General features: G+C 38.7%; 61 protein-coding genes (1 of these 61 only partly in view). 26 read left to right on the top strand and 35 right to left on the bottom strand.

Features of this window, described 5'->3' with window-relative positions; genetic code table 11:
- The first annotated feature begins 191 nt into the window (after positions 1-191).
- Both O5635_RS09365 and O5635_RS09360 read left to right on the top strand, forming a co-directional pair.
- Positions 192-836 carry a TIGR04282 family arsenosugar biosynthesis glycosyltransferase gene (locus O5635_RS09365; protein WP_036901145.1) on the top strand — a complete coding sequence of 215 codons (645 nt, stop codon included), beginning with the start codon at positions 192-194 and terminating at the stop codon, positions 834-836.
- Positions 824-1,534 (top strand): TIGR04283 family arsenosugar biosynthesis glycosyltransferase, encoded by a 711-nt coding sequence (locus tag O5635_RS09360; RefSeq protein WP_036901146.1) that lies wholly within the window; start codon positions 824-826, stop codon positions 1,532-1,534. Before O5635_RS09365 ends, O5635_RS09360 begins: the two co-directional genes overlap by 13 nt.
- 15 nt (positions 1,535-1,549) lie before the next feature.
- Here the strand turns inward: O5635_RS09360 and O5635_RS09355 are convergent, their stop codons facing one another.
- Genes O5635_RS09355 through hisG form a run of 3 tightly spaced genes read right to left on the bottom strand, consistent with a single transcriptional unit; the run spans position 1,550 to position 4,565 of the window.
- Complete coding sequence (locus tag O5635_RS09355; RefSeq protein ID WP_072013250.1) at positions 1,550-2,095, bottom strand: GNAT family N-acetyltransferase; 546 nt, start codon at positions 2,093-2,095, stop codon at positions 1,550-1,552.
- A gap of 19 nt (positions 2,096-2,114) precedes the next feature.
- Complete coding sequence (locus O5635_RS09350) at positions 2,115-3,914, bottom strand: ABC transporter ATP-binding protein (protein WP_036901147.1); 1,800 nt, start codon at positions 3,912-3,914, stop codon at positions 2,115-2,117.
- A 3-nt stretch (positions 3,915-3,917) separates the two neighbouring features.
- Positions 3,918-4,565, bottom strand: a complete 648-nt coding sequence (gene hisG / locus O5635_RS09345) for an ATP phosphoribosyltransferase (RefSeq protein WP_036901148.1) — start codon at positions 4,563-4,565, stop codon at positions 3,918-3,920.
- Between the two features lie 38 nt (positions 4,566-4,603).
- On the opposite strand from hisG, the gene gloB reads away from it, so the two are divergent.
- The 3 genes from gloB (at position 4,604) to O5635_RS09330 (ending at position 6,110) form a co-directional block, all read left to right on the top strand.
- Positions 4,604-5,365, top strand: coding sequence for a hydroxyacylglutathione hydrolase (gene gloB, locus O5635_RS09340; protein WP_036901904.1), 762 nt, complete (start codon positions 4,604-4,606; stop codon positions 5,363-5,365).
- A gap of 34 nt (positions 5,366-5,399) precedes the next feature.
- Positions 5,400-5,798 (top strand): RidA family protein, encoded by a 399-nt coding sequence (locus O5635_RS09335; RefSeq protein WP_036901149.1) that lies wholly within the window; start codon positions 5,400-5,402, stop codon positions 5,796-5,798.
- Positions 5,799-5,885: 87 nt separating this feature from the next.
- Positions 5,886-6,110 carry a DUF3136 domain-containing protein gene (locus O5635_RS09330; protein WP_036901906.1) on the top strand — a complete coding sequence of 75 codons (225 nt, stop codon included), beginning with the start codon at positions 5,886-5,888 and terminating at the stop codon, positions 6,108-6,110.
- Between the two features lie 11 nt (positions 6,111-6,121).
- On the opposite strand, the gene O5635_RS09325 is transcribed toward O5635_RS09330, so the two are convergent.
- The 9 genes from O5635_RS09325 to O5635_RS09285 form a co-directional block, all read right to left on the bottom strand.
- Positions 6,122-6,418: a 4a-hydroxytetrahydrobiopterin dehydratase gene (locus O5635_RS09325; RefSeq protein ID WP_269608176.1), complete on the bottom strand. Its 297-nt coding sequence runs from the start codon at positions 6,416-6,418 to the stop codon at positions 6,122-6,124.
- A 53-nt stretch (positions 6,419-6,471) separates the two neighbouring features.
- Positions 6,472-7,023 (bottom strand): BMC domain-containing protein, encoded by a 552-nt coding sequence (locus tag O5635_RS09320; RefSeq protein WP_036901151.1) that lies wholly within the window; start codon positions 7,021-7,023, stop codon positions 6,472-6,474.
- 43 nt (positions 7,024-7,066) lie between these two features.
- The gene (locus O5635_RS09315; RefSeq protein WP_036901152.1) at positions 7,067-7,318 is read right to left on the bottom strand and encodes a carboxysome peptide B; all 252 of its coding nucleotides are present in this window, start codon (positions 7,316-7,318) and stop codon (positions 7,067-7,069) included.
- The gene (locus O5635_RS09310; RefSeq protein ID WP_036901153.1) at positions 7,318-7,590 is read right to left on the bottom strand and encodes a carboxysome peptide A; all 273 of its coding nucleotides are present in this window, start codon (positions 7,588-7,590) and stop codon (positions 7,318-7,320) included. The genes O5635_RS09315 and O5635_RS09310 overlap by 1 nt, the downstream gene beginning before the upstream one ends.
- A gap of 1 nt (position 7,591) precedes the next feature.
- Positions 7,592-9,121, bottom strand: a complete 1,530-nt coding sequence (locus tag O5635_RS09305) for a carboxysome shell carbonic anhydrase (RefSeq protein WP_036901154.1) — start codon at positions 9,119-9,121, stop codon at positions 7,592-7,594.
- A gap of 7 nt (positions 9,122-9,128) precedes the next feature.
- A complete protein-coding gene (locus O5635_RS09300; RefSeq protein WP_036901155.1) occupies positions 9,129-11,510 on the bottom strand; it encodes a CsoS2 family carboxysome shell protein in 2,382 nt (793 codons plus the stop codon).
- A 101-nt stretch (positions 11,511-11,611) separates the two neighbouring features.
- A complete protein-coding gene (locus tag O5635_RS09295; protein WP_269608174.1) occupies positions 11,612-11,953 on the bottom strand; it encodes a ribulose bisphosphate carboxylase small subunit in 342 nt (113 codons plus the stop codon).
- A 96-nt stretch (positions 11,954-12,049) separates the two neighbouring features.
- Positions 12,050-13,462 (bottom strand): form I ribulose bisphosphate carboxylase large subunit, encoded by a 1,413-nt coding sequence (locus O5635_RS09290; RefSeq protein WP_036901157.1) that lies wholly within the window; start codon positions 13,460-13,462, stop codon positions 12,050-12,052.
- A 68-nt stretch (positions 13,463-13,530) separates the two neighbouring features.
- Complete coding sequence (locus O5635_RS09285) at positions 13,531-13,842, bottom strand: BMC domain-containing protein (RefSeq protein WP_006169870.1); 312 nt, start codon at positions 13,840-13,842, stop codon at positions 13,531-13,533.
- Between the two features lie 341 nt (positions 13,843-14,183).
- On the opposite strand from O5635_RS09285, the gene O5635_RS09280 reads away from it, so the two are divergent.
- Positions 14,184-14,771 (top strand): non-canonical purine NTP pyrophosphatase, encoded by a 588-nt coding sequence (locus O5635_RS09280; RefSeq protein ID WP_036901908.1) that lies wholly within the window; start codon positions 14,184-14,186, stop codon positions 14,769-14,771.
- 1 nt (position 14,772) lies between these two features.
- Here the strand turns inward: O5635_RS09280 and O5635_RS09275 are convergent, their stop codons facing one another.
- A complete protein-coding gene (locus tag O5635_RS09275; protein ID WP_036901158.1) occupies positions 14,773-15,543 on the bottom strand; it encodes a microcompartment protein in 771 nt (256 codons plus the stop codon).
- Positions 15,544-15,641: 98 nt separating this feature from the next.
- On the opposite strand from O5635_RS09275, the gene O5635_RS09270 reads away from it, so the two are divergent.
- The 4 genes from O5635_RS09270 (at position 15,642) to bchL (ending at position 20,104) form a co-directional block, all read left to right on the top strand.
- Positions 15,642-16,010 (top strand): hypothetical protein, encoded by a 369-nt coding sequence (locus O5635_RS09270; protein ID WP_036901159.1) that lies wholly within the window; start codon positions 15,642-15,644, stop codon positions 16,008-16,010.
- A gap of 164 nt (positions 16,011-16,174) precedes the next feature.
- On the top strand, positions 16,175-17,422 hold the full coding sequence (locus O5635_RS09265) for a ferredoxin:protochlorophyllide reductase (ATP-dependent) subunit N (protein WP_036901160.1): 1,248 nt from the start codon (positions 16,175-16,177) through the stop codon (positions 17,420-17,422).
- An 18-nt stretch (positions 17,423-17,440) separates the two neighbouring features.
- Complete coding sequence (locus tag O5635_RS09260; RefSeq protein ID WP_036901161.1) at positions 17,441-19,033, top strand: ferredoxin:protochlorophyllide reductase (ATP-dependent) subunit B; 1,593 nt, start codon at positions 17,441-17,443, stop codon at positions 19,031-19,033.
- A gap of 180 nt (positions 19,034-19,213) precedes the next feature.
- Positions 19,214-20,104, top strand: coding sequence for a ferredoxin:protochlorophyllide reductase (ATP-dependent) iron-sulfur ATP-binding protein (bchL, locus tag O5635_RS09255; RefSeq protein WP_036901162.1), 891 nt, complete (start codon positions 19,214-19,216; stop codon positions 20,102-20,104).
- A gap of 14 nt (positions 20,105-20,118) precedes the next feature.
- Here the strand turns inward: bchL and O5635_RS09250 are convergent, their stop codons facing one another.
- The 3 genes from O5635_RS09250 to psaM form a co-directional block, all read right to left on the bottom strand.
- Complete coding sequence (locus O5635_RS09250) at positions 20,119-21,132, bottom strand: protochlorophyllide reductase (RefSeq protein WP_036901163.1); 1,014 nt, start codon at positions 21,130-21,132, stop codon at positions 20,119-20,121.
- Positions 21,133-21,204: 72 nt separating this feature from the next.
- The gene (locus O5635_RS09245; RefSeq protein WP_036901164.1) at positions 21,205-21,630 is read right to left on the bottom strand and encodes a hypothetical protein; all 426 of its coding nucleotides are present in this window, start codon (positions 21,628-21,630) and stop codon (positions 21,205-21,207) included.
- A gap of 58 nt (positions 21,631-21,688) precedes the next feature.
- Positions 21,689-21,793 carry a photosystem I reaction center subunit XII gene (gene psaM, locus O5635_RS09240; protein WP_036901165.1) on the bottom strand — a complete coding sequence of 35 codons (105 nt, stop codon included), beginning with the start codon at positions 21,791-21,793 and terminating at the stop codon, positions 21,689-21,691.
- Positions 21,794-22,028: 235 nt separating this feature from the next.
- Between psaM and O5635_RS09235 the strand changes: the two genes are divergently transcribed.
- Positions 22,029-22,727: a lipoyl protein ligase domain-containing protein gene (locus O5635_RS09235; RefSeq protein WP_052042839.1), complete on the top strand. Its 699-nt coding sequence runs from the start codon at positions 22,029-22,031 to the stop codon at positions 22,725-22,727.
- On the opposite strand, the gene O5635_RS09230 is transcribed toward O5635_RS09235, so the two are convergent.
- The gene (locus O5635_RS09230) at positions 22,694-23,953 is read right to left on the bottom strand and encodes a site-2 protease family protein (protein ID WP_269607537.1); all 1,260 of its coding nucleotides are present in this window, start codon (positions 23,951-23,953) and stop codon (positions 22,694-22,696) included. The genes O5635_RS09235 and O5635_RS09230 overlap by 34 nt on opposite strands.
- A gap of 77 nt (positions 23,954-24,030) precedes the next feature.
- Here O5635_RS09230 and O5635_RS09225 point away from each other — a divergent pair, with 77 nt between their 5' ends.
- A complete protein-coding gene (locus tag O5635_RS09225) occupies positions 24,031-24,687 on the top strand; it encodes a phosphoribosylanthranilate isomerase (protein WP_036901168.1) in 657 nt (218 codons plus the stop codon).
- Positions 24,688-24,775: 88 nt separating this feature from the next.
- Here O5635_RS09225 and O5635_RS09220 read toward each other — a convergent pair whose 3' ends face one another.
- The 5 genes from O5635_RS09220 to O5635_RS09200 form a co-directional block, all read right to left on the bottom strand.
- Positions 24,776-25,483, bottom strand: a complete 708-nt coding sequence (locus O5635_RS09220; RefSeq protein WP_036901169.1) for an SDR family oxidoreductase — start codon at positions 25,481-25,483, stop codon at positions 24,776-24,778.
- Positions 25,484-25,511: 28 nt separating this feature from the next.
- Positions 25,512-26,501: an acetyl-CoA carboxylase carboxyltransferase subunit alpha gene (locus tag O5635_RS09215; protein ID WP_036901910.1), complete on the bottom strand. Its 990-nt coding sequence runs from the start codon at positions 26,499-26,501 to the stop codon at positions 25,512-25,514.
- A gap of 23 nt (positions 26,502-26,524) precedes the next feature.
- Positions 26,525-27,568, bottom strand: coding sequence for a long-chain acyl-[acyl-carrier-protein] reductase (locus O5635_RS09210; protein WP_269607533.1), 1,044 nt, complete (start codon positions 27,566-27,568; stop codon positions 26,525-26,527).
- A 158-nt stretch (positions 27,569-27,726) separates the two neighbouring features.
- Positions 27,727-28,455, bottom strand: a complete 729-nt coding sequence (locus tag O5635_RS09205) for an aldehyde oxygenase (deformylating) (protein WP_036901171.1) — start codon at positions 28,453-28,455, stop codon at positions 27,727-27,729.
- Between the two features lie 71 nt (positions 28,456-28,526).
- The gene (locus O5635_RS09200) at positions 28,527-29,360 is read right to left on the bottom strand and encodes a creatininase family protein (protein WP_036901172.1); all 834 of its coding nucleotides are present in this window, start codon (positions 29,358-29,360) and stop codon (positions 28,527-28,529) included.
- 75 nt (positions 29,361-29,435) lie between these two features.
- Between O5635_RS09200 and O5635_RS09195 the strand changes: the two genes are divergently transcribed.
- Genes O5635_RS09195 through pgeF form a run of 3 tightly spaced genes read left to right on the top strand, consistent with a single transcriptional unit; the run spans position 29,436 to position 32,413 of the window.
- On the top strand, positions 29,436-30,686 hold the full coding sequence (locus O5635_RS09195; RefSeq protein WP_036901173.1) for a S1 RNA-binding domain-containing protein: 1,251 nt from the start codon (positions 29,436-29,438) through the stop codon (positions 30,684-30,686).
- Positions 30,686-31,582 (top strand): Tab2/Atab2 family RNA-binding protein, encoded by an 897-nt coding sequence (locus tag O5635_RS09190; protein ID WP_036901174.1) that lies wholly within the window; start codon positions 30,686-30,688, stop codon positions 31,580-31,582. Before O5635_RS09195 ends, O5635_RS09190 begins: the two co-directional genes overlap by 1 nt.
- Positions 31,583-31,621: 39 nt before the next feature.
- Entirely contained in the window at positions 31,622-32,413 is a 792-nt protein-coding gene (pgeF, locus tag O5635_RS09185; RefSeq protein ID WP_036901175.1) for a peptidoglycan editing factor PgeF, read from the top strand.
- Here pgeF and O5635_RS09180 read toward each other — a convergent pair.
- From O5635_RS09180 to hemH, 3 genes are all read right to left on the bottom strand, one after another.
- A complete protein-coding gene (locus tag O5635_RS09180) occupies positions 32,410-32,724 on the bottom strand; it encodes a nuclease (protein ID WP_193742004.1) in 315 nt (104 codons plus the stop codon). The two genes, pgeF and O5635_RS09180, sit on opposite strands and share 4 nt — an antisense overlap.
- A gap of 116 nt (positions 32,725-32,840) precedes the next feature.
- On the bottom strand, positions 32,841-34,607 hold the full coding sequence (gene ilvB, locus O5635_RS09175) for a biosynthetic-type acetolactate synthase large subunit (protein WP_036901177.1): 1,767 nt from the start codon (positions 34,605-34,607) through the stop codon (positions 32,841-32,843).
- A 141-nt stretch (positions 34,608-34,748) separates the two neighbouring features.
- Positions 34,749-35,924: a ferrochelatase gene (gene hemH, locus O5635_RS09170; RefSeq protein WP_036901178.1), complete on the bottom strand. Its 1,176-nt coding sequence runs from the start codon at positions 35,922-35,924 to the stop codon at positions 34,749-34,751.
- 69 nt (positions 35,925-35,993) lie between these two features.
- Here hemH and O5635_RS09165 point away from each other — a divergent pair, with 69 nt between their 5' ends.
- Positions 35,994-37,157: a site-specific integrase gene (locus tag O5635_RS09165; protein ID WP_036901179.1), complete on the top strand. Its 1,164-nt coding sequence runs from the start codon at positions 35,994-35,996 to the stop codon at positions 37,155-37,157.
- A gap of 50 nt (positions 37,158-37,207) precedes the next feature.
- On the top strand, positions 37,208-37,900 hold the full coding sequence (cobO, locus tag O5635_RS09160; RefSeq protein ID WP_052042713.1) for a cob(I)yrinic acid a,c-diamide adenosyltransferase: 693 nt from the start codon (positions 37,208-37,210) through the stop codon (positions 37,898-37,900).
- 9 nt (positions 37,901-37,909) lie between these two features.
- On the opposite strand, the gene O5635_RS09155 is transcribed toward cobO, so the two are convergent.
- Entirely contained in the window at positions 37,910-38,056 is a 147-nt protein-coding gene (locus O5635_RS09155; protein WP_193742005.1) for a hypothetical protein, read from the bottom strand.
- Between the two features lie 145 nt (positions 38,057-38,201).
- Here O5635_RS09155 and pyrH point away from each other — a divergent pair, with 145 nt between their 5' ends.
- Genes pyrH through O5635_RS09140 form a run of 3 tightly spaced genes read left to right on the top strand, consistent with a single transcriptional unit; the run spans position 38,202 to position 40,637 of the window.
- A complete protein-coding gene (pyrH, locus tag O5635_RS09150) occupies positions 38,202-38,915 on the top strand; it encodes a UMP kinase (protein WP_036901180.1) in 714 nt (237 codons plus the stop codon).
- Between the two features lie 49 nt (positions 38,916-38,964).
- On the top strand, positions 38,965-39,513 hold the full coding sequence (gene frr, locus O5635_RS09145) for a ribosome recycling factor (RefSeq protein ID WP_036901181.1): 549 nt from the start codon (positions 38,965-38,967) through the stop codon (positions 39,511-39,513).
- Entirely contained in the window at positions 39,510-40,637 is a 1,128-nt protein-coding gene (locus tag O5635_RS09140) for an NAD(P)/FAD-dependent oxidoreductase (protein WP_036901182.1), read from the top strand. Before frr ends, O5635_RS09140 begins: the two co-directional genes overlap by 4 nt.
- 163 nt (positions 40,638-40,800) lie before the next feature.
- Here the strand turns inward: O5635_RS09140 and O5635_RS09135 are convergent, their stop codons facing one another.
- From O5635_RS09135 to O5635_RS09120, 4 genes are all read right to left on the bottom strand, one after another.
- Positions 40,801-41,808, bottom strand: a complete 1,008-nt coding sequence (locus O5635_RS09135; RefSeq protein ID WP_036901183.1) for a transaldolase — start codon at positions 41,806-41,808, stop codon at positions 40,801-40,803.
- 100 nt (positions 41,809-41,908) lie between these two features.
- Positions 41,909-43,693 carry a peptidoglycan D,D-transpeptidase FtsI family protein gene (locus O5635_RS09130; protein WP_052042715.1) on the bottom strand — a complete coding sequence of 595 codons (1,785 nt, stop codon included), beginning with the start codon at positions 43,691-43,693 and terminating at the stop codon, positions 41,909-41,911.
- Positions 43,694-43,698: 5 nt separating this feature from the next.
- Positions 43,699-44,091: a hypothetical protein gene (locus O5635_RS09125; RefSeq protein ID WP_072013261.1), complete on the bottom strand. Its 393-nt coding sequence runs from the start codon at positions 44,089-44,091 to the stop codon at positions 43,699-43,701.
- Positions 44,092-44,249: 158 nt separating this feature from the next.
- Positions 44,250-45,605 (bottom strand): CPBP family intramembrane glutamic endopeptidase, encoded by a 1,356-nt coding sequence (locus O5635_RS09120; RefSeq protein ID WP_036901184.1) that lies wholly within the window; start codon positions 45,603-45,605, stop codon positions 44,250-44,252.
- 109 nt (positions 45,606-45,714) lie between these two features.
- Here O5635_RS09120 and O5635_RS09115 point away from each other — a divergent pair, with 109 nt between their 5' ends.
- Both O5635_RS09115 and O5635_RS09110 read left to right on the top strand, forming a co-directional pair.
- A complete protein-coding gene (locus O5635_RS09115; protein ID WP_036901185.1) occupies positions 45,715-47,049 on the top strand; it encodes a histidine phosphatase family protein in 1,335 nt (444 codons plus the stop codon).
- An 11-nt stretch (positions 47,050-47,060) separates the two neighbouring features.
- Entirely contained in the window at positions 47,061-48,329 is a 1,269-nt protein-coding gene (locus O5635_RS09110) for a dihydroorotase (protein WP_152557276.1), read from the top strand.
- Here O5635_RS09110 and lepB read toward each other — a convergent pair.
- On the bottom strand, positions 48,304-49,023 hold the full coding sequence (lepB, locus tag O5635_RS09105; RefSeq protein ID WP_332299666.1) for a signal peptidase I: 720 nt from the start codon (positions 49,021-49,023) through the stop codon (positions 48,304-48,306). The two genes, O5635_RS09110 and lepB, sit on opposite strands and share 26 nt — an antisense overlap.
- Before the next feature lie 88 nt (positions 49,024-49,111).
- Between lepB and O5635_RS09100 the strand changes: the two genes are divergently transcribed.
- A complete protein-coding gene (locus O5635_RS09100) occupies positions 49,112-50,611 on the top strand; it encodes a hypothetical protein (RefSeq protein ID WP_036901186.1) in 1,500 nt (499 codons plus the stop codon).
- Here O5635_RS09100 and O5635_RS09095 read toward each other — a convergent pair.
- The 4 genes from O5635_RS09095 to O5635_RS09080 form a co-directional block, all read right to left on the bottom strand.
- Positions 50,583-50,945: a Spx/MgsR family RNA polymerase-binding regulatory protein gene (locus O5635_RS09095; RefSeq protein ID WP_036901926.1), complete on the bottom strand. Its 363-nt coding sequence runs from the start codon at positions 50,943-50,945 to the stop codon at positions 50,583-50,585. The two genes, O5635_RS09100 and O5635_RS09095, sit on opposite strands and share 29 nt — an antisense overlap.
- Positions 50,946-51,002: 57 nt before the next feature.
- Entirely contained in the window at positions 51,003-51,524 is a 522-nt protein-coding gene (locus O5635_RS09090) for an inorganic diphosphatase (RefSeq protein ID WP_269607525.1), read from the bottom strand.
- Positions 51,478-51,765, bottom strand: coding sequence for a hypothetical protein (locus O5635_RS09085; RefSeq protein ID WP_036901188.1), 288 nt, complete (start codon positions 51,763-51,765; stop codon positions 51,478-51,480). The genes O5635_RS09090 and O5635_RS09085 overlap by 47 nt, the downstream gene beginning before the upstream one ends.
- A 115-nt stretch (positions 51,766-51,880) precedes the next feature.
- Positions 51,881-52,336 (bottom strand): resolvase, encoded by a 456-nt coding sequence (locus tag O5635_RS09080; protein ID WP_036901189.1) that lies wholly within the window; start codon positions 52,334-52,336, stop codon positions 51,881-51,883.
- 157 nt (positions 52,337-52,493) lie between these two features.
- Between O5635_RS09080 and O5635_RS09075 the strand changes: the two genes are divergently transcribed.
- The 3 genes from O5635_RS09075 to O5635_RS09065 all read left to right on the top strand — a co-directional run.
- Entirely contained in the window at positions 52,494-54,287 is a 1,794-nt protein-coding gene (locus O5635_RS09075; protein ID WP_036901190.1) for a proline--tRNA ligase, read from the top strand.
- A 42-nt stretch (positions 54,288-54,329) separates the two neighbouring features.
- Positions 54,330-54,764, top strand: coding sequence for a photosystem II protein Psb27 (psb27, locus tag O5635_RS09070; protein ID WP_036901191.1), 435 nt, complete (start codon positions 54,330-54,332; stop codon positions 54,762-54,764).
- A 91-nt stretch (positions 54,765-54,855) separates the two neighbouring features.
- A protein-coding gene (locus O5635_RS09065; RefSeq protein ID WP_036901192.1) for an adenylosuccinate synthase crosses the window boundary here: on the top strand, positions 54,856-55,123 show its 5' portion. Its footprint extends 1,046 nt past the window's final position; 268 of the gene's 1,314 nt are visible here — the first part of the coding sequence; it begins with the start codon at positions 54,856-54,858; its stop codon lies beyond the right edge, outside the window.

Raw genomic sequence — 55,123 nt, 5'->3', positions numbered from 1 at the left:
AGCACAGTTTTTCTCCTAAATGCTTTCCTGGACTAGAATTGAGTGTGTGGTTTTTCCAGTAAATGTTCTGACAAGCACATTTACAACTCAATGATTCAATACCGTCAATGCATGTCAGTTACATCAAATCAACTCTATTGGAATTATCTCCAATAATCTTGACAAGGCTCTCTCTTTAAGCATCTCAAGCAATGCAGAAACCTTTTGTAGTGCTCATGACTAGATGGCCTGCTCCATATCGCTGCAAAAAAAGACTTTCTAAAGCAATAGGTTGTGAGCGTGCCGCGTCAATACAAACCCATTTAACATTTCACACAATTTCTGTTGCCAAAGAGCTTAAAAAGAAAGGTATGATTAATTTGAAGTTAGCAATTGAAGGGATAGGTCAGAATAAAGCAAAAAGGTGGGGGAAATCACTTGGTATAGAAAATATCTCCATACAAGGCAAAGGTACTCTTGGATTAAGAATGAGGAGAGAGGTTATTAAAATACAAAGAGAACATAATTTTAGAAACCCAAACAAAATACCGACAATCATTATAGGAGCAGATTTAGCTGATCTTTGTGAAATGGACTTAATGATGGCTATAAAAGCATTAAAAAGAACTGATTTAGTTATAGGTCCAGCAAAAGATGGTGGATTTTGGCTATTAGGTTTATCAGGGGAACTAGTAAAACCTGTTACATCGGTACCTTTTTCAGGAATTAATTGGGGTAGCAGCTCTGTTCTAAAAGAGACAATTTGCAATGCTGAAAAGAATTATATAAGTTATGAATTAATTAACTTTAAAAATGACCTTGATCAACTTTCAGACATGCATCCATGGCTAAAGTAAATAACTATCCAAAATTAAGTATTATCATTCCAACGCTGAATGAGTCGTCAAGATTACCTATCCTATTAGCTGATATTGGTTTATGCTCATACAATCATGAAGTAAATATAATTGATGCTGGCAGCTCAGACTCAACAAAGAATATTGCAAAGATTTCACCGGCAAACCTTAAAGTTTCTAGTGATGCAAATAGAGGCTTACAATTACATAAAGGTGGTTTAATTTCGAAAGGGGAATGGCTATTATTCTTACATGCTGATAGTAGACTAGAAACAAATTGGTCGGAAAAGTTGTTACCGATTCTCGAAGACAAAAACTCCAAAGATTATGCATGGTTTTTTACTTTTAAGATACGAGATAAGGGATTTATTTATAGACTTTTAGAAGCTACTGTTTATATAAGAAGTAACATATTCAAAAGACCATATGGAGATCAAGGGTTATTAATAAGTAAAAAGCTTTATATGCAGTTGGGAGGATATAAGAAATTACATCTTATGGAAGACGTTGATTTTATTACTCGTATATTAAAAGTTAAAAGGCTAAGAAGCTTGATGGTTAATATTCAAACCGATGGGAAGAGGTGGCGTAATAGTAATCTCCTCAAGAACTCAATTAAGAATTTAATTATCCGATATCGCTGGTCCAAGGGAGAAGATACATACACACTATATAAAGATTACTATTCTCTTAAATAAGAGATAATAAATCAATTAATTAGCATACCAAAAGGCACATCGATTACCTCTAGGTTCTAAAGTCCAGCCCTGATTTCTATAAAAAGAAACAACTCCAGGATCAGCAAATAAGGTCACCCTGCTAATACCCATATCCTTAAGAGCTGCGAGTATGTAATTCATCAATTCTTTGCCAAGCCCTGACCCTTGATATACAGGATGTATAGCCACATCCCATACTGTTGCATCAATCACGCCATCTCCTGTACATCGAGCAAATCCGACAAGCCTAGGGAACCTTGGGTCGTGACGCCAAACGCCTACTTTTAATAAGCTATTGTCTAATGCTTTCTTCACTCTTCTTATTGGCCTCCTACTCCAACCTACAGATTGAAGAAGCTGCTCCAATTCAATTAAATCAAAAGCTTTAGATTGGCTAAATATAAATCCAACCTCAGGATTCGAAGATTTGGATTCAAAAGCCTCTGCCCCATAAACATTCGATATTTCAAAGGAATTCAAAAAACTATCATTTATAGGTTTTATTCCTAAAAATTTTCCAAAAGCAGTTTTCTTAATCATTGATGAAACAACTTGATTTTTAAAGTTTTGCCAGCCCTCTTTCTTGCAATTCCGCGAGTTGAGAGTAAAGGCCTCCTTTAGCTCGAAGCTGCAAGTGAGTACCTTCTTCTATAAGTTTTCCTTGACGCATAACCAAAATACGGTCTGCGGATTCTACCGTTGCTAAGCGATGAGCAATTACTAATGCTGTCCTTTTCTCAAGTAATCTTTCTAAATCACCTTGCAAAGCTGCTTCGGTAGAGGGATCCATAAAAGCAGTTGCCTCATCCATTATCAAAACATCTGGACTACGAATAGCCACTCGAGCGACAGATAACAATTGTCTTTCACCAGAAGATAAGTTACTGCCTCGTTCCCTTAAAGAAGTGTTAAGGCCATTAGGCAATCTATTCAGCAAAGCACTTAGCCCAAGCTCCTCACAAATGCTCTGCAATCGATCATCATCTATAGGAGTGTCCAAGCGAAGATTTTCAGAAACATCCCCACTAAACAAGAAAGTATCCTGGAGAACTACTCCTAGCTTCCTTCGAAGCTCTGCGATAGGAACATCTCTAATGTCAACCCCATCAAGAAGTATTTTCCCTTGTTGTGGTTCATACAAGCGGCATAGAAGTCTAATTACTGTAGTCTTCCCTGAGCCTGTTGGTCCAACAAGCGCGACATGTTCCCCAGGTGAGATCTTAAAACTAAGGTCACTAATTATTTGTTCATCTTGCCGATAAGCAAAGCTCACATTTTCAAAAACAACCTCGCCTTTTTTATTGCAAGATTTTTGTTTTTCTTTAACAGCTCCACTCGTAAAATTATTTTTGTTATCAACAATTTCTATATTTTCTTCAAGAAATTCTCCTATCCGTTCTACAGCAGTTAACCCTCCTTGAATCTGAGTGAATCTCTCAGCAAGTTGACGTAAGGGTTCAAATAACCTTTGAGAATAAAGTATAAATGTAGTCAATGTACCTAGGCCCATAGATCCAGCCGTAACAAGCCAACCTCCTAATACAATTACTAATGCAACTACAGCCAAAGAAACCCATTCAACAAAAGCTGAAATACTACTGTCATAAAAAATTGTGCCATTTACTGCCTTTCTATATGCCATACCAGTTCTATAAAAAATTTGACCATTTACAAATTCCCTTCGAAACATTTGAACAACCTCAATACCTTGAAGATTTTCCTGAAAGTCTGCATTTAACTGAGAGAGTTCCTCACGTACTTGATAATTTGCTCTTCTATATTTTTTTTGCAGCCATAAAATTAATGCAATTACTGGAATCTGTGTGAATAAAAGCAAAAAACCAAGTCTTGGATCTATTAAAATCATGGTTATAGCAATTACCAAGAGGCTTACCACATCAGCCAACACTCCAACGGCACCACTACCAAAAACCTCTGCTAATGCGTCAACATCACTAGTTAGTCTTGTAAGTAATTTCCCGACAGGCATTGAATCGTGATATCTCAAGGACAACGACATTGCATGCGCAAACAAATCATCTCTAATTCGAGCAGTTAACCTTTGACCAACTCTTTGAATGTTGTAAGACTGGTATCCCTGAAGGGCTAAACGTAAAAGAACAGATATTAACAGCAAAGATACCAATCCTCTTATTGAAGAAGTCATTGAGAAACTACTAAACCAAGCAAGAGTCGGTTCTCCTTTTAAGACACTTATTGCCTGACCCACCAAAAGAGGTTGTATAGCACCTGCTAAAGCAACAGGCAGCATAATCAAAAGTATGACAACCAAACTTTTCCTATCTCTATGAAGATATCTACCAAGACGTTTAATCCTACGGAAATCGTTAAAGGCCATATTTTAGAAAGGAGTAACTAATTCTTGAAATCTCATTGCATCTACAATTCTGCCAAGATCTCCTGAATCAAGTCGCAATGAAAGGGGGTTTCCGATTAATCGTGCAGTTGAGTTGAAAAGATGATCAATTTCTATTAATCCATTTTCCTGAAGAGTACGACCTGTTGCTACTAAATCTACGATCGCTTCTGCCATTCCTGTGATAGGGCCTAATTCAACTGAACCTGTGAGATGAACCAATTCAACTGGTAAATCAAGATCTTCAAAGAAACGTCTTGCACAATTTGTAAATTTACTTGCGACTCGACAATGAGCAGGTAAATCTATCGCAGATTTATAGCGACTTGTTTCCTTAACAGCAAGGGCCATATGACACCCACCAAAACCAAGGTCCACTAAATTAGCGACAGACGTCTGATGCTCACTCAATACATCAAACCCAACGACTCCCAACTGGGCTTGGCCATAAGCTACATAGACAGGGACATCGCCATTACGCACAAGCAGGGCGTTGGCTCGGCCACAAGTAGAAGGGACCATTAGCTGGCGATTATTTGGATCTAATACAGCAGAAAAATCCAAGCCCGCATTGGAAAACCGTGTTACAGAATCTTTGAGCAAAGCTCCTTTAGCTAAAGCAACAGTAATCATGAAATCAAGCTGGGATTAAATTTTCCCTCATGAAAGAAATGGCAAAGAAAACAAAAAATTGCATAATTCATGCTCTTCCAGTACTTACAGATAACATTATCTGGATTTGGGAAAGAGGAAGAGAAGCTGTCGTAGTTGATCCATCAGTTTCAGATCCTGTTGTTGAGTTCCTTGATAAGAACAATCTAAGCCTGAATTGCGTTTTACAAACACACCATCATGACGATCACATTGGTGGGACAAAATCTTTGATTACACGTTGGCCTTCAACTCCTGTAATTGCTAGCAAAGAAGATTTGGATAGGATTCCATTTCAATCTTATTCCGTACAAGATGATGATGAGTTAAGAATCTTAGGTTGCAAAGTAAAGGTATTAGCGCTTCCAGGGCATACAAAAGCTCATATTGCTTTCTATTCTTCAGGAATCAAGAACGAAGATACGGAACCTATTATTTTTTGTGGTGACACCTTATTTAGTGGAGGTTGCGGAAGATTGTTTGAAGGTAGCCCTAAAGAAATGTTTTATTCCTTGAAAAAAATTAATTCACTTCCTTCACAAACAAAAATTTATTGTGCTCACGAATACACTGAATCAAATCTGCGATGGGCCAACAACCTTCTCCCTGAAGATTTGTTAATCAAAAAGCGGTTGGAAAAAGTTATAGAAATAAGGGCTAACGGTTTACCAACCCTCCCTAGCACCCTTGAGGAAGAAAGAAAAACTAATTTATTCCTTAGATCTAAAAGTGTTGATGAATTTTATCGCTTGAGAAAGCACAAAGACAACTGGAATGGCTAAATATAGCTTTAATGAGCAAAAGCAATAATTCCCTATGCAACCTTCACGACAAACCAAAATTGAAACAGATGAGGCACCATCCCCAGTAGGGCCATACAGCCAAGCAATACTTGCTGGGGGTTGGCTGTATTGCTCAGGCCAAATTGGGTTAAATCCATCAACAGGGGCAATGGTTGGAGATGGATGTATCGAAGAAGAGACCCGTCAAGTTCTCAAAAATCTTGTGGCTGTAATCAATGCAGCCAATATGAAGCCATCACAGGTCATAAGAACAACTATCTATCTTGTAAATTTAAAAGACTTTGACAAAGTGAACAAAATTTACGGGGAAGTCTTTGGGAAAGGCTCAAGTCCAGCAAGGGCATGCATTGAAGTATCAAGGCTTCCCAAAGGAGCTTTAGTAGAAATTGACTGTGTTGCATGGGCAGATTGAGAGCAAAAAAGTCTAAGAAATTTAAAATTCATGGTTTGCAAGGCGGCCACACTTTTGTCTAGATTAAGTCTTGAACTGCGACAGGCCATGCCCGCAGCAAAGCTGACAATTGGTGAACTAGAGGCTGGTTATCCTCTCTACTGCAAGGCTCTAAGGCGTCTTCTTATCGACGGTAAGACCGCTGAAGAGATCAAAAGAACAGTGTGTTGGGGGCATCTGGAAACTTTAAATCGATGCCTTCCTGGTCGATACAAGGCTCCTGCTTACTTGATGGCATTAATCAAAAGAGACATTGAAGAACCCAAAAATTGACGTTTTTGCGTTTAAGCTTCAAAAATCACATCTACCTTTTCTGCAAAGTCAATATCTTGAATTGACATTGCAGCATTCTCCTCTTCAGAGGATGGGAACAAACTTAAATTTACGTATGTTTTGCCAAAGCTGATATCTGGGTAAATCTCAAGCGATTCAGACAATGTTCCCAATTTATCCAAAAAATCTCTTGTATCTTGATAAGTCTCAAATTCAAAACGCCTCTCTAAACGAATAGGTCTAATCTTTTCTTTCCATTTATGCATTAGTGAAAGGGTACGTTTTCGTCTTAAGAAAGCTAATTCAATATGTGTGCGAGTAGAAGAACAAAATAAATTTATAAATAACTCTCTTCATAAATTTATAATCTTCGCTTGGCTCCGCTTGGTTTAAGAGCTGGTTCAACCTCAACATGAGGTCTTGCAATTATATGTGCTGCAACTAATCCATCTCCAACTCTTTCGCAAGCATCAGCACCTGCCCTCACTGATGCATTAACAGCACCTGTTTCACCACGAACCATTACAGTTACATATCCTCCTCCTATATACTCACGAGCCACCAAATTCACTTCTGCTGCTTTAGTCATTGCATCAGCAGCTTCAATAGCTGGAACCATACCCCGAGTTTCAATCATCCCTAAAGCTATACCTTGAACAGGCTCAAAATTCCCTGAAACTTCATTTGAAGAGTTATTGCTACCTCCACCCCAACCTTTGACAGTTTCTTTTGAGGTAACTGAAGTTCTTTTAGGTTTTGCGCCTGATTTATAAGACGATTCGATAGCTTGCTTAGGAGGTTTAGCTTCAGAATCTATTTTTTCAGAAACAATATCCACAATCTGATTTGATGGATCTGATGCTTTTGAAGCTTTTTTAGCTTGACTATCGCGCGAGGAAGAATTAGTAGCCATTTAAATAAATAATGTTTTTTACAAGAGGTCATTAAGTCCTGAGCTAATCGTCTGGACTCCAATAATCAATAATTCCTCCTATTGTGAGATCAGTTTGGATAGTCGCGTCTGGACAAGCAAATCTTGCTGCCGAGCCACTTGCCGTAAACACCCAATTACCCTGTCTTGCTCCCACCGGATCAACTGCAACAAGTTGCTTTCCTTTATTGTTCTTTAGAACACGCAAATGCATATGCCCTAAGCCTTCGACTCTTTGCGTGCAAACTAAGCGTCCCATAACTTGCATAATTTCCATTACTTAACACCACTTGCAGAATCAGGGTTAGTTGGATCCCAATGGTCAATAATTCCTACTATCGTCAAGTCACTTGGATATGACTTGCTACCAGCAGCCTCTCTAGCAGCTGAGCTACCTACACAAATCACCCAATCATCAGGCTTGCACCCTACAGCGTCTACAGCAACTTTCTTAGAGCTGCCGTCCAAAACAACCTGAAGATGCTTGTGTTCAAAACCAGGAATGCGGTTAGTGGAAACTAGTGGTTTTACAACCTTACAAATCAACATTTCAATGTTCCTCCTTAAGGGCAGGATCGAGAGAAGACCCTACAATTTCTGCAGGGGATTTTGCATCTCGATCACGAATCGTAAGGCATGTATGCAATAGGCCATCATCTACTAGCTTTCGATAACGATTAAAAATAGCACTATCAACTCTCTTGCAATCTGAAACAGCTCTATCTCTAGCGCCAGGGACTCTTCCTGAATAATCAAATCTAATTACAATAGGTATAGGCAAGTCTCGTGAAACATTAAGGCCTTTAAAAATCTTTACGCCTACATCCAAATCAGGAGCCCCTTCTTCAACAGTATCTAAATGAGCAAAATAAGTCAGATTTCGCAAATGTACTTCCTTGAATCCAATACCAACACCAATAAATCTCTCGGCATGACCTTCATCAGGGTAAGGGCCATTATGAACAGTCTTTACATAGTCTATTTGAGATATATTGTTGACTATTAACTTTGAAATAAAGTCCACCATCCCTTTGTCAATATTACCCGTGACACTTTTACGAACTCTTTCTTTAATATATTGAATGGCCTCATTAACAGAAAGTGATTTGGTCTCTTCGTATATTTCCTTTGCAGCAATCCATTGATCAAGAAGGATATCACTGGCCGAATTAGGTATATGAACACGAATCTCATCTGTATCCGTATCAAGGCCTAAAAGTAAAAGGTCAACTGAGGCCCCGCAGCAAAAACTATTCTCTACAGACTGCTTGAAGTCAAGCAGTCTTTGGAGCCCTTCAGAAGCTGCCAGGCTGTCATCACTCCCATGAGCAGCACAACCTTGGGTAGAGGGATTGACTGAACTAAAATGGTAAACGACTACTTTTAAATATCTAGTTGGATCTGTTGGAAGATTAGGCACGCCTTCCCTATATCTTCTATGTTCTGTTTTTACCCAACGATTAACTGTATTTTCGATGTCAAATAATGCTCCTGCATGAGATCTCCTTCTAACTGAACTAAAGGGTATTCTAAGTACATAAGCAATAGAATGAGCCAAGCGTCCATCAGCACAAGGAGTTACATCTAACAAGTGAAAGCCGCATTCTGTAAAAAAAGACTCAAATACTTTGGCTTCTTCACTACTCTCTGAACCACTTAAAGGATCAGAATCAAAAAACTGATTACTTGATAATTGGTGTGCTTGAAAAACACATGCAGCAAATAAAGCTCTCATATCTAACGGACGAACCCAAGCTTTCTCTAAAATATGTTTTGGAAGTTCAAATCCTAATTTTGAAATAGCTAGTTTTTGAGCAATCTCTACAAAATCATTATCATGCTGAAGAGTTGATACCTCTTTAAGGAGGGGAACAATCTCATCAAATCTACCTTTTACTTCTTCTTCATAGGTTTGGAGTCTTTTATTAAAAGTCAAGTCAGTCAAAGGGTGTAATCCATTTGAAAAAATAGATGGCTCCTTTAATACTGGCTTGATTTGTTGAGCAGAAAGATAACTCTTCCTAGGCGCTGTTGGTCCTTGAAGACGACCTCTATTTCCGGCCAGTTTCCTATAGGCCATTAATCAACTACCCTCTTGCTCCGCCAGAGAAAGTAACTAACTGACCTTGTCCAGTATTGCCACTAGAACCTGTGATCAAAAGGTCAGGCTTAGCCATCTCTTCGTTGCGTTTAACATCAAAGGCAGGCATGGCACTCATCGTTCCAGCCCGTGAAGGATTTCTTCTTTTAGCCGAAGCTCCTTCCGTTCCTGTTACTCTCTCTCCTCTAGCCCAATCATCTCCAGTAATGTTTAAGCCTGCAGATTGACCTTCGCCTGTAATCCGAGACTGTGGTCGAGGAGATGAGTTATTCGTTTCAGAGGAACTATTTTCAGGTAATGAAGTAGCGCTAAGCAAAGCTTGCCTACTATCAAATCTAAATTGCTCTGTGCCTGTAACCTTATTTACTGCCATGTCAAATGGTCCTGTTATGTTAGATCCTCTTTCATAGCTAGTACCTGTGACGCCTCCACTGGAGTCACGATCTCCCTGAGCAGCTCTTGCTGGAGGTGTGACCGTAAATCGAGTACCTACCGAAGAGGAGCCATCATTATAGTTACTACTACCTGCTGGAGCTCTTTTCCCACATGCTTGAACCAGCTGATCTGCTCCAACGTAAGGTGTGCCCGTCAGAGGTTCGCAAGCACCCTTCTCAGCTCCAGTCATAACCCCTCCAACCCCTGGCTGAAGTCCAGTCATAGGAGCTCCAGGAGTACCTAATCTTCTAGGACTTCTGTTTTGAAGCTCTTCAATTGAACTTGAATTGCATAATTGAGCTGAATCTTCTAAACCTGAATAAGGTGTCCCTGTAACTGATTTGCAAGTTCCGGGTTCATCACCTGTCACCAAGGACGATCTGCCAGTCATTGTTCCACTAACAAATTGAGATTTATTTGTAAGACTCAATCCAACTTTTTGAGCCTCTGCTGGAGGTTTAGCTGGACAAAAAGAATCGTACTGTTGAAAGCCAATATACTCATCACCAGTTATGTTCTTGCAGCTGCCAGCCTCATCACCAGTTACACTTCCTGCTCTCCCAACTCCTGTTCCTGTCACTGATGTTCCACTAAGAGTATTAAAAAGACCTACTTTTTCTGCGGGCCTACCTTCAGGCAAAGGATCAGTTCCCAAATATTGGTCTCCAGTTAAATGCTTTTCTGCACCTGCCTCATTACCAGTAACACTTGACGTTCTTCCAACCATTACCCCACTGACCTTGCGTCCCTCTTGAGTCAAGCTTTGCCCTACTTTGCGTGGAGAAGGATTAACACCTCCACAATAAGAATTTGTTTGATCAGCAGAAATATACTCAGTCCCGGTAAGATTTTTGCAAGTACCAGGCTCGTCTCCAGTTACTTTTTCAGAACGACCTACCTCATTTCCTGTCACCTGATTGCCATGAGAGGTAGTGGTTAAACTTACCTTTGCAGGTTGATGATTAGGAGGAGGCGTCTGACAAAAAGTATTAATGGTATCTGCACCAAGATATTGTGTCCCAGTAACTGAGCGACAAGTACTAGCTTCATTACCAGTAGTTTTGATTGATCTATTCGCCTGAGTACCAGTAACTAACTGACCAGAAGAAGTCTGACTTACTCCTACTTTCCAATGAGCATCTGCTGCAAGTGCTCCTTCTTTAGAACCATTTTTATTAGGTCCACAAGGTCTTGTTCCACATGACCTTTTCTTGCCTGTAGCTCCACTTTTACTCCTTAACTCTCTCACTCTTTGAGAAATTTCGCGGCTAGATAAATCTGGATTGCCTTGACGAGCCACTGCAGCCGGAGTAGTCGGCTGAATGGCGGCTGATTTCCCATGTTTTGATAAGGCTTCACGTCTAGCCAAAACAAGTGATCTACTTGGATTCTCTATTGCTCTTCGTTTAGTGCTGGTGTTGCGACGAGTAGTGGCTTTGGGAATGTCAAGAGTAAAATGACTAGCGTTTTCAGCTGACTGACGTGCTTTTTCTTCTGCACAAGGTTCACAACAAGCTTCTACCTTAGTATTAACTGAAAGTACTTTTAAAGATTTTTCCGAAGCATTTTTCGCAACATCTACTCTTGTTCTATCTTGACTTTTATCTGCTGTCTTACCACGTTTAGATAGAGCCTCTCTACGAGCAAGCACCAAATCTCTACTAGGGTTACTTATATGCCTAGGGTTTCTTATTTTAGAATGACTGCTTGTTGAAGTCACAGAAATAGATGTTTTTGAATGTGCTTTTGGGGCTGAACTTATCTTGTTTTTACTTGACTTGATAAATGAGGCATCAGTCCTTGTAACGCCTACATCAGATGCAGATCTAACGCGATTAGGACTTGACGAGCCAAGTCCAGAGGCCTGTTTGCCTCCGGTACTAAGAGCCTTACGGCGCTCAAGTGCAAGTTCTCTACTAGATTGTGATGCCATGTCCGCCCCTTTAAAACTTTGTAATTAGAGAGGAGTTAATCCCCTCTTTGAGATATAGATAGCCCCGAGAAATCGAGGCTATTTAAACTGATAACTTAAAATCAGCGTCCTTCGAAAACCACGAAAGCTGTACCCTGGCTTTGGGTATAAGCGTCATAACCGACCATCCGAACATGGTGATCAGGGTATGCACGATGGCAGGCCTCTAGTTCATTAACAAGCACGTTCAGATCCTTCTCGCCGAAGAAAGGTAGCTTCCAATAAGACCAATAGGACTGCATAGAACCACTTGGATGAACATGCTCGATGACAGGGCTCCAACCCTGAGCAATAATGTAAGCAATTTGATCGTAAATTTCGTCCTGGGTCATTGGCGGCAAGAAGCCGAAAGTCTCCAGGGTGGCAACTGTTTGATAGTCACCAACTGTGCTCTGGAAAGGCATGGTGAACCTGTAAGTGAATGGATAAACGCCGTGTTTTATCGGCAAAGAAATTTGAAGGAAGAATTGAAGGGGGAACCTGTCCCCTTCAATTTGCTATTACTGGACGTCAAGCTTGTCGACTGTATCGAACTCAAACTTGATCTCCTTCCATGTCTCAAGTGCAATAGCCAATTCTGGGCTGTGCTTAGCCGCTTCCATAAGGATGTCGCGACTTTCTTTTTCAATTTCTCTTCCAGCATTACGAGCCTTAACACAAGCCTCGAGAGCTACACGGTTGGCAGCTGCACCAGCAGCTGATCCCCATGGGTGTCCATGAGTACCACCACCAAACTGTAGGCAAGAGTCATCGCCAAAGATAGCAAGTAGTGCTGGCATATGCCAAACGTGAATACCACCGGAAGCTACCGCGAATACACCAGGCATAGAACCCCAGTCCTGGTCGAAGAAGTTTCCGCGTGTACGGTCTTCTGGAACGAAAGATTCACGTAAGTTGTCAATGTATCCAAGTGTTGTCTGACGGTCACCTTCTAGCTTTCCAACAACGGTACCAGTATGAAGCTGGTCACCACCAGAAAGGCGTAAGCATTTTGCTAATACACGGAAATGAATACCATGCTTTGGATGACGGTCAATTACTGCATGCATAGCCCTGTGGATATGAAGCAGCATGCCATTCTTACGACACCAGTTGGCTAATCCTGTGTTAGCAGTAAAACCACCGGTAATGTAGTCATGCATGATGATAGGCATGTCGAGCTCTTTAGCAAACTCAGCACGCTCATACATCTCCTCAGGAGTTGTCGCAGTACAGTTAAGGTAATGCCCTTTGACTTCACCAGTTTCTTGTTGAGCAAGCTTTACAGCTTCAGCAACAAACTCAAAACGCTCTCTCCAACGCTGAAAAGGTTGTGAGTTTATGTTCTCATCATCTTTAGTAAGGTCTAAGCCACCACGAAGGCACTCATAAACCACACGTCCATAGTTCTTACCAGACAAGCCAAGCTTTGGCTTAATGGTACAACCAAGAAGAGGACGGCCATACTTGTTCAAGCGGTCACGCTCTACAACAATTCCATTAGGTGGGCCACCACAAGTCTTGATGAATGCCATTGGAAAACGAATGTCTTCCAAACGCAAATGACGTAAAGCTTTAAAACCAAAAACGTTTCCAACCAAAGAAGTCAAAACGTTTGTGATCGAACCTTCTTCAAAAAGGTCTAGGGGGTATGCAATGAATGCATAGAAGGATTCTTTATCTCCAGGAACGTCTTCAATGCGATAACAACGACCTTTATAAAATTCAAGGTCAGTTAGCAATTCAGACCAAACTGTAGACCAAGTACCTGTTGAAGATTCAGCAGCTACAGCAGCAGCCACTTCTTCTCTTGGGACTCCTTCTTGGCCAGTGCATTTAAAGCAAGCCAATAGGTCTGTATCTAGGGGTACATAATCGGGAGTCCAGTAGGTGTCTCTGTACTCCTTAACCCCGGCGTCATACTTCTTACTCATTAGATAACTCCTTAAAGTCGATGTAGGGATATGAAATTGCGCTTTACTTAGTTAAAGCGTCTTATACTTCAGTCCTTTTGACCAAGAAAGTTGCCATTACCCAATGCAGGCTCAACTTCTCTATGAGGGCGAGCAATGATATGAGCAGCAACAAGTCCGTCGCCTACACGCTCACAAGCGTCAGCGCCTGCACGAACTGCTGCGTTAACTGCACCGGTTTCTCCACGTACTAAAACTGTTACGTAACCGCCACCTACGAATTCACGACCTATTAGGCGTACTTCAGCAGCCTTGGTCATTGCATCAGCAGCTTCAATAGCTGGAACAAGGCCGCGAGTCTCGATCATGCCGAGAGCGATGCCCATAGTTTCGTTAGCCATATGCCTTGCGAAAAATAAATGGATGGAATGTTCATGGGGAACAATGCCTGCAGGGATATGACTAAGTCAAGAGATTTTTACTAAAAACCCAATCACCTTCTTTTCTTGGTCTCATAAGCTCAGCTTATGACTATTGGTATGACTGATTTGAACACCTGTGGCAATTTGGGTGAGCGCGCCAAGATATTTGATTGTTTTACGTACTAACTATGTGTATTTTCTTTTCCGAGGCAGGTCCCAAGGCTTTGCTAAGGGGTGGAATGTTCAACCAACCCTGTCTCTAATAATTGCGTACAAGTTAGTCTTAGAAAGAAATCTATAAATTGGAAGCACATCTTCCCTTGATAAAACCTCTTATAACTATTGCAAGCAACAATCCCAAGAAGGTGGCCGAGATAGAGGCAATGCTGGGGCCTCTGCCTATCGAAATTAATAGGCAGCCTAAAGATCTCAATGTCGAAGAGACCGGTTCTACATATCTAGAGAATGCATTACTTAAAGGGGTAGCAGCATCTGAAAGGACTAATGGCTGGACTATTGCAGATGATTCAGGTCTGGAAGTTGATGCTCTAAATGGTAAGCCAGGTATTCACTCTGCTCGTTTTGCTAAAAGCAATGAAGAAAAACTTACAAAAATTCTAAGCAAATTAAATGGGAGCCTATACAGAAGCGCTCGATTTATAAGCGTTATGGTTCTTTGCGACCCAAAAGGAAATCTTGTATGCAAATCAGAGGGTATTTGCTGGGGAGAACTTCTAAATGAACCTGCCTATATCGGAGGCGAATTTGAATCAATCTTTTGGGTCAAAGAAGCAAAGTGCACATATGGAGAATTGACTCAAGCGCAGTTAAGTAAATTAGGCAGTCGAGGGAAGGCAGCTAGAAACTTAGCACCACATCTTCTTAAAGAATTTGGCTTAACTAATTAAATTATCTATTTATTTGATCTATGGATCTCATCGCTGCAGCTGCAGCCTCCTCAACATCTCCCTCTTTCCCTGCAAGAGTGAGTCTTCCAAAAGCACCCACACCTTTAACATCAACAACAGTTATGTTCGAGGCCTTTTCAGCTTCATTAGCAGCCATAAGAACATATCCGGCAGGCTCAGTTTCAAGGATAAACATGCTCATACCAGATTGAATCATGGACCCTCTACGATTTTGTCTATTGATCAAGACAGCATGGTCAGGAGTAATTGCTCGTATGACCTCAGTCCAACTCACTTGAGGCTTCGTTCTCCTATCTATAGAACTGCCAATAGCATCAAGAACCACGTCGCCAGAATGTATAACAGTACTTTGATCTCTATGGTAAAGAGCCAATGAACCAAAAGCTCTTTCAACAACCATCTGTCCAAGTCTTACATTACTTGCTTTTAAAGCTATGTCAGTAACTCTATGTACTGCCATACCAGGAGAAACTTCCATCCACAAACAAGCATCACCTGGGATAGGAAGGAACCCTTGACTAGCAGTTCCCATATAGGCTGCAAGCTGAGGCTGTAAAGAATCTAAGAATACATATGTTCTTAATTCAATCTGCTGAACATGGCTTGCCTGTCTCGAAACAAGAGATTTCTCAGAATCAGTTGTAATTACGCAACTAGCACCTGATGACTGAGGACCAACCTCAGACCCTGTTACAAGCGCACTACCTGAAAGTCGCCGTTCACGGTTATCAAAGCTAGCGATTCCGTTCATGGCGCGGATCTTACAGGAAAATATGTCGTTTTAGGTAATTAAATAATCTTGCAAGCTTGAAATGAACCGATAACTTCAAGGTAACCATACAAGAAAAAATGAATGCTTCTCAAAAAAATACATCCGAATCACAAGCTATACCAACTGATTTAAAGCCTGAGCAAACCTTAGGGCTAATAGGGTTGGGCCTCATGCAAAAAATTTCTAATAGCGAGGGGCCTAATTTAAGATTGGTAGAAGAGAGTCAAGAAAAATGTGATCTTCATGCATTAAGACAGCGTCTTGAACTCATTGCTTTAGCTATACAAACCAGCGCGCCCCTCAGCACCTCGGAAGTAACCTATCTCCTTGGTGCGAGGCCTGGTTCAGAAAAAACAGAACGAGGAGGCTTATCTGCTAGAAGAATCAGTAGAAATGTTTGGAAGCTTTCTCAAGTAAATGGAGAAACAAATTATTGGAGGAATTAAAAGCAAAGTTCAATCAATGATCAATTTGGTCAAACTTAAAGAGAAAGGGTTTCAAATTGCTCATAAAATGCAACAAAAGATATATTCAATCCATAATTTTTTCTTTTTCTAATTGCATCTTTCTATTAATAGATGCAATTTGAAGATAGAGCTTATTTTTTTTTATGAGCGGCGCAACGCTGCTAAAGGAAACTGGACCAAAAGAAGTCTTTTGTGGCCTTACATCAATTGTTTGGCTGCATAGGCGAATGCCTGATGCTTTTTTCCTTGTAGTTGGATCTCGAACATGTGCGCACTTAATCCAAAGTGCTGCAGGAGTAATGATTTTTGCTGAACCTAGATTTGGTACAGCAATTCTTGAAGAAAGGGACCTCGCAGGCCTTGCAGATGCTCATGAAGAGCTTGATCGCGTTGTCAAGAACCTGTTAACAAGGCGACCTGAAATTCGCACGCTCTTCCTTGTTGGATCTTGCCCTAGCGAAGTAATAAAGATCGATCTCGCCAGAGCTGCTGAAAGACTCAATTCTCAATTCAATGGGAAAGTAACCATCCTGAATTATTCAGGAAGTGGTATTGAGACAACCTTCACTCAAGGAGAAGATGGTGCGCTAAAGGCCCTTGTACCATTAATGCCAGAAAGTCAACATAAGCAATTACTTCTTGTAGGGACATTGGCAAATGCGGTAGAGGATCGATTAATAACAATCTTTAAACGATTAGGAATAAATAAAATTGATAGCTTTCCTCCTAGACAATCCACTCAACTTCCGTCTGTAGGTCCTGGGACAAAGATTCTTCTGACTCAGCCATATTTAACAGATACAGCTCGCGTCTTAAAAGATAGAGGTGCTGAGATTCTTGAAGCACCTTTCCCTTTAGGAGTAGAAGGCAGCAGGTTATGGATTGAAGCTGCTGCAAAGTCTTTTGGAGTAAATCAATCTTTAGTTGATGAAACTTTAGAACCTTTGATTATTAGAGCTCGCAAAGCTTTAAAACCCTATATAGAAAAGCTGAATGGTAAAAAGCTATTCCTATTGCCTGAATCACAATTAGAGATCCCTCTTGCGCGCTTTCTTCAAATGGAATGTGGGATGGAGCTTTTAGAAATAGGGACACCCTATTTAAATAGGGAAATGATGAAACCGGAGATAGACCTTCTCCCAGAGAACGTAAGAATTGTTGAAGGGCAACATGTAGAAAAACAACTTGACAGAGTCCGTGAAAAGAAAGCAGACCTTGTTGTATGCGGAATGGGACTAGCAAATCCGCTAGAAGCAGAAGGCTTTTCAACAAAATGGTCAATTGAAATGGTCTTTAGCCCAATCCATGGCATAGACCAAGCTGCAGATCTTGCAGAGCTCTTCGCAAGGCCACTCATTCGACATGATCTTCTAAATCCAACTTCCCACTAAACCACAACAGATTGACTCATGGAACTAACACTTTGGACATATGAGGGACCGCCTCACATAGGTGCTATGAGAATTGCCTCTTCAATGAAAGGTGTTCATTATGTTTTACATGCCCCTCAAGGTGATACCTATGCCGATCTGCTGTTCACAATGATTGAAAGGAGAGGGAAAAGGCCACCTGTAACCTATACAACTTTTCAAGCAAGAGATTTAGGAGGAGATACCGCTGAATTAGTTAAAGGTCATATACGTGAAGCTGTAGAAAGATTTCAGCCTGATGCTCTTCTTGTAGGCGAAAGTTGTACAGCTGAATTAATTCAAGATCAACCAGGATCTCTTGCAAAAGGAATGGGGTATGAAATCCCTATAGTCAATCTTGAACTACCTGCTTACAGCAAAAAAGAAAATTGGGGTGGAGCAGAAACTTTCTACCAATTAGTTCGTGGTTTACTAAAAAATCATTCTCAAAACCAACCAGACCATAAGCCAACTGCCTGGAAATCTGAAGGGAGGAGACCAAGAGTAAATTTATTAGGGCCCTCACTACTTGGTTTCAGATGTCGTGATGACATTTTAGAAATACAAAAAATTCTTTCCCAACATGGAATTGATATCAATGTAATTGCTCCACTGGAAGCTTCACCTGCCGATCTAATAAGACTTACAAAAGCAGATGCAAATGTTTGCTTATATCCTGAGATAGCAGAATCAACTTGTATTTGGCTTGAGCGAACTTTTGGCCATCCATACACCAAAACAATTCCTATTGGAGTAGGCGCTACGCAAGATTTTATAGAAGAAGTTCACAAGATTTTAGAACTAGATTTTCCAACAGCAAAGGAAGAAATAGACCAATCAAGACTTACTTGGTACTCAAACTCTGTTGACTCAAATTACCTAACAGGGAAAAGAGTTTTTATTTTCGGAGATGGTACTCATGCTATATCTGCTGCAAGAATTGCTGACAAGGAGCTAGGTTTTAAAGTAGTAGGGATTGGAACATATAGCCGTGAAATGGCAAGGCAAGTACGTTCTGTTGCTAAAGAGCTCGAGCTGGAAGCATTAATAACAAATGACTACCTAGAAGTTGAAGAAGCAATTAAAGAATGTGCCCCAGAGCTAGTCCTTGGAACACAAATGGAAAGGCATAGTGCGAAACGTCTTGGTATCCCTTGTGCCGTAATTAGTACTCCAATGCATGTTCAAGATGTTCCTGCCAGATACAGTCCCCAAATGGGCTGGGAAGGAGCCAATGTGATTTTTGACGATTGGGTTCACCCCCTAATGATGGGTCTTGAAGAACATCTCATAGGAATGTTCCGTCACGATTTTGAATTTACAGATGGGCACCAAAGTCATCTAGGTCACGTAGGTGGGAGTACCAAAGAAACTGAAGCAGCGCAATCCCAAACTATTCAAGATTCTATTGATTCGAATCGAGCAGATCATCTTCCTTGTTGGACATCAGAAGGTGAAATAGAACTATCAAAAATTCCATTCTTTGTGCGTGGGAAAGTTAGGAAAAATACAGAAAAATATGCTCGGCAGATAGGCTGCCAAGAAATTGACGGTGAAATTCTCTTAGATGCTAAAGCTCACTTTAAGGCGTAAATTTTACCTATAAAAAAAATAAAGGAACTGAGTATTTAGACTTAGCGGGCAATGTTTTGCTTTGTTTATTAGCTTTCATAAACATTCTCTAAAAGAGATATATCGAATTACTCAAACAGTTACCAAGCGCTCATCTTCCTGCTTGAATGTATATATAACCAGTTCAGAAAAAGAAACTTAATGACTACAACCTTAACTCATCACCCAGATGGTGAAGGCAGTGTTCAAGTAAAGCTAGACCCTAAAGTTAATATTGAAGAGGGTGCTTTAGTAATTGCTGTTTACGGCAAAGGTGGTATTGGCAAATCCACTACCTCATCAAACCTTTCTGCCGCATTTTCGAAACTAGGCAAGAGAGTTCTTCAGATTGGATGCGATCCAAAGCATGACAGTACTTTTACCCTTACGCACAAAATGGTGCCAACGGTAATTGACATACTAGAAGAAGTTGATTTTCACAGCGAAGAGCTTCGTCCAGAAGACTTTATGTTCAAAGGCTTTAATGGAGTTCAATGCGTAGAAAGTGGTGGTCCACCAGCAGGTACAGGATGCGGAGGATATGTAACTGGTCAAACAGTAAAGCTTCTAAAGGAACATCACCTTCTTGAAGATACTGATGTCGTGATATTTGATGTACTTGGAGATGTTGTTTGCGGAGGGTTTGCCGCTCCTCTTCAACACGCTAACTATTGCTTGATTGTCACTGCAAATGATTTTGATTCAATCTTTGCAATGAATCGAATAGTTGCAGCAATAAATGCGAAGGCAAAAAATTATAAAGTACGCCTTGGAGGGGTAATAGCGAACCGTTCTGCTGAGTTAGATCAAATAGAAAAGTTTAATGAAAGAACTGGCTTAAAAACAATGGCCCATTTCCGTAATGTAGATGCAATACGTCGTTCTAGACTAAAAAAATGCACAATCTTTGAGATGGACTCCAATGAAGAAGGCGTGCAAGAAGTTCAAAATGAATACCTATCATTAGCTCGAAAAATGATCGAAAATGTTGAACCTTTAGAAGCCGAGCCCTTAAAGGACCGTGAGATTTTTGATTTACTAGGTTTTGACTAAGAAAAACTTATTTTTCAACTCAAACCAACTAACTGCATTGAAAATTTCCAAACATTTTTAGCTGTTTTACTATCTGTTATTCGATCTGACAATTGCTGAGAAAATTGCTGTCTATTTTTATTCTGACGATTTCCCCAACTCCAATGGACACCTGAAACTGCAAATTCAGGGTTAGCAACAACTTGCGCAACTCTTTCTCCAGCCAATGTTTCAGTTACAAATCCACCCGTTATGAATCTTTGAAAAAAAGGAAAGAGCCATTGAAAAATCTTAGGCGTGTTTCTAAAAAGCTTAGTATTTGCAACACAACCTGGATAAAGAGAACTAAATAATATTGAAGAATCCTTAAAGCGTCGATTTAATTCTTGGATTGTGACCATATTGCAGAGCTTGCTATCTTTATATGCTTTCCCAGGCTTAAAACGCTTTCCACTTGCCATACTTATTGGGTCGCGGAATCCTTGCTCGAATCCTGACAAGTCACCCAAGTCAGCTGGGGCTGGTATTGGAATCTTCCCACCAAGCTCCTTGTAATTAGCAGTTACAGTTCCAAGCATCACTAATCTTGGAAACTCAACTCCCCAAGATCTACCTTTCCAAACTGGTCTTTTTGACTGGCTTAAATTCTCTAGTAAAAGCTGAATCAATAAGAAATGACCAAAATGATTTGTAGCCATTGAAAGCTCATACCCTTGAGCAGATCTCTTGGGCTTAGAAAGTCTTGGCATATAAACAGCAGCATTACACACTAAGGCATCTAGTGGTTCTTCCAATGAAGCCAAAAGGTTCTCGACACCTGTTCGTACACTTTCTAAATCACTCAGGTCCATATACATATGCTGAAGCTGGCGTGGACGACCAAATGGCAAACCAAGTTTTACCGCAGATGCTTCTGCTCTTAATGGTGATCTGTTCACCGTAATAACTTTCCAGCCAAGTTCCAGCAAAGCCTTAGTAGCGTATAGTCCTACTCCAGATGTAGTTCCCGTAATTAAAACTGTTCCTGGAGCAGCTTGTGATGAAGACATACCTCGCAAATCCCTTGATTACTTAGTCAACTACGAAGTCCTTCCAAAACCATAGAATTTTAGGAATACTTTTCAACGCCAAATAACTCTCATGCTATTAGGCAAAATCCATTGGTCCTGCTCTTCCATAAAGCGTGACTTACCCCCAATAGAAAAAAGGCTATCAAATCTATAATTTAATTTTCCAAGCCTTTGATTTTCCAATCCAACCAATCTTGATATCTCTAGATTTCGAAGAACCCTTTGATGGGAAGCAAAACCTAAATTAAACAAACTTGCTAAGCCGATAGATAAAAGACCTAATTTCATCAAAAGAGCTATCAGGCTATAGATCAATAACCTATTTTCTTCTTCTATTTCAAAAGCTGATGCCAAGCTCATTGCATCATTAATTTTATAATTTTTGGATAGGTAATTTGCTGACCTTCCAGAAGAAGATTTAACACCCTTTTGTTTCCTTTTGGTAATAGGTTGAGGAATTGGGAGTGGTTGAGCCAAAAATTAACAGCAAGCATTTACCTGCTTCTATCGCAAAGAGCAGGAAAATGCCAATTAATTAAGCTTTTCCAAGACTGATGCCTAGTCTTAAAGCCAGTATCCCTGCATGCATCACAACTACCAGGCAGAGACCAGCAAGATCAATTGTTGGTGATGGAGTCATCGAATAACCTAAAACTTTTTACTATTCTCATCGCAATTGGGGATAAATGGGAAATTTTGCAAAACCCTGTCATGCATTAATGCATTTCATCAAGGTTTCTTGCTATAAAAATTTCATAATTCCCTGAAGCAATGGAGAGAATTACAAAAACCCCTACTGAAATTTATTTGCAGTTCTCGATAAAACAGTGAAAGGTCTTTTATTTAACTCCCCTATTTTAGATGGCCCATGTCAAATGGCCACAGATATGTTAATGCTTGAAAAAGTTGCAAGTAATAATGAATTAACCCTCTTAATTCGTTTTTATAAATGGTCTGGTGGTCCTTGGCTGTCAATTGGCCGCAATCAAAAGGAACTTCCCAAGAAATGGCTGAATTTATATCATAAAAAAGTAATAGATATAGTGCGCAGACCAAGTGGCGGCAATGCTGTTTTACATACTAATGGTTTAACTTATGCTCTAGCTTGGTGTTCACCACCTAGAAAAAAACATCAAGCATACTTTGAAGCTAGCAAGTGGATAACTAATTGCTTTAGCCAACTAGATGTAAATTTAAAATTTGGAACTATAGCTAGTAAGAATGTTAATGAAAATTGTTTTGCCTCATCAACAAATGCAGATCTAATCGATGAAAAAAATTCCAAAAGAGTAGGAAGTGCGCAAGCATGGCGCAAAGGCAATTTACTTCAACATGGTGAAATTCTCTTACAACCTGATGAAGAAATCTGGGCGGAACTCTTTAATTCAAAACCTCCTGAGCCAATTAATGCAGAAATAACCTCATTTGAATTAGAAGATTTATTGGTTGAGTCCTTTATTGCACAATGGCCAGATATTGATTTACATAAAACTAATTTCAGCCTTCAGGATATTGCCAAAGCAAAAGAAAATTCTAAAAGTTATTTTTTTGAATTGTCCAAATTAGATACTTGAACCATCCCGTTACTGACCATATCGTCAACTAATTTCTTTAATGATATCCCAAGAGGATAAGAATTTTTGTGTCTTGCTGCTTCTAAAAATGCTTTAGGAAGTTTAAGTCCAATACGACTAAAGACAGCATCGCCAATATCTGCTTTATCTAAAGTACCTGAAGGCAGACCAGCTGAATTAAACACCAATATTCTTGTGCAGTTTTCTTTTGCCAAGGCTAAAACTGCATGCCAAATAGGTTCTTTCTCAGATATCGAAGGTAATTCTTTAAGAGGCCTTAGGTATTCCGATAAAAGGTACTTTTCCCAATCTTGTACAGGGATATTTTTCAATACCTTCTCTGTCAAGTAACCAACCCATCTCCCACCACTACATATAAGTAACCATTCATCAAAATTTTTATCTCTGGAATTATCTAAATGCAATTGACTAATACTTTTCAAGGTCTCGCTTGCCTCTAAAACTCTAAAGTTTTTTCTGGCTGCTTGACTAACTTTTAATTCCAATAATATTTCCTCTAAAGCAAATATTTGATTCTGTGAACGCGCTGATGCTAAACCAAACCAGCCGATAACTATCAACCATAACCCGCCTAAGCCACCCGACTTAAAGCAAATAAAACTCCCACAAAAAATTGCAAATATAGAAAGAGTTCTACTTGAAGAATTTGCAAATTTCAACCCTTTACGCTTACTACCTGTAAAGTACCAGACCAGTGAGTTGAGAATTATTCCTCCATCTAATGGTAAGACTGGTAACAAATTAAACAAAGCCAAGATAAGATTTATAGTCCCTACTTGAACTAATAAATTAGATACTATTTGACTTGAATTGGGAAATAAATGTAAAGAGCTAAAGCATATAAATGCAAGAAAAAGGCTTATCACTGGTCCAATAATGGCGACCCTGAAGCATGACATAGCCGTTTCGCATTGCTTCTCAATTCGAGTACCGCCACCAAATAAGAAAAGATTAATACTAGTCACTTTTATCCCTTCCCTTAGTGCCATGAAAGAATGTCCTAATTCATGTAGAACAACTGATAAGAACAGAAGTGAAGAGGTCAAAAGGCCTATGGACCAAGTCAATAAAATATGTTCTTTTGTATCCAAAAGGGTTTCTATTTGCTGCTGTGAAGCAAAGGTAAAAACAAAACCGATAAACAACCAACTTGGATGAACCCTTATAGGGATCCCACGAATCCTCATAAACTCGATGAACTGCAAATTCGCACCTCCATATAACTTAAAGATGTTGAACGGTTTCCCAATCCTATAAAGAAGTCCATTTATCGTCTTTAACAATGAAGGTTCAATTAAAACCAGCGATCAAAATCTGCGGTGTCACAAAAAAAGAACAGGCTCTAAAAATAGCCTCCCTAGGGACAGATGCTATAGGAGTTGTAGGAGTGAATAGCTCTAAACGTTACTTAGAAAACAAGCAAAGAAGAGAACTTTTTCAAGCTCTTGAGCAATATTTCCCTGATATAGAAAGAGTGTGGGTGGTAAGCAACCCATCTGAAAAAGATATTTCAGAATGCCTGACAGGGGAAGGATGTCCTTCTGTTATTCAACTTCACGGCAAAGAATCTTATGGAATTTGCAAAAGATTTAAAGAGAAGTACCCAAAAGTGAAATGGTGGAAAGCATTACGTATTCGTCAAAGAAAGCAACTGCTTCTTGCTGAAAGCTACCAGCAATTTGTAGATGCAATACTTTTTGATACATGGAGTGCTAAAGAGCTAGGAGGAACTGGGAAAAGACTTCCTCTTGAATGGTTTAGTGATGTCAACTTTCAGAAACCTTGGTGGTTAGCAGGAGGAGTTTCTGCAGAATGGGTCCCAGAGATTCTTGCAAAAGCCAATCCATATGGAATCGACGCATCTAGTAAAATAGAAAAATCACCAGGAATAAAAGATATTGAGCAAGTTGAGCTTCTAATAAAATCAATCAAGAATTAGAACGATCCGGGATCTTTAGCCACTTGACAATAAAAACCAAATATTCTTTAAAAATCACAAAAGTTAAAATAGGAAACTTTAGAAAAAGCTAAAAAGCTCCAGAAGCTGGCATTAAAGTCATGTCTTCTATTACCTGCTTTGATGGTTGTTGAGCTAAATGAAAAAGTTCAGCAGCAACTTGATCTACCCCAATCATCAACTCCCGATTAAAATCAGCCTTAACGTCATCTGAATCCCATAGACTCGAATTAACAGATCCCAAGGTAAGAGTGCAAGCTCTAATAGAATTGATTTTTTCCTCTTCAGAGAGGCATTTAGTAAAGCTAACTAATGCCGCTTTGCTAATGCAATAGGCACCCCACTGTGGAAATGCATTTCTAGAAGCATGACTGCTTACATTAATAATGAGACCTCCATTAGCTCGCATTAAAGGAACAACTGCTGAACAAACTTGGAAAACACTGGTCAGATTGACTTGCATCAAACAATTCCACTGCTCAAGTGGCATTGAAATCAATTCACCTGTCCAAGCAATGCCAGCATTGTTTATTAATACAGATGGGCAGAGGCCATTCTTCAATAAGCCTGATATACCTGGAGCGATTTGATCAGGTTGCGACAAATCCAACGCCTTAAAAAAAACCTTGGAACCTGAACAAGAAAGTTCTTCGGATAAAGTTTTTAATTTCTTTTCGTTGCGGGCTACTAAAAGAAGATCCCAGCCTGATTTTGCAAATAATTTTGCTGTAGCTTCTCCAATGCCTTTGGATGCACCTGTAATTAGTACTGTTGGCAAATCAATTTTTAAAATTAATAGTATAAATCTAATTAATTACCTCTTCATTCGAAGTGCTTGGCTCTAAAAATCTACCCATTTGTCTAAATTTCTCATAACGTTTTTCTCTTAATTGTTTCGCAGTAAGAGCATCAAGATCTCTCAGATTACGAGCTAATGCTTCTTTTAGCGCTTCGCCTGCCTGTAAAGGTGCCCAATTATTCCCCCCAGAAGGCTCTTTAATAACTTCATCAACTATTCCCAAAGCCATTAAATCGTCACCTGTAATCTTCAATGCCAATGCTGCTTCAGGTGCTTTGGCTGCGTCCCTCCAAAGTATCGAAGCACATGCTTCAGGGCTTGCCACTGTATAAACACTATGTTCAAACATCAATAATTTATCTGCGACACCAATACCTAATGCACCCCCTGATCCACCTTCACCAATAACTGTTGCTATAACAGGAACCCTTAATCGAAACATTTCCCGAAGGTTGACCGCTATAGCCTCTCCTTGCCCTTGCTCCTCTGCTAGTAGGCCTGCATAAGCACCTGGAGTGTCAATGAAAGAGATAATTGGCAGATTAAAACGATCTGCATGATCCATTAACCGTAGAGCTTTTCTATAGCCCGATGGTTTTGCCATGCCAAAATTTCTTGCCACATTCTCTTTAGTGTCTCTACCTTTTTGCTGACCAATGACAAGAACCGCTCTTTCATCTATACGCGCAATACCACCTATCAAAGCCTTGTCATCACTGGAGTTCCTATCTCCATGCAACTCTATCCAGTCATCACAAAACATTTGAATATAATCAAGCGTGCTAGGTCTTTGAGGATGTCTGGCAACTTGTATTTTCTGTGCTGGCGTCAAAGCTTTAAATATTTCATCTCTTCTTCTTGCAGCCAGAGTTTCTAGTTGAAGTAATTGTTGGCTCACATCAACTTCTGAATCTCTGGCAAGTTCTCTAATTTGGTCTATTTGCTTTTCGAGCTCAACAAGTGGTTTCTCAAATTCCAAAAGGTAACGACGCGCCATGAAAACAAATGCAAATTGCAGGATCAAGCAATGGCTGCCTGAAGACTGGCCTCATTTAGGCCTAACACAGAAAAACCATGCCTAACTGAGGCTTCTCCGATAAAGTCCATTTTTTGAAGGGTGATGTTATTCCTTCCCCAGCTGAAATTGGTATGACATTCTTCAAACTCTAAAAGCATTGCTTCTGCGAAACAAGCGAACATTTGCCTTTGAGGCTTATCCATTGCAGCAAGCTCCATCATATTCCAGCCGATATCTGTAAAGAATTCGACTATCCCCCCTTTTAAGACATGAATGCCTGACCCATTGAACTTGGAATCTAGATTCTTAGGATATCCACCATCAATCATCAAACAAGGATTCTTTAATGTAGATCTATCGATTTCCAAAGTCTTTGGCAAACTAGCAACCCAAATAATTGCATCAGCCTGAGGTAAAGCTTCTTCCAGGTTAAGTATTTGGCCTCCACCAAGATCCTTTTGAAGATCTTGTAAAGGCTTCTGTTGCCTAGCAACTAATAAAAGCTCTGCAACCCCTGTTCTTTCAGACAACCATCTGCAAACTGCACTACCAATGTCTCCAGTTGCCCCCACTACAGCGACACGAGCCTTTCTCAGATCAATTCCTATAAGGGGTGCATTGATTTCCAACTGCCTGCAAATAACCCAAGCAGTATGAGTGTTGCCAGTAGTAAAACTTTCCCATTCAAGAGTGGTATTTCTTACTTGTTTGTTCTGCAGAAGATTAAAATTTTCAAAAATTATTGATGTAAAACCCCCTAAGGCGGTGATATTGATGCCTTTCTTTTGAGCAAGTTCCATAGCATTTAAGACCTTTCTTCTTGCAGTTTTAAAACGACCTAGCATCTCTGGAACAAAACAAGAATCTATATAAGCTCCTTCAATACGCTTACCTATAGCACTTACAACATTTACATGCTCCACAAGTTGAGGAGGGGCACTACACCAAACATCAAGGTCTCCCTTGGCAATATGTTCATATCCCAAGCCTTTTGCCTTTTCTTTGGCATCATCAAAACTTGTTGAATGTCCGATTAGTCCAAACATTATTTAGATCAAAAATACAAATCGGAATTATCCCTATTAAGGGTAGCTTGAGACACTAGCTCATCATGTACAAAGTAAAAGGATCTATTCCTATTAATTAACTTAGAATAAATACAAACAAAAGAAATTTTGACTTAGCAATCTTTAAATTGAAGTCTTCATACTATCGCTGCTAAAGCCATCCTAGCTATTTCTCTTGAATCCAAGCCCATTTCTAATAAAGAATCCTGATAAGCAATCATAAATTCCTCCATTAGTTCCTCCTTATCCATTTGAAGCACTTCTGCATCTTCCGCAACCTGATCAAGCATTGACTTGATTATTGGCAAATTCTCTTTGTTTGCCTTTATCAACTCCTCCTTACAAGTCTTAAGATTGGCCTTTAGCCATTCTTGGCCATAGTTGAGATGTAAATACTCGTCTTTTACAACTCCCTCAGTAATTTTCTTTGCAAAGGGGTCAGCGACACGTATATAAACGTGATATGCCGAGATAGCAAAAGCCTCTATAAGAATGGCTTGAATTAAGAAGCATGTAGTGATTTTTTCTTCTTTTAAAGCCTTCTGAAAATTCCCATGCAAACGAGAAAAGAATTCTTTGGCGAAAGGCATGTCAGCAATAACACCAAGATTTTTGCCGCAAGCTGTAAATCCCTTCATATGTCGCATTTCCATGATTGCAAGCTTTTTAAGCTCCTCTGCCTTCTCAGGAATAAGAGTTCCTATTGATACATAGTTGTCATGGGCTTCCTTCTCCCCCTCTATAACAATCGCATTGATACGACTGTAAGCATCTTTATATTTTTCGGAAGTGAAGTCAGGCAAGCTTTCCGCATTACCAGCTAAATCACCAATAACCGCAACCTTAGAAGATTCAAGAGTTTGCATAATTTTCTTCTAATTAAATTTGTCAATATGAGGAACTTTACATAACTAATCAAAAAATGTGCAGCAATTTATCAGTCCTTATTGCTATTTGAACTTTTTAGAGGGTTTAAAGGAGGCCAATCACTGTTCATCAAATTTAAAAAAAGCTTAGTCCAATGATCTATCAAGGCTTCTTGCAACCTTTCCCCCAGTTCATAGTTTGCCCCTCTGCTATCACCCACAACCCCTGTAGAACTGATGTCTTTCGTAAGCCATGCATATGGTGCAGCGCCTTCTAAACTCCAGCCTTCTGGAATAGGAGGTTTTGGGAAAGAATTTTCATCACCGTCAAATGGTCTGGCATTACCAACCAATTCAGATTGCAGAGAAAGCATTAAACTTGTTTCTGCTAAAGCGGCATGAAGCCCTTCCTCTACTTCTCTGTTAGGGAGCAAATCCTTTAAAGCCTCTACACCGCTCCATAAGAAACAAGGCAAGACAGCCATAAATGGACATTCTTTCCTTAACTGTCTTGCGATTGTTTGCAAAAGTCCTATCTGACCACCATGAGCGTTAAAAAAAATTAATCTTTTAACTTTCATCAAAGCAAGCTGATTACCAATCTCACTGACAAGGCCCAGCATCAAATCTGCTGAAAGAGTAAGTGTTCCAGGGAAACCTGTATGTTCCGGAGAAAAGCCTATTTCCTGAGGAGGAAGCATCCAAATAGGCATCTCATCAGGCAATCGATTTAAAACCTCCGTAAGGATTCTTTCAGCAAACAAAATATCGGTATTCAAAGGCAAATGAGGTCCATGCTGCTCACAAGCACCAAATGGCCAAACCAAAGTAGATCCCTCTTTTGAAGCTGCTTGAGAAGCTTCGGGCCAACTTAAATAATCAAAACGTCGAAATTTAGAATTAATTGAAATCGCCTCCTTTTAGAGAATTAATTTAACGTTGCCTGCAAGAATGACTCATTGACAACCCCCCAGGGGAATATGGCTGAACCAGGAAGCACTCAACCAAATAGGCCTAACCCGCCCTCAAAGGCCCCGCGAAATGCGCGCAAACCTTTGCAGGTAATGCATATCAGTAGAAAGGAAGAGCAAGAAAATCTTCAAAAAGAAGAAGAAGAACGCATAAACAATGAGTACATAAATGCTCCAAAAAACGACGTTCCTCAGAACCTTCAACTACCAAAATCGCCAACAAAGTTATCAAATTCTGATAACAAAACTTATTCAAACGAATTAGAACTTGAGTCTATAGAAAATCTTTCGATGGCTGATCTTCTTGAAAAAGAATCCATTCAGTCAGAAAATTTCAAAGAAGCTAGTTTTCTTGAAAGGAGTGTCGATGATTTTGATTTTGATGAGGATGCATTTTTAGAAGCTTTAAATGAAAACGAGCCTGTAGGGGCAACGGGAGAAATCGCAAAAGGATCCGTAATAGGTGTTGAGAGTGATGGAATCTATGTAGACATAGGTGGAAAAGCACCAGGGTTTATGCCTAAAAACGAATGCGGGCTAGGTGTAATTACAAATCTAAAAGAGCGTTTCCCGAAAGGACTGGAAGTTGAAGTGTTAGTCACTCGTGAACAGAATGCAGATGGGATGGTCACTATTAGCTGTAGAGCACTTGAACTGCGAAAAAGCTGGGAGAAAGTAATGAAACAAGAAAAAGCTGGAAAAGTTACAGAAGTAAAAATTAATGGTTTTAATAGAGGAGGTGTTACTTGTGACTTAGAAGGTCTGCGAGGCTTTATACCTCGCTCTCAACTTGAGCAAGGTCAAAACCATGAATCGCTAGTAGGCAAAAGCTTTAAGGTTGCCTTTATAGAGGTAAATCCAGATACAAGAAAACTAATTCTTTCTGAAAAGAAAGCTGTAATTACTGCAAAATTTGCAGAATTAGAAATTGGCCAAGTTGTTGAGGGGAAAGTTTTAGCAATTAAACCTTATGGTTTCTTTATTGATTTAGGTGGTATTAGCGGACTTTTGCATCAATCAATGGTTACGAATGGCAGCATAAGATCTTTAAGAGAAATTTTTGTTCAAGGCGAATTAATCAAAGCCATTATTACTGAACTCGATCCGAGGAGAGGGAGAATTGGCCTAAACACAGCGATGCTTGAGGGCATTCCAGGTGAGATACTTGTAGAGAAAGAGAAAATTTTAGCTGAAGCAGAAGAACGCGCAAAGAAAGTAAAAGACCTTCTCAAAAAAAATGAAGACAATACATCTGAATAATGGATTTCACTCAAACCAAAGCGCTCCAAAAAGGCAAATCAGCAGATTGGGAAGTTGACTTTTACTCTCGACCAATCATTGAGGCTGATGGCAAAAAAAGGTGGGAACTACTGATATCAAGCAGTCAAGATATCTCAAACGAAGAAACTTTTCGCTGGGAGAAACAATGTCCTGCAAGTGAAGTCAATTCAATATGGCTTTCGACAGCACTAGAAGAAGCACTCAGAGAAGCCAAAAAACAAGGGTGGGGGCCTCCTCAAAGAATTAGGTCTTGGCGAGCCTCTATGAAGACTATGATAAAGAAAGCAGCTGAATCATTGGGCCTAGAGGTTAAAGAGAGCAGAAGAACATACTCTTTGCTTGATTGGCTTGCAGAAAGAGAAAAGACAGTCTATCCAAATCTCCCTGGCTATATGGCTGGCCCTATAGCTCCTCCTCCTGCAAGGATCCTTAATACTCCAATACCCCTCCCAGAAGCGCTAAGAGGAGACGCTTGGAATTTTGCTTCACTTGATCTCGAAAGCCTTAGAGACTCCAAAGACTGGCCGATAGAATTTAAAGGGCTTTTGCCAATCAGACCAAAGCTTCAACCCCTGGTCCCTGTTCCTGGCTTACGCCTATTTAGCAAGAATCGATCTTTCGCTTTGGCAGCCTGGCTTAGTGGTATAGAACCAGTAAAACTAGTTATAGAAGAGAATCAATTAATACTAGAAGCTGGGCAAGAAGACAGATGGCTTGTTACAGACATGAGCAAACTAGACTCAGAAAAAGCACAAAAAGACCTCCTAAGTTCAAAAGATCAACTAGATGGGCTTCAATTTATTGCAATTCAAAGTTCCCCAGAAGAAGAGAAATTTTCTGGTTTTTGGATGCTTAGAGATCATTCGATAACTTAGGTCTAATATAATCAAAAGTAATTACTTACAAGCAAATAGGTGCTTAAAGAAGATTGGAGTAGTTCAAATACAAAATATGGCCTTTTAATCCAATCTAATCTTTTTAATCGCCATGGTTTTAGGCATGGTTTTTTCGGCAAAGCCTCACAGGACTATGGTCCAAAAGAATTATCTAAGTGTTTTAATATTACTCACAGCTTTGCATCATTAAATCAAGTTCATAGCAATAGAGTAGTTACAACATCCGAATTAAATCAATCAGGAGATTTATGTGCAGATGGCATTATCAGTGATGGGCAACAAGAGAGTCTTTGGATATATACAGCTGATTGCATACCTATTATTTTTGGAAATATTAAAACTGGTCAAGTAGCCGCAACACATGCAGGCTGGAGAGGGCTTACAAAAAATATCATTAAAGAAACTATCTCAAAGCTCAAAGCTTTTGATTCTGATACAAGTAATCTTATTGTTGCTTTAGGTCCAGCAATCTCTTTAAAAAACTACCAAGTTGATAAAACTGTAATTGATCTAATTAGCAAAAATATACAAGAGAGAAAGGCTAATCTCCTTCAAAAGAGTAGACTTGTAGATTTAATTGATATAGTTAAGTGTGAGCTAAATACAGATAAATTCTTACTAGATATACGTTCTATAGCCAAGTGTCAATTAAAAATTGAAGGGATAAGAAGTAGCAATATAAGTGTCAATAAAAATTGCACCTATGAAGAGAAAAGCCTATTCTCTTCATGGAGGAGAGACAAAATAAAATCTTGGCAATGGAGTACTATTTTAACGAGAAAATACAAAGAATGCTCAAGCCAAGTCTAGTCACATTCCCAATCTGCCAAGCCTAGTTCTTTCATAGAATTACCCAAGTCTTCCTGAGAGCTAATCTTAATCACCTTAGATAACAATTTACCTTCTTCATAACCGACTGGTTTTAGATTAACTTTTGTCCTTCTGGGAAGTTCTTTCTTTAAATATTTAAAAGCAAATTCTTCATTCTCAGGCTTAACACTCAGGCATGCAATCTTGATACTATAGATACGATTTTGATCACCTATTTGGATGGTTGTAGAATTATTTATCTGAAAAACTTCAGCTGCTAAAGCTTGAATTGGAAGCGAGCATAATATCAAGAATAGTAAAAGTAAAAAAGTGAAAAATAATTTCATTAAATCTAAAATAGATTCTGGAAAAGTTTAATTAATTTGAAGTTTTCAAGTCTTAAATATGAAAACAAAATTTCATTCTCTTAAAAATCTTCTTTTTGAGTAAGGCCAACCATTTCTGCATTACTTTTCCCAGGTGGAACCATAGGATAACAATTCTCATCTCTACGTACATTCACATTTACAAGGGCTGGTCCATCCGAAAACAAAGCTTCTTTTAATTTATCTCTAAAGGTACTGCGCTCTTCAATCAAAACCGAATTAATTCCAAAAGCATTTGCCAAAGCAACAAAATTTGGCTCTCCGTCAAGCATATTTGTTGCAGAATACCTTTCCTCATAAAAACTTTGCTGCCACTGCCTTACCATCCCTTGCCAATGATTATTAATAATAATGATTTTTGTATTTAATTTATATTCAGCAATGGTTGCAAGTTCTTGAATATTCATGAGGATACTTGCATCTCCAGCTATACATATAACCTGTTTTTCTGGCAAGGCGGTTTGAACACCAACAGCCGCAGGCACCCCGAAGCCCATAGTGCCTAAACCTGCACTGCTAATCCATTGCCGAGGACCATTACGCAAATATTGTGCAGCCCACATTTGATGCTGACCAACATCTGTAGTTATATATGCATCAGGAGCCAAATCTCTTATTTCTAGCAGAACTTCCTGAGGGTAAATCATACCTTCAGGGCTAGGGGTAACAAGCGGATACTGCTTTTTCCACTTATTAATCAATTCAATCCAATCTCTAGTGATTGGATTTATATTTCTAGCATTGCTTAATTCAACAATTTTCTTAAGGCTGATAGCAACATCACCTAGCACAGCAACGTCAGCGACTCTATTTTTATTCACCTCTGCAGGGTCAACTTCAAAATGAATCACCTTCGCTTTTGGTGCAAATGTTTCTAATTTCCCAGTAACTCTATCGTCAAATCTTGCGCCAATAGCTATTAATAAATCACACTCGGTAACTGCAAAGTTTGCATAGGCAGTGCCGTGCATGCCAAGCATGCCTACAGAAAGATTATCCCGCTCGTCATAAGCTCCCTTCCCCATTAATGTTGTAGTTACTGGCAACTGATGTCTTTTTGCTAAATCAGCCAAGCTGCTATGAGCACCTGCTGAGATAACTCCTCCTCCCACATATAAAAGAGGTTGTCGAGACTTCTCTATCAATGTCAAGGCTTCTGCAATAGATGAATCACTAGGCTGGGGAGGGAGCTTAAAGCCCCTTGGTATAACAGAACCTGGCTTGACAGGCTTGTAATTAAATAACTCTTGACCAACATCTTTTGGGATGTCAATCAAAACAGGTCCAGGTCGACCTGATGCTGCAATAAAAAAAGCTTGAGCAACGACAGATCCAATTTCAGAAGGATCTCTTACTACCCAAGAATGTTTAACAATTGGAAGAGTAATTCCAAAAATATCAGTTTCTTGAAAGGCGTCAGTTCCTATTGCAGGTCTTGGAACTTGTCCGGTAACAACAACCAATGGAACTGAGTCCATCTGAGCAGTGGCTATTCCCGTTACAAGATTCGTAGCACCTGGGCCAGAAGTGCCAAAACAAACGCCTACATTTCCTGTCGCTCTAGCGAACCCATCCGCAGCATGAGCTGCACCTTGCTCATGCCTTACCAGAATATGTTTTAACCAACCTTGTTGCTCGGCTTTATAAACTGAGTCATAAATAGGAAGAATTGCACCACCTGGATATCCAAAAATTGTATTTACACCATGAAGACGCAAGGCATCCATAAGGGCATCTGCCCCTAATATATGGGAATGTTCCTGATTCTCTGAATCACCCAGGCCTACCGGTGAAGAAGTCAGGGTCACGGCAGAAAATGTTCGCTGTATCAATAAATGCTATATGGCTAATGCTTACTTTGCCCAGGAAATATAAAGAAAAATTCAAATAATAAGCCTAATAGGCTAATTATTTGATATTCGAACACAGGAATTAAAAGAAAAAATCGTTTATAGCAGGCCTATGTAATGCAAAGGCCCATTCCCAATGAACAACTCTAATGAAAGTACAATAAATACAAACATTGCAACTCTACCGTTCCAAACTTCAGCACTATTATTCCATCCCCATTGCCATTTCTCTTGGGGATAAAGCTTAACTCGTTCAGGCAATTTTGCAGCTTCATCTAGACTAATTTCAGGCCCTTCAAGGCATGAAGTAACCAAATCTGCAAGTCCATGTATGAACATTGGATAGGTATCTAAAGCTCGAACTCTTCTAAAATTCTTTATACCAAAACCCTTTGCTATCTCTCTATATTCTATATCAATTTCTTGCAGCGTTTCGATATGTTCGCTTACAAAACTAATTGGTACAACAACTAGTTCCTTTTTTCCTGAATTAGCAAGTTCTTCAAAAACATCCTCAGTATATGGCTGAAGCCATTCTTCTGGACCAACTCTACTCTGATAAGAAAGAGTATAAGGATTGCTATAACCTAATGCTTTCTCAAGTTGGTCAATAATCAATATTGAACAATCTTCAATTTCATCCTTATAAGGATCCCCGGCCTCTTCAACATAACTTTTAGGAACCCCATGAGCAGTGAAGCATACATGTGCTTTCTCTGGTGATTCACATAGCAATATTTCCTCTTGAATTAATTTGGCCATAGAAGTTATATAGCCTTTATTATTAAACCAACTTCTAATACATCTTATAGGTAGTTTTTGAAAGGCAGGATCTGCTTCCCTTAATCTTCTAAGCTCTCTAAAACTAGAGCCACTTGTACTTATAGAAAATTGTGGATATAGAGGAAGTACAACAACCTGATTTATGCCATCAGCCTTTATATCTGATACAGCCGATTCAGTAAAAGGGTGCCAATATCGCATAGCAACATAACTTGTTGCATCAATACCTCTCTGGCGAAGTTCACTTTGCAACTCTCTAGCTTGTTGCTCTGTAATCCTCCGCAAAGGAGATCCACCACCAATAGCTTGGTATGCCTGCTGAGATCTTGAACTTCTAAGAGCACTAATAAACCAAGCAAGAGGTTTTTGAAAAAACGGAATAGGAATTCTAATTATCTCAGGATCAGAGAAAAGGTTGTACAAAAAAGGTCCAACATCCTTAATGCGCTCAGGTCCCCCAAGATTCATTAAAAGAATGCCTACCCTAGTCATAAAAAACTAAGAATGAGGGCTTGAGCTTAGCCCCTAATGACGTCAATGTATGTGTAACCATTGAGACTAATGACACTAAATAGTGAACTCCGGAACATTAATCTCAATCTTGCCTCGGAAGGGGTGAAATTAAGAATTGAAAAGAGAGGACAAAAACTATCTATTCGAGGGCCATTGCCATGTAACAAGTCACATGAGAATTTTAAAGTCCAAAGAATTAGCTTAGGCATACCTGCAAGCTCAGAAGGTCTAATCCAAGCCTTAAAAAAACTTCAACTAGTTTCTCTACAAATTGAGCATAAACAATTCACTTGGGAAAACTGGTCAGTCAAGAAGCAAGAAAAAACAAAATCTAACTATCAAACAGAAATAGAAGGTGCAATAGCAAAATTTGAATCGCATTTTTTTGAAAAGAAACATATAAGAACTATGGCCTCAAGCCAAATATCTAATTGGAATTCAGCTTATAAACCATATTTAAAAAGGCTTAAAGAAATTGCTTTTGACAATGGCTCACAATTAAACAAAGAAATAATGCTCAGAGCACTATCTAGCTATTCAGAAAATACTAGAAGTAGGCAACAGTGTGGAACTGTTATCAATTCTCTTGCTAATTACCTAAATATCCAATTACCCCAAGATTGGAGGAAAATAGCTTATGGCTATGGTTTGCACAAGGCACAATTTAGAAAACTGCCAAGTGATGAGCAAATAATAAGTTCTTACAAATCAATCCCAAACCAAAAATGGAAATTAGTTTTTGGGTTAATTGCAACGTATGGGCTAAGAAATCATGAAGTGTTTTTTTGTGATATTTCTTGCCTAAAAAAAAGTGGGGATAAAGTTTTAAGAATATTTCCAAGCACAAAGACAGGGGAGCATCAAGCTTGGCCCTTTCTCCCAGAATGGGTAGGAATCTTTAACCTGGACAAACTAGGAGACTCTCTCATTGAATTACCAGAAATTCAAAAAGACTTGTCAAAAACAACTCTTCAAAAAGTTGGACGAAGAGTAACTGAACAATTCAATAGGTACAAAATACCCTTTACTCCGTATGACCTAAGGCATGCTTGGGCTATTCGTACAATACACATTGGTCTGCCAGATACAGTTTCAGCAAGAATGATGGGTCATTCTGTGGCCATTCATACTCGGACTTATCATCATTGGATAACAAGAAGAGATCAGCAAAAAGCTGTAGATGCTGCTTTAGGTAAACAAAAAGTTGCTTAATGTTTTACAGCAAAATCTAATATATAGTTTTTAATAGCAATTGAATTCTTATGATTAAAAGCAAAGGTAATGAAGAGGAAAGGCTAAAGGAATTAGACAAAAAATCTCAACATATTGGAATGGGTGGTTATTTAGAAGCAGATCTTAAAGAAGATGCTTACATTAAACGTATGAAGCAAAGAAAAGAAGTTCAAGAGAAAAGAGTAAAAGAAAGAAATATCCAAAAATCTTTAATCATTATTTTCACAGGTAATGGCAAGGGGAAAACCACTGCGGCCTTAGGCATGGCCATAAGGACTCTAGGCCATAATAAGAAAGTTGCAATTATTCAATTTATTAAAGGGGGGTGGGAGCCTGGCGAAGCTAGCGCATTAAAATTATTCGGTCCTTTACTAAGCTGGGATGCCCTTGGAGAAGGGTTTACTTGGGAGACCCAAGATAGGAATAAAGATAAGGATCTTGTAAGGAAAGCTTGGGAGAAATCAATATCTTACTTGATAAATAGTGAATACAAATTAGTGATACTTGATGAAATCAATATTGCAATTAAGCTTGGATATATTTCTGTAGAGGAAGTAATACAAGGAATCGAAAAAAGGCCTCCTCTAACGCATGTTGTTTTGACTGGTCGAGGTGCACATAAAGACCTTATAAGCAAAGCAGATTTAGTAACTGAAATGAAATTATTGCATCATCCTTTTAGAGAGCAAGGTGTTAAAGCACAAGAAGGTGTTGAATTTTAAAATATTAACTTAGCCTAGATCTTCTTCAATAAGTTTAGAAGAAGCAACCAAAACTGATAATCCACTCACTAATATTGCTCTATGAACAGATGGATCTTTCCAGGAATCCTCTTCTTTGCAACTTCTCAAAATTGCAGAAATAGTTAGTTTTGCCATTATTAAACTGTCGGATGAAGAAGCTTCCACAAGAAAATTACCTTTAATTAATTAAAACGTACGATTAAACCACAGACCAGCAAACCCATACAGATACGAAGATCTTTTAAGAACCTTGCTACTGTCTTATAGATATCGACCAAGAATGGCTTACTCACGCGCTCTTATAAAACTCAGTGGTGAGGCTCTAATGGGAGATAAACCATATGGAATAGATCCCGAGATAGTTTCTTCAATTGCCAAAGATGTTTCAAAAGTTGTCTCTAGAGGGACCCAATTAGCAATTGTCGTAGGTGGGGGAAATATTTTTAGAGGCCTCAAAGGATCCGCTGCTGGCATGGATAGAGCAACTGCAGACTATGTAGGAATGCTTGCGACAGTAATGAATGCCATCACACTTCAGGACGGTTTAGAAAGAGCTGGTGTTCCCACAAGAGTCCAAAGTGCTATCGAGATGCAGCAAATAGCAGAGCCATATATAAGAAGACGTGCGATTCGACATCTTGAGAAAGGGAGAGTAGTGGTATTTGGAGGCGGATGTGGGAATCCTTTCTTCACAACTGATACAACTGCCGCATTAAGAGCAGCCGAAATAAATGCCGAAGTAATTTTTAAAGCTACGAAAGTTGATGGTGTATATGATCGGGATCCTAAAAAATTCCCAAATGCAACAAAATTCAAAAAATTATCGTTTCAAGAAGTCTTAACCAGAGAGATAGCTGTAATGGATAGTACAGCTATAGCGCTTTGCAAAGATAACAATATCCCGATAGTTGTCTTTAACATTTTCGAATCTGAGAATATAAGCAAAGCAGTAGCTGGAGAGGCAATTGGTTCTTTAATTAAAAATGCCAATTAATTTCATTACCTTTTCAACTCTTTTTTCTTAGTTTTAAGTTTTCAAATCAATGCTTCTTCAAGACCTCGAATCAAACATGCGTAAATCGGTAGAAGCTGCTCAACGCAACTTCAACACGATTAGAACTGGTAGAGCGAGTACATCTCTTTTAGATCGATTAACTGTGGAATATTATGGTTCAGAAACTCCTTTGAAATCACTTGCGACAATCTCTACACCTGATTCTCAGACAATTGCAATTCAACCATTTGATTTAAGCTCTTTAGCACTGATAGAAAAGGCTATTGCCATTAGTGACCTTGGCTTTACTCCAAATAACGACGGTAAAATAATTCGCATAAATGTTCCACCTCTTACAGAAGAAAGGAGGAAAGAGTTCTGCAAATTAGCTTCTAAATACGCGGAAGAAGGTAAGGTTGCACTTCGGAATATTAGAAGAGATGCAATCGAAAGAATTAAAAAATCAGAGAAAGCAGGTGATGCTTCAGAAGATCAAAGTAGAGATGAGCAAGAAAATGTACAAAAGCTTACTAATAAATTTATAGGTGAGATTGAACAAAACCTCTCTAAAAAAGAATCAGAAATTTTAAAAGTTTGACTCTTACAGATGTAGTAGTTGTGGGTGCTGGTGCAGCAGGGGGTGCTGCAGCATTTCACCTGGCAAATGCGAACAAAGAAGTAGTCATACTTGAAAAAGATGACTTCCCTAGGAGAAAGCCTTGTGGAGGAGGGATGGCTGCTTCAGTTCAAGAATACTTTCCCTTTAGCCTTCAACCAGTTATAGAAGAAATTATCAGCAGTGTTGAGTTTAGCTGGTTCTTATCTGATGAAGTTATTGCTGAGCTCCCAGGCTCCTCGCCTTTTTGGATTGTAAGAAGAGAAAATCTAGATAATTTTTTGATTGAAAAGGCAATCTCTAAAGGAGCAAAACTTTTAAAACCTTTTAACGCTTGCAAAATTGCGCAAGAAAAAAACCATTGGATTATCAACTCTGAAAACAATCAAACGATTAAAACTAGATCAATAGTTATTGCTGATGGCTCAAATTCACAATGGTCAAAAGTCTTTAATTTAGGACCAAAAAATCTTCATTTTGCTTCAACAACTTCAGTAAGATTAAATGGTAGAGGTAGCTTAAAAGAAGGTACTGCCAGGTTTGAATTCGGATTAGTTAAACATGGTTTTGCTTGGGCATTCCCACTAAGAGGAAATGTAAATATTGGAGTTGGAACTTTTATTGGCAAAAACTCTAGCAATAGCGATGCAATTCTTGAACAACTTCTACCTAACCTTGGATTTGCGCCCGGAGAAGGTGAACGAACAAGCTCATCTCTAAGAGTATGGAATGGCCATAATGACCTTCACTCAAATGGAATAGTCGCAGTAGGTGACGCAGCTTCACTATGTGACCCTTTTTTAGCTGAAGGACTGCGCCCTGCACTTATGAGTGGTTGTCAAGCAGCAAAACATCTCAATCTATGGCTTGAAGGCAGAACTCAAGATTTAAGTGGCTATACGAAAGCAATTAAGTTGGAGTGGGGGGATTCAATGGCATGGGGAAGGCGTATTTCTCAAGTTTTTTATAGGTTCCCAAAAGTTGGTTATCAGTTAGGAATAAAAAGACCTACTGCGCCAGAAAGAATTGCTCAGATTTTGTCTGGGAAAATGAGTTATGAGGATATAGCTCAGCGAGTCATTAAAAGATTGATTTTCCAAAGATAGTATCATCGGACTAATTTGTTATCGTTATAACTTCATTGACAAAATGAAGCTGATAACTATAAAATCAAGATACGTGTTTTGAACCGTAAAATATCTTTAAATTACTATAAAGAGAGAAAAATATTTTTATATTCACCATACAAAAATCAACAGCCTTTATTAATCAAGATGCTTTTAATGCACATGCCTTATTATCTTCAAGTATAAATAATCTGTCTCCCAATTTAACCTCTAATGCTTCAATTGCCTTGCTAAACTTTTCAATTCCCTCTTTTAACTTCTCATCTGCCATCAAATCAGCCTCCATCATTACTTTAAAATTATCACGATTAACACTAATTTTCTCTTCAGAACTAGTAGGGGCCAAATAGTTTAACTTTTTAAGAAGAGGAGCATGTGTATTCCTTAATTGATCCAACAACGCCGGGGAGATTGTTAACAAATCACAGCCAGCTAATTCAATAATTTCATCAATATTTCTGAAACTAGCTCCCATAACCTCTGTTTGATAATTATTAACTTTAAAATAGTTAAAAATCTGAGTGACAGAAATAACTCCAGGGTCTTCAGCTCCTAAATATGAATCTTTGCCTGTTTTTGCTTTATACCAATCAAGTATGCGGCCTACGAATGGAGAAATAAGGGTTACACCTGCCTCTGCACAAGCAACAGCCTGGCAAAAGTTAAATAATAAAGTCAAATTACAATGAATGCCTTCTTCTTCTAAAACTTCAGCAGCCTTAATTCCTTCCCAAGTAGATGCAATTTTTATAAGCACACGATCTTTTGTTATACCAGCTTTTTCATAGAGACTGATCAGCTTCCTTGCTTTCTCAATTGTCGCTTCTGTATCATAACTAAGACGAGCATCTACTTCCGTCGAAACTCTTCCAGGAATAATTTTTAAAATCTCTTTACCAAAAACTACACAAACTTGATCTAAAGCATCTTCAATTATTTTTTTAGGAGTGCTTCCATCTCCCAATTTATCTCTAGAAGCTTGCAAAGACTCATCAATTAAACCTTGATAATCTGGCATCTGAGCTGCAGCAAGAATTAACGAAGGGTTGGTTGTAGCATCTCTAGGCTTGAAAGTCCTAATAGCCTCTAGATCACCTGTATCAGCAACGACAACTGTCATGGCTGTAAGTTGTTCCAATAAGTTCTTCATAAGGGTTTCTTGTTCTATGTATTCTTTTACTTTCAAGGTAGCTATTTCCCCATTAATTTCACCCTTATATTTATGAGATCAAACTAATCTCTAGTAAATACTAATTTTTCAAAGAATCCACAACCTTCAAACCAGTTGTAGGAGGAATCTTTTCTATCACAATTAAACTTTCAACAATCTTCTTTGCGACAGGCATGGCAACAGTCCCTCCATATGCATAAGGCTTTTTGGGCCCATCTACAGCAACGAGAACTACAAAACGCGGTGATTGGATTGGTAAAATCGCTACAAAACTGCAAATTTTAGAACTATAAACTCCATTTCTAATTTGATCAGCAGTTCCTGTTTTGCCCCCTATTCGATAATTCTGCGTTTTTACACTATTTTCTCCATAATTATCGACGACAGATTCCATCCACCGAAGTACTGTATTGGTAACTTCTGGCCTAAAGATAGGTTCAGAGTCTTCAAAATTGTTAGATAATTTTTCTGGATATCCTCTTGTAATATGTGGCCTTACAAATTTTCCTCCATTCGCAAGTAGAGCATGTAGCTGCGCTAATTTTAAAGGGGTTATAGAGAACCCCTGCCCATAAGAAGCAACTGCCTGCTCAACAGGTTGACTTATAAATACTTCCTTACTTTTCAATTGGCCCCCTACAGCTCCAAGTAAGTCAGTGTCCGGCTTTTTGTCTATGCCTAATTTCTTAAGCCATTCCCAATATTTTGAAGAGTTTAGTTTTTGCATTGTCTTTACCATGCCAACATTACTTGAGACCTGAAGAACTTTGGCATAATTAATAACTCCATTAGGTTTTTTATTCCAATTACCTAGTCGCCATCCTCCGACACTTATACTTCCAGAATCATAAACAGTTCCTCCTGAATCAATCGCACCCTCTTCAAGTGCTAATGCTAAGTTAATAGGCTTGAATGTCGATCCAGGTTCAAATAATTCTTGAACAGACCACTCTTTATATAAAGTTTGAGAATAATCCCAATACTTATTAGGATTATATGTAGGAGTGGATGCCAAAGCTAATATCTCACCATTCTCGACATTCATGACAATGGCGACTGCCTTCTTTGCATCCCACTCAATTACTTGTTTCTGAATGGCATTAACGGCCACTTCCTGAAGGCGTGCGTCCAATGTCAAATTCACACGCAAATCATCCTGAAACAATACACCTGGCTCTATATCAGTAGGTAAAGGGGTCCCATCTCTTCCATACCTAAGCTTACGGACTCTCTCTTGACGCAAAAGTTCTTTGCTTTGACTTAACTCCAATCCTGCCTGAGGATTACGATCATAGTCCAAAAACCCAACGACATTTGCAAATAAATCACCTTGTGGATAAACACGTTGCAAATAAGGTTCTAAATCTAATCCGCTAATACGTAGTCTTCGTATGTCAGCCGCAATATCACTAGATAAATTCTCAATAAGTTTCACTCCTGAATCTTTTCTGCCCATAACTTCTACTAATTTATTAGTCGAAAGAGGCAAGAGTTTAGAGAGTTTCCTTGCAACTTCTGTAGGCGTACGAATAATTCCTGCTTTATCTCCTGGAAATTTAAATTGACTAGGGTGAACGTAGAGCCTAAACCTCTTTTCATCTAGTGCCACCAATCTTCCTTTGCGATCAACAATTGGACGTCTACTTCCTAAAGGCTTAATTTCCCTAGTCTGGAAGTTACGTGCACGAGATTCTAAGTAAGATCCCTCAAGCAATTGCAACCAAGCCATTCTTCCTGTCAAGCCCAAAAGAGCAATGCAAAGGATACTAAAGGTTAGCTTTAACCTGTAAGAAGGTATCGGTACTAAAGGTGGGGCGCCTAAAGTTTTGGATCTAGGTCGTCGGGTCCCTTGCTTCCTATTCACTCGCCTTAATAGCCATGAATGATTGGCGAGCTAGATAATCTATTTATATAATCTACGGCAACAGAACTAGTTGATAATGTACGCCTATTTACAGGAGGAGATGGGATATAAAGAAGGTCTGACGACTTTGTCTCTACCATAGTATTTGGCAATGTAACACTGTTCAAAAGATAACGTTCTAAATTAGCTATCGACTCTTCGAGCCTATGAGTCAAATCACGAGTAATTTCCAACTTGGAAAACGAACGAGTCCAAAGATACTGTGAATGCAATGTCACGGCAGACATTAAGGCTGCACAAAAAAGGACTCCTATTAACCCCCCATCTATACCTCTATGAAAACCAGCCAGCACTGGATATTTTCTTGAGATTTTCCTTGCCGAAAATGATCCTCTCATTAAAGAAAGAGTTCTTAACGGCAACTCAATGTCCTTATTATGCTCAAAAGAGCTAGCTCTTTTAACATGAACAACCACTTAATATCCACAATTAATCAAGTCAAACATCCTCTAAGGAGCCTTGCAAGAGTATAGAGAACCATATTCACAACAACTTTTCAAGCCAATAACAATAAATTCACAAATGTAATTCCATTCCAAAGTGAATGCATGACTACACATGGGAACAGACGCCCGGAGCTTAGCCTTAAAAGAGCAAGTCCAACCCCGAGAACGATTAGAGGAGGTAATTCACCAATACTTAAATGCGCAAGTGCAAAAACAAGTGCACTTATTAATACTCCTAATACTCGTCCTTGCTTTTGAACCAAAACAGGTAACAGTGCTCCTCGAAAAATAAATTCTTCAAACAAGGGGGCTAATACTACTGTTGTCAGAAATAAGATCCCTAAGGCAAAAAAATTGTTGCTGCCCAAAACCAACTCCAACAAAGGGTTACTTCCACCTGGATCACCAATCAAAGAAGTCATCAACCAACTTATAAGTAGAACGAATGGCAAAACCAGCAACCAACCATGAAGGGCTTGCAAAAAAGACTCGTTAAGAGGTTTCAAACCCCATTGAATCCATCCTCCCAAAGGCATTTGTAAGCTGCTAACTACTTTTAACTGTTGGCGAAAAATTATCAAAGGTGGCACAGTCATGGAACTATAACCAATTAATACATTTACAGATTCCTTAATAGGACTAGCGATCCCATTAGTAAGCACTTGGCTGATTGGAATAGCAACTAATGGTGTTATAACTTCTCCAAGAACAACAAAGCCTCCTGCAACAAGCAGGACCATATCTATTATTGATAGGGGCAAAGGCGTAATAGTGGGCCATATTCTATTCCTTTTACGAACAAGCAACCATCCTTGACGCAAACACAAGCTAATTCCAAGGAAAGTTGCAAAAATTGGGATCAGTTGACTAGCAACTAATCTCAAAGCCATGCTTTGAGAAACTCTATTATCAACACAATCTCCCGACCGTCCTCCAACAGCACCACATGAAAGCGCATAGATCAAAGGGTCTCGCTTCAAGCTTGCAAGAGAAGATAAACTTGAAGCAACACCATTCTCATCTAAACTCTCTAATATTTGTTCTCTAATTAATTGAAACTCATTGTCTTTGATAGAAGCTGCCACAAGAGAAGGCCGTATATCTTTTGAATCATCCAACAACGCAAGCAAAAGTTTTTCTCTGTCGCTAATGTTGTTTATTGGGATTTCCATAAGAAGTTCTTTAAGAGTATTCTTAGGACTGGTCCCTACAAAAACCGTCTCAACGTTCACAGGAAGAGCAGGCTGGGCCAATAAAGCTATCTCATGTTGATTCAGAGAAATCCTAGGACTTACAGAAGGTCTATCAAAACTTTCCTGAAGACCTTTTTGCCAAATTAGAACTGTTAGGAACAGCGACAAAACTGCTACTAATACTTTCCATTGAGAGATAGCTTGTTTTCGCATATTGAACTGACTCAATAAATAAAAAATGAGGAAAGAACAATTCTCATGCCCTAATTAACATTAGGTTGACAGACTATTCATAAGATGAGTTCGTAAAGAACTTCTGCCAATGACTCTGCGACTGCTGCTAGTTCGACATGGATTAAGTAGTTTCAACTTACAAAATCGAATACAAGGTCGCAATGACCTTTCAACTCTTACTGAAGAAGGAACTCTCCAAGCAAAGAAAGCAAGACTAAAGCTTGCAGATCTATCAATTGATAGTGTTTATAGCTCTCCTCTTCAAAGAGCTGCAGATACAACTAAAGAATTGCTCAAAGATAGGAATAGCGAACTCAAAATAATCTACGACAAAAATCTTTTAGAAGTTGATTTAGGTCAATGGAGTGGACTGACAAGTGAGGAAGTTCAGTCAAATTACCCAGAACAGTTTGGCATTTGGAAAAAGAATCCCAACGCACTTGTTTTAACAAAAGAAGACGGAAGTCAATACAAACCAATCAAAGACTTAATGGATCAAGCTGAAGAGTTTATAGCAAACTTATTAAATAGGCATGATCCAATAAAAGAAGAAAATGTCCTAATAGTTGGTCACAACGCAATTCTCCGTTGCATAATATTACAATTAATAGGGAAACCAGAAAATGGCTTTAGAAGGATTCGGTTAGACAATGCTTCAATATCTGTTATAAAAATCAACTCTGGTCTTAAGAAAGGCTCTAACAATACACAAATAGAAAGTCTTAACATTACATCTCATTTGGGTTCTCCATTCCCAAAACAAAAGAGCAATGCTCGCATCATTCTTGTAAGACATGGTGAAACAAATTGGAATAAGGAAGGGCGATTCCAAGGTCAAATAGATATTCCACTAAATGACAATGGTAAAAAGCAAGCAAATGCCGCAAACAAATTCTTACGCAATACAGAATTCAGCAAGGTCTTTAGCAGCTCTATGTCAAGACCTTTGGAAACAGCAAAAATAATACTTAAAAACAATTCAAATATAAAAATCAAATGCATTGAAGAGCTGATAGAAATAGGGCATGGCCAATGGGAAGGAAAGCTTGAGTCAGAAATAAAAAATTCGTGGGGGGGGTTATTAAAAGAATGGCAAGTTTCGCCAGAAAAAGTTCAAATGCCTGATGGTGAAACCATACAGGATGTCTGGGATCGTGCTGTTGGTTGCTGGATGCAAATTTGCGATAGTCTTTCGAGCACTGACACTGCATTAGTAGTAGCTCACGATGCAGTAAATAAAACCATAATCTGCAACTTACTAGGACTTAGTCCATCAGACATTTGGATGATCAAGCAAGGTAATGGCGGCATTACAGTAATAGACATCCCAGATGACGAAGAAGGTTTAGCAATTATTACAAGCCTAAATATCACCTCACATCTAGGAGGCCTGATAGATTGTACAGCTCAAGGAGCTCTTTAATGCATATGAATATGTCGATTTTATTAAGCCCAGTTAAGATTCTTTTAGGCGCAAAGGAATCTTTATTTGAAGGGACTGTTCTCATATGTGATAACGAAATACGAGCTTTTGGAGATGAGGCTCATGACATGGCTAAAAAGCTTAGATTAAAAAAGACTCCAGCCAAAAACAAAATTCTTGCTCCATGCTTAGTCGACCCACACTCCACTCTTGAAGATCCATTAAATGGCTTAAGTGAAACACTAACGAGTCTGAAAAGCAAAGCTGCAATCGGAGGGTATGGTCAAATTGGACTTCTCCCTAAAGGCAATACTTGGAGAGACAAGCCTGAACATTTATCACTCGGACTCACACCAAACAGCACAGATGTATTATTTCATCTCTGGGGAAGCCTCAGCTTAAATGGAAAAGGTCAAGAATTATCACCTCACAGAGATCTCCTAAAATTTGGTGCAAAAGGCTTTTCTTGCGATGATTACATACCGCCAATTGAATTTATTAAAAAGGTATTCTTACTTGGCGAGATAGGGAAAGCTCCTGTCCTTATTGCCCCAAGAGATAAAGCCATTCAAGGAAATGGAATTTTAAGAGAAAGTGTAGAAACTCTGCGGCTGGGATTCCATTTAGACCCTGTTGCTAGCGAAACAATTCCTTTAGGCGTACTTCTTGATCTCCAAAGGCAACACCCTGAGATTAATTTAAGATTAATGAATCTATCTACGGCTGAAGGCGTTGCAATGCTTGCGAGAAGCTTGCCAAAACCCATGGCAAGTGTTTCCTGGTGGCACCTTTTATCAGACAGCTCAAAGCTTGGGTTTACATCTACTGGATTAAGAGTATGTCCATCCCTAGGCGACTCAGAAGACCGGAATAGTTTAATAAGGGCTTTAAAAGAAAATACGCTTACGGGGGTCGCCGTTCATGCCATCCCTTTGATGAAAGCTGAAAGCAAAAAACCAGCAGATCAAAGACTGCCAGGCGTTACTGGACATCACTTAGTACTTCCTTCTCTGTGGGAAGAACTAATCCAAAACAATGGATGGTCTGTAGAGGAATTATGGCAAGTTCTAAGTTTTGGTCCTTCAGAGATATTAGCTTTACCAACAGAGAGATTAAAGATTGGTAGTAACCGATGGTTACTATTTGACCCTGCTAAAAACCTAAATAAGATTTCTCATCAAAATCCTATTGGTTTAAACTCTAATGAGCCCCTGAGAGTTGACAATTTCATAGGAGGAGTTGAAGCTTGTGGACTTATTCATGAACAGGCCCCATTCTAGTAAGCGGCCAAAACCTCCAAGAGGCTTTACCTATAATTTCTTTTGTCGGCAAGAATGGACTAGCCGGCCAATACCTTCCATCCCAGCTATTACTACGATTATCACCCAGAACAAAAACATTACCTTCCGGGACACGACTTCTTAAAGCCTTACAATTGCTTATATTCGCAATAGATAAACCACAATAATTTCTTACATAACTTTCTTCCAGTAACTCACCATTAACATATAATTCACCTCTAAGTCCAACAAGGATCTCGTCACCTTCTATAGCAACGACTCTTTTTATGTAGGCATCACATGCTTGGTCACCAATTGCTGGAAAGGAATTTACAATCGGCAAGCTTAAAAAGACACATTTAAGATTTGAAGGTAATGGTCTTAAGCGCTGAGAGATTAATGTTTTATCAAAAGAATGAGGAGAGTTAAATACAACTATTTCCCCCCTCTTCGGTGTTCTTCGTCTAAAGGTTAATTTTTCAATGAAAAGACGATCATTGATTTGAAGAGTGGGAGTCATAGAACCAGAAGGTATATACCTCGCTTCAGCCAAGAGAACTCTTATGCCGGTGTATAAAGATAATGTCACCAAAAGAGGTCCCCAAAAATCCCAGAGTCCATAGAAAAATCCCGAGTTACTTGAATTCTTTTTTTTCATAAAGTCGCCATCAATTCTTGAGTTGGTTTTTTGCAATTAAACCTTATGCATTTGAATGAATTCAGAAGCGAAGGATAGTCACTTCGTATATATACCATTAAGTTAAATAGAAGAGATAGTAATTATGATTCGTCCTCGCTGGCAAAATACGAAACCAACACCTAAGCAACAATTTTTTGATAAATGGAACAAGGCAATAGCGTTCCTAGCGGTAGCGAATCTAGCCTGGGCCATATTCGACATAAGTTATATACAACTAAGAAGTTTTTGGGTCAACAAAAAATTTCAACTTTTCAATATTCCCTCATTAGAGGTTTCATTTTACTCGCTTCCAAATATCACTGCGAGGTATGACAAGATCAAAGGAGTTGGAATGCATCAAAAAAGTCAAGAATATATTAAAAGCTATCAAAGTCTTGACAACTTTATTTCAAAGAAAGAATTTAAAGATCAAAGATTGGAACAAATGCTTAATCAAAACAAGCAACTTATAATGTCCGCTATAGATGAGCTAGAGAGGAGTAGAGTTAACACAAATATTAACAATATTGAGATGATAAAAAAGCGTCTTGTAACGCGTATCGGAGAAAGAGACTATAAAGATTCAATAACTAAATTTCATACAAGGGAATATATTAAGCAGAATGGGTGGAGTAATGAGTCTAAGTTCTTAAAAGAAAAGATAATACCAAAGTTAAACGCAAGCTATATACTGCAAAAAAATCAAGACGGTAGGATTTTAGATTACTCTTGGAAATTAGATTTACCATTTCAACTTTTATTTTTAATAAATATAATTCTGCAAGCATATTTATTAAAGATTAGGTTTAGAACCATTACTTGGAAAGATGCAATTATCAAGCAATGGGGAGACATTTTATTTTTCACACCTTTTCTAAGATTACTACGAATATTCCCAACAATTGCAAAGCTTTCTTATGCAAAATTAATTCAAATTGAGCCATTAAGAGCAGCTATAAGTCAGTGGGTAGTTGCAGTACTTGCTATTGAATTATTTGAGGTATTAACTGTGAAAATCATAGATTCTTTCCAGCAAAATATTCAATCAAATCTTCTACCTAATAGGATACGGGGCTTATGTAGCTATAAGTCACCCGGGAAGAAAGGAAGTAGTGAATTAAAAGAATTCTTAAGACTATGGATGCCATTATTACTAAAGAAAATAGGGCCTAATATGCGGGCTCAGCTTATAGCACTATTAAATCATTCACTTCAGAAAAGCATAGAAAGTTCCAAGTTGCCTATTCCATTAAGAGACAATCAAATAATTGACAGGGCAGAGTCAGTTATAAGCATGAAACTCGCATCGAGCATGGCAGATGTAATTCTAGGTTTATCAAAAAATACTGGTGAGCGATTATCTGCCAAGGATTATCAAATGGAAAAGATAGCATTAGAGGCTATAGATAAGTTCTGGGAAGAATTAGCATCATCTCTAGAAGAAGAAGCAATACTGAGTGAGAGTCAAGAGTTAATAACATCCTTCCTAGAAGGAATTAAAATATTTAGCTTTAGACAATTCAAAAATAATACTGACTTTAGTGATCTAATTATTGAACTAGATGACTTAAACTCTATCTCAAAAAATGATCGCTCCATTTAAGCTCGTTAAACCCAATTAATATATGTTTATTACTATCAACCAAAAAGGGTCTTTTAATAAGCTTTCCATCATTACAAAGAGCTTTCAATGATTCATCCTTTGTCATTGCTTTAACAACATTTGAGCCCAAGGATCTGTAACTCTTACCACTAGTATTAAAAAGATACTTCCTATCTCCCAATTGTTCTATAGCACTTAAAATAAGTTCTTTAGAAGGAACTTCTTTTGTAATATCCAATAATTCATATTCGATCTTGTTATCGTTCAACCATTTCAAAGCCTTCCTACAAGTTCCACACATAGAATAACTATATATAGTAACTTTTTTGATCATAATCAATATCTAGAAGGAACCAGTATGATATACCATAAATCCTTTGAAGAAAATAATTTATTTATGGGATTGATTATTCGCATCAATACATGTTTGTAGTAAATCTGCCACAGCATCAAAATCCCTCCAGCCATCTATAACAACAACTCTGCCTTCTAAACTCTTATATGTTCTAAAGAACTCTGCTACATCTTCAAGCTGGCTAGGAGAAATTTGCTTAATGCTGTTAATACCATTTTGACGTGGATCTGCCGTTGGTATGCACAATAATTTACCGTCATATGCACCTGAATCATGCATATCAAGTACCCCTATTGGCCTCGCCTGGATAAGACAACCCGCAAATGTTGGCTCCTCCATTATTACCATTGCATCTAAAGGTGCTCCATCTTCAGCAAGAGTGTTAGGGACAAAACCATAGTCAAAGGGGTATCTAACAGACGAATGCAAAACTCTATCCAAAGCCATTACTCCTGCTTTGGAAAAGTATTCATACTTGTTTCTACTCCCTGCTGGTATTTCAACAATAAGGTTAACTAAACCTTGCGAAGGAGATGGAGGAAGAGGACTTAGATCCATAAGGTTCTAAGGCAGAAGGAACTGTTTTTTCATTGGAAGGGGGCTGATCGATTAACACAACCAACAGTGGAACACCGATTGAAGTAATCGCTATAGCCAAACCAAGCAAAGCATTGGACGGACCATTCCAACTATAAGGGTCTTCATCATCACCCTCCTGAGAGTCTTCTCCTGGTTTAAAACCTGATGGAGGGTTAACCTCCTGGAGCTGTTGCCGCGATGAAGTTGATTCTGAATCCATTCAGATTAAATAAAAAGATATAAAAAATTCATGGGGGTTTAATTAGCATCTTAATAGACCCGATGGAATTTATCTAATAATTACGAGTATTTAAGGGGTCACTTTTTTGAATTAACTATGCTGCTGGCCAGTCTTTGTTATTTTGTTTATTTGCAAAACCTTCTGCTGAATTTGACTTAGTTTCAAGGTGCATCCTTATGAGTTTCAACTCCTCAAGGATAGAACCCAATACGTTTTGAGTAGCAGTAGAAGGTGAATTTAATACTTCAACTGTGACCTCTTTAATTCTAAGAATATCTTTAGCAAATCTTGCCACCTCATTTGGGTGAAACAAAAGAGGGTCCTTTTGATCACTTCTAAATTCAGGATTAAGCTTCCTCGGATTGAATGGAGGATTGAGATTCCTGCTGTCAGTATTGGTATACCTATAAACAGAAGCTCTAGATCGATTCAGTGACTTCTGAACTTCGTCTATACCAACCAAAGAATCACCATTAGAGATAACAGATTTAAGGTCTGGGTTAATACCGGATGCTTGAGATTGATTTATATCCACTGCCCCATTAAACATGATCTAAGAACAGGGCGAAAAAAACTTTGCAGAAATTAGCAGACAAGGCGTGAAAGATCTATGTCCATTTGTGCAGAAAGGACACTTTCACAAGCGGTTGTTTCAGTTTGCTTAAAGAGCGGTATCATCATGACTCAGTACCAAAGGAAAGAGAGTCATGCGCGTCTCCCGCCTAATGCTGGTGACGCTGCGGGATGTTCCCGCCGACGCCGATATAATTTCTCATCAATTGCTTCTTCGAGGAGGCTTCATAAAACGTGCAACATCTGGGATATATGCATACATGCCTCTAATGTGGAAAACTCTGCAAAAGATTACCAGAATTATTCAAGAAGAACTTAATTCTAAAGGTTGCTTAGAAGTACTTTTGCCTCAACTTCATCCTGCAGAATTATGGAAACAAACTGGAAGATGGCAGAGTTATACTCAAGGAGAAGGTATTATGTTTAATTTAAAAGATAGACAAGGAAGAGAGCTTGGCTTAGGACCTACTCATGAAGAAATCATTACAAAACTAGTTGGAGAAACAGTAAATTCTTATAAGCAACTACCTATAAACCTATATCAAATACAAACAAAATTTAGAGATGAAATTCGCCCAAGATTTGGATTGATGAGAAGTAGGGAATTTATCATGAAAGATGGATACTCTTTCCACTCAAGCGAAGAAGACCTTCAGTCAACCTATGAAGAGATGAAAGATGCTTATAAAAATATTTTTTCTCGATGTGGGATTGAAACTGTTCCAGTAGAGGCAGATAGCGGAGCAATAGGTGGAGCAGCATCACAAGAGTATATGGTTACAGCAGATGCCGGTGAGGATTTAATTTTAATTAGTTCAGATGGAAGATACTCTGCAAATCAAGAGAAAGCCGTTTCTATTCCCAAACAAGCAAAGGCTTTAGAAACAGGCAAAATGTCTTTAATAGAAACAAAAGATAAAATGACAATAGATGCATTATGTGAAGGGGAATCTTTTAACTCGGACCAAGTAATAAAAGTCATTGTAATGTTAGCAACTCTCGAAGATTTAGAGAAACAGCCAATTCTTGTAAGTATTAGGGGAGATCAAGAACTGAATGAAGTTAAGCTCATTAACTTTATTAGTAAACATACTCAGAAAAACGTATTAAAGATAAGCTCAATTTCAAGAGAAGATTTAAAATTGCAGGGGTTAAAAGATTTACCTTTTGGTTCAATAGGTCCTGATTTAAAAGATTCTTTTTTATCTAATTCTTCGGGTTGGGAGAAACAATTCATAAGAGTATCAGATCAAACTGCTTCAGAATTAAAAAGTTTTGTATGTGGAGCAAATGAGCTTCATAAACATAAAATTTTCTGCACTTGGGAGCTACTTGGAGGCACTCCACAGATCGCAGATATTAGGAAAGCGCAGCCTGGCGATAATTGCTGTCATAACAGAAAAGAAGTTTTATTAGAGAAAAGAGGAATTGAAGTAGGTCATATTTTTCAACTAGGAAGAAAGTACTCCTTGGCACTAGAAAAAGGCTTTACCAATGAAGGAGGAGGTTTAGAACCTTTCTGGATGGGATGCTATGGGATTGGTGTTTCCAGACTTGCACAAGCTTCAGTTGAGCAAAACCATGATGAATCAGGAATAATTTGGCCGCTAAGCATCTCTCCTTTTGATGTAATTGTTGTAATAGCTAATATTCAAGATGAGGGTCAAAGAAACCTTGGAGAACTCATTTATAACAAGTTAAAAGAAAACGGCATTGATGTTCTTATTGATGACAGGAAGGAGAGAGCTGGCGTAAAATTTAAAGACGCAGATCTAATTGGAATTCCTTGGAGACTGGTTGTAGGTAGAGATGCTCCATCCGGACAAGTAGAGCTCTTTAAGAGATCTAATAGGAATGTATCTATTCTGAATTTTGAAGATGCTGTGAAAATGTTAATAGAAAAGATATTCAAGGAGAAGTCTCCATAAAACCCTAATTCTCCTAGAGTCTTAATAACTCTGTTCATTAAAATGAATCCTATCTTTCATAAACTTAAGGCAAAACTGATCAAAACAGTTTCAGCAATTTGTTTAAGCCTTTTACTAATCTTTGCTCCTTTCGGTCAAGTTGCTCAAGCAGGTAAAGCTCTTATGACTGGGGATTTTGTGCAAGACACTATTTCTGTTGCAGAAAATCTAAAAAGTACTGTAGACATTCCAGATGATTCTGCCGATCGTTCCACTGCAAAAGACGAAGCCTTGGAACTTATAACAGCTTATATCTCAAGGTATAGAAACAGGCCTCAAGTAAATGGGACAACCTCTTTTACAACGATGCAAACAGCCTTAAATGCAATGGCTGGTCATTACAAAACATTTAAAGATCGTCCTATACCCGAAAAACTCAAAGCCAGACTAAATAAAGAACTATCAAGAGCAGAAAAAATCGTTCAAAAAGAAGTCTAAAAGATAAGCTTTAATCAATTACTTTGACTTAAAGGAGAAAATCTGAGATTGTTATACATTCTGTGTTGGGCGGTTTCGTACCGCAATTTCATTGGCAAACGTAGTAGTCATAGGTGCTCAGTGGGGTGATGAAGGCAAAGGTAAAATCACTGACTTACTAAGCAGGTCAGCTGATGTAGTAGTGAGGTATCAAGGTGGAGTAAATGCTGGTCATACAATCGTTGTAGATGAAAAAGTTCTCAAACTTCATTTGATCCCTTCAGGCATTTTGTACCCTGAGACCATATGTCTAATTGGGTCTGGAACGGTAGTAGATCCAAAAGTAATGCTTCGAGAGATTGAGATGCTAATTGAAAATG

Source organism: Prochlorococcus marinus str. MIT 0919 (genome assembly GCF_027359375.1).
In the GTDB taxonomy this organism is placed as follows: Bacteria; Cyanobacteriota; Cyanobacteriia; order PCC-6307; family Cyanobiaceae; genus Prochlorococcus_D.
Note: the sequence above shows the minus strand (reverse complement) of the source record. Positions and strands in the feature narration are given on the sequence as shown.

Bases quoted from the DNA above. Each gene is read 5' to 3' on its own strand.
- O5635_RS09365 (WP_036901145.1), top strand. From the start codon at position 192: ATGCAGAAACCTTTTGTAGTGCTCATGACTAGATGGCCTGCTCCATAT.
- O5635_RS09360 (WP_036901146.1), top strand. From the start codon at position 824: ATGGCTAAAGTAAATAACTATCCAAAATTAAGTATTATCATTCCAACG.
- O5635_RS09355 (WP_072013250.1), bottom strand. From the start codon at position 2,095: ATGATTAAGAAAACTGCTTTTGGAAAATTTTTAGGAATAAAACCTATA.
- O5635_RS09350 (WP_036901147.1), bottom strand. From the start codon at position 3,914: ATGGCCTTTAACGATTTCCGTAGGATTAAACGTCTTGGTAGATATCTT.
- hisG (WP_036901148.1), bottom strand. From the start codon at position 4,565: ATGATTACTGTTGCTTTAGCTAAAGGAGCTTTGCTCAAAGATTCTGTA.
- gloB (WP_036901904.1), top strand. From the start codon at position 4,604: ATGGCAAAGAAAACAAAAAATTGCATAATTCATGCTCTTCCAGTACTT.
- O5635_RS09335 (WP_036901149.1), top strand. From the start codon at position 5,400: ATGCAACCTTCACGACAAACCAAAATTGAAACAGATGAGGCACCATCC.
- O5635_RS09330 (WP_036901906.1), top strand. From the start codon at position 5,886: ATGCCCGCAGCAAAGCTGACAATTGGTGAACTAGAGGCTGGTTATCCT.
- O5635_RS09320 (WP_036901151.1), bottom strand. From the start codon at position 7,023: ATGGCTACTAATTCTTCCTCGCGCGATAGTCAAGCTAAAAAAGCTTCA.
- O5635_RS09315 (WP_036901152.1), bottom strand. From the start codon at position 7,318: ATGGAAATTATGCAAGTTATGGGACGCTTAGTTTGCACGCAAAGAGTC.
- O5635_RS09310 (WP_036901153.1), bottom strand. From the start codon at position 7,590: ATGTTGATTTGTAAGGTTGTAAAACCACTAGTTTCCACTAACCGCATT.
- O5635_RS09305 (WP_036901154.1), bottom strand. From the start codon at position 9,121: ATGGCCTATAGGAAACTGGCCGGAAATAGAGGTCGTCTTCAAGGACCA.
- O5635_RS09300 (WP_036901155.1), bottom strand. From the start codon at position 11,510: ATGGCATCACAATCTAGTAGAGAACTTGCACTTGAGCGCCGTAAGGCT.
- O5635_RS09295 (WP_269608174.1), bottom strand. From the start codon at position 11,953: ATGCCTTTCCAGAGCACAGTTGGTGACTATCAAACAGTTGCCACCCTG.
- O5635_RS09290 (WP_036901157.1), bottom strand. From the start codon at position 13,462: ATGAGTAAGAAGTATGACGCCGGGGTTAAGGAGTACAGAGACACCTAC.
- O5635_RS09285 (WP_006169870.1), bottom strand. From the start codon at position 13,842: ATGGCTAACGAAACTATGGGCATCGCTCTCGGCATGATCGAGACTCGC.
- O5635_RS09275 (WP_036901158.1), bottom strand. From the start codon at position 15,543: ATGAACGGAATCGCTAGCTTTGATAACCGTGAACGGCGACTTTCAGGT.
- O5635_RS09270 (WP_036901159.1), top strand. From the start codon at position 15,642: ATGAATGCTTCTCAAAAAAATACATCCGAATCACAAGCTATACCAACT.
- O5635_RS09265 (WP_036901160.1), top strand. From the start codon at position 16,175: ATGAGCGGCGCAACGCTGCTAAAGGAAACTGGACCAAAAGAAGTCTTT.
- O5635_RS09260 (WP_036901161.1), top strand. From the start codon at position 17,441: ATGGAACTAACACTTTGGACATATGAGGGACCGCCTCACATAGGTGCT.
- bchL (WP_036901162.1), top strand. From the start codon at position 19,214: ATGACTACAACCTTAACTCATCACCCAGATGGTGAAGGCAGTGTTCAA.
- O5635_RS09250 (WP_036901163.1), bottom strand. From the start codon at position 21,132: ATGTCTTCATCACAAGCTGCTCCAGGAACAGTTTTAATTACGGGAACT.
- psaM (WP_036901165.1), bottom strand. From the start codon at position 21,793: ATGACTCCATCACCAACAATTGATCTTGCTGGTCTCTGCCTGGTAGTT.
- O5635_RS09235 (WP_052042839.1), top strand. From the start codon at position 22,029: ATGGCCACAGATATGTTAATGCTTGAAAAAGTTGCAAGTAATAATGAA.
- O5635_RS09225 (WP_036901168.1), top strand. From the start codon at position 24,031: ATGAAGGTTCAATTAAAACCAGCGATCAAAATCTGCGGTGTCACAAAA.
- O5635_RS09215 (WP_036901910.1), bottom strand. From the start codon at position 26,501: ATGGCGCGTCGTTACCTTTTGGAATTTGAGAAACCACTTGTTGAGCTC.
- O5635_RS09210 (WP_269607533.1), bottom strand. From the start codon at position 27,568: ATGTTTGGACTAATCGGACATTCAACAAGTTTTGATGATGCCAAAGAA.
- O5635_RS09205 (WP_036901171.1), bottom strand. From the start codon at position 28,455: ATGCAAACTCTTGAATCTTCTAAGGTTGCGGTTATTGGTGATTTAGCT.
- O5635_RS09195 (WP_036901173.1), top strand. From the start codon at position 29,436: ATGGCTGAACCAGGAAGCACTCAACCAAATAGGCCTAACCCGCCCTCA.
- O5635_RS09190 (WP_036901174.1), top strand. From the start codon at position 30,686: ATGGATTTCACTCAAACCAAAGCGCTCCAAAAAGGCAAATCAGCAGAT.
- hemH (WP_036901178.1), bottom strand. From the start codon at position 35,924: ATGACTAGGGTAGGCATTCTTTTAATGAATCTTGGGGGACCTGAGCGC.
- O5635_RS09165 (WP_036901179.1), top strand. From the start codon at position 35,994: ATGACACTAAATAGTGAACTCCGGAACATTAATCTCAATCTTGCCTCG.
- cobO (WP_052042713.1), top strand. From the start codon at position 37,208: ATGATTAAAAGCAAAGGTAATGAAGAGGAAAGGCTAAAGGAATTAGAC.
- O5635_RS09155 (WP_193742005.1), bottom strand. From the start codon at position 38,056: ATGGCAAAACTAACTATTTCTGCAATTTTGAGAAGTTGCAAAGAAGAG.
- pyrH (WP_036901180.1), top strand. From the start codon at position 38,202: ATGGCTTACTCACGCGCTCTTATAAAACTCAGTGGTGAGGCTCTAATG.
- frr (WP_036901181.1), top strand. From the start codon at position 38,965: ATGCTTCTTCAAGACCTCGAATCAAACATGCGTAAATCGGTAGAAGCT.
- O5635_RS09135 (WP_036901183.1), bottom strand. From the start codon at position 41,808: ATGAAGAACTTATTGGAACAACTTACAGCCATGACAGTTGTCGTTGCT.
- O5635_RS09125 (WP_072013261.1), bottom strand. From the start codon at position 44,091: ATGAGAGGATCATTTTCGGCAAGGAAAATCTCAAGAAAATATCCAGTG.
- O5635_RS09120 (WP_036901184.1), bottom strand. From the start codon at position 45,605: ATGCGAAAACAAGCTATCTCTCAATGGAAAGTATTAGTAGCAGTTTTG.
- O5635_RS09115 (WP_036901185.1), top strand. From the start codon at position 45,715: ATGACTCTGCGACTGCTGCTAGTTCGACATGGATTAAGTAGTTTCAAC.
- O5635_RS09110 (WP_152557276.1), top strand. From the start codon at position 47,061: ATGTCGATTTTATTAAGCCCAGTTAAGATTCTTTTAGGCGCAAAGGAA.
- O5635_RS09100 (WP_036901186.1), top strand. From the start codon at position 49,112: ATGATTCGTCCTCGCTGGCAAAATACGAAACCAACACCTAAGCAACAA.
- O5635_RS09095 (WP_036901926.1), bottom strand. From the start codon at position 50,945: ATGATCAAAAAAGTTACTATATATAGTTATTCTATGTGTGGAACTTGT.
- O5635_RS09090 (WP_269607525.1), bottom strand. From the start codon at position 51,524: ATGGATCTAAGTCCTCTTCCTCCATCTCCTTCGCAAGGTTTAGTTAAC.
- O5635_RS09085 (WP_036901188.1), bottom strand. From the start codon at position 51,765: ATGGATTCAGAATCAACTTCATCGCGGCAACAGCTCCAGGAGGTTAAC.
- O5635_RS09080 (WP_036901189.1), bottom strand. From the start codon at position 52,336: ATGTTTAATGGGGCAGTGGATATAAATCAATCTCAAGCATCCGGTATT.
- O5635_RS09075 (WP_036901190.1), top strand. From the start codon at position 52,494: ATGCGCGTCTCCCGCCTAATGCTGGTGACGCTGCGGGATGTTCCCGCC.
- psb27 (WP_036901191.1), top strand. From the start codon at position 54,330: ATGAATCCTATCTTTCATAAACTTAAGGCAAAACTGATCAAAACAGTT.